Here is a 56910-nt window from a genome sequence, read left to right on the forward strand (position 1 = left end):
TCCAGATTGATGTGGCTGGCTTCGACGATACCCGGCTTACGGATCAGCCGCAGAATGGCCCGCCCTGTCATCGACTTGCCAGACCCACTTTCGCCGACGATCCCCAGTCGTTCCCGCCCCAACGAGAACGAGACACCGCGTACCGCGTCAAACACGCCTTGACGGGTTGGGAAGCGAACCCACAGGTCTTCGATGTCAAGTAAGTTCATTGCCCACCGTCCTTCGGGTCAAGCGCGTCCCTCAACCCGTCTCCCAACAGGTTGAAAGCCAGTGAAACCGTAAAAATTGCAAGCCCAGGCACCGTGGCAACCCACCAGTGATCAAGGATGAACCTGCGGCCCTCAGAAATCATCGCGCCCCATTCCGGGCTTGGAGGTTGCGCCCCCAGGCCCAAGAAACCGAGCCCTGCCGCAGCCAGAATGATCCCGGCCATGTCCAGAGTGACACGCACGATCAGAGACGAGATACAAAGTGGCCAGATGTGCCGGGTGATGATCCGCAGTGGCCCGGCCCCCTGAAGCCGGATCGCGTTGATATAGTCGGTCGACCGGATCGTGAGTGTTTCCGCCCGCGCCATTCGCGCGTAAGGCGGCCAGGCTGTCAGCGAGATCGCCAGAACTGCGTTCTCGATCCCTGCTCCGAGCGCTGCAACAAAAGCCAAAGCCAGAACAAGTCGCGGAAAGGCGAGGAAGATATCGGTGATGCGCATGAGGATCACATCCGTCCATCCCCCCACATATCCAGCGACGGTTCCGACCAAAAGGCCCACGACCGGAGCGATGAGCGCCACCAGCGCCACAATGTACAGCGTTATCCGCGCGCCATAGATCAGGCGCGACAGAATATCCCGCCCCAGACTATCGGTTCCCAGCAAGTGTCCTTCGGATCCGATAGGAAGCAGTCGGCTGGACAGATCCTGAACAAAGGGATCTTGCGGCGCGATAATAGGTGCAAAAACCGCAGTCAGCACGAGGATAACTAGGATCGCCAACCCAACCATTGCCATCGAGTTTGATCGCAGTGTCAACCAGCCTTTGTATAAACTGGCCAGTCTGGCATGGCGTCGGGATGTGGGTTCGTCGGTCAACAGCCACTGACGCAAAGTCATGTCGCTCATTTCGACCTCGGATCAAAGAAACGGTAGAGAAGGTCGGAGAATATGTTCAGGCAGATAAAGATCAGCCCAACCACGACTGTTCCTCCGAGGACGGCATTCATGTCGGCGCTCAACAAAGCGGTTGTGATATAGCTGCCGATCCCCGGCCAGCTAAAGATGATCTCGGTCAGAACAGAGCCTTCAAGCAAGTTGGCGTAGCTCAGTGCGATGACTGTAATGAGCTGTACGCGAATATTCTTGAATGCGTGGCGCCAGATCACCTGCCGCTCTGACAGGCCCTTGACGCGGGCGGTTATGACATATTCCGCTGACAGCTGTTCCAGCATGAAGGATCGCGTCATCCGGCTGATGTAAGCCAGCGAGTAGTACCCCAGCAAAGCAGCGGGCAGGACGATGTGAGACAATGCATTGCGGAAGACATCCCAATCCTGAGCGATAGCGCTGTCCACCAAGATGAGCCCCGTTCGCGTTGGAACCAGATCCTCATAGAAGATGTCCAGGCGACCCGGGCCACCGACCCAGCCTAGTATTCCGTAGAAGACCAGCAGCCCCATGAGCCCCAGCCAGAAGATTGGCATTGAGTAGCCAACAAGCGCGACCACGCGGGCAATCTGATCAATCCAGGACCCCCGCTTCACGGCAGCAATCACACCCAACGGAACACCCAGAAAGATGCCAATCATCACACCCAATGTCGCCAATTCCAGTGTGGCGGGGAAAACACGTGCGATGTCTTCGGATACAGGGCGCGCATTCAGTAACGAGTCGCCAAAGTCTCCGTGCAGGACGTCCCAAAGATAGTACCCGAATTGTACCAACAGTGGCTTATCCAAGCCAAGCTGTTGGTAGACCGCATCATAAGTCGATTGCGAGGCGCGCTCACCTACGATCGCCAGCACCGGATCGATCGGCATGACGCGGCCAATGATGAAGGTCACGAACAGCAGACCCAGCATCGTGATTGCAATGGTGCCAAGAGTTTTCAGGATGCTCTTGATCCAATGGATAAGAGGCGCCGAGCGGCGCCCCTCAGATGGTCTTTCGGCCAGTGCCATTTACTTGGTCACCTGCCAATACGACGCCGATGTGATCGCCTGACCGGTCGAGAAATCCGTCACGTTCTCACGCAATGCCGATTGTTCGATTTGCTGGAACATAACGACGAATGGTGACGTGTCGCGGAACTCAGCCTGTATCTCCTTGTACATATCCGCACGTTTCACTGTGTCGTTCTCAACCACAGCCGCATCTGTTTTTTGGGTCAGACCGCCGGTATCCCACGAATTCCGCCACGCCAACAGACCAGTTGCATTGGCCGCGTCCGAGTTGTCAGGATTATAGGCAAATGTCCCCGCGTTGGTTTGTGGATCAGGATAGTCCGGACCCCATGCGCCAAGATAGACGTCGAGCTCCCGTGCACGATACCGCGCCAGAATTTGTTTGGCAGTACCGACGGTGATGTTCATCGTGATGCCAACCTGACCCAGTGCATTTTGAAGTGACTGAGCGATCTCAATACGTTCCTGCGCTTCGCGTACGCCAACTTCGATCTCAAGCCCACTTACACCGGCTTCATCCAGCAGCGCTTTGGCTTTTTCAACATCGAAGCTGAACGGATTCTCGTCCGATGCTCCCAGATAGGTTTGCGGCAGGAAATTCTGATGGATTGTGTACTGACCCTTCAGGAAGCTGTCGCGCATCCCTTCATAGTCGATCAGGTATTTGAATGCCTGACGAACCTGAGGTTTGCTGAGCTCGGGGTGCTTCTGATTCAGCGAGACATACATCAGACGGCCTTTAAGTTCGTCTGCAATCTTAACACCAGCGACCGAGGACACCCCTGCCACGTCTTCGGGGTTCAGGTTGCGGGCAACGTCGATATCCCCACGTTCGAGCAGTAGGCGCTGGCTGGCGCTTTCCTGAACGTGGCGGACAACAACACGCTCCATCGCCGGGGCACCCAGATAGAAATCAGGGTTGGACTTTAATGTTACGCTTTCATTGGGCTTCCAGCTCACCAAGCTATAGGCACCGGAGCCCGCCGTGTTGGTCTTGAGCCACTCGTTGCCCAGATCACCATCTTTGTCGTGTTCCATCACCGTCTTCTTGTCGACGATGCCACCGATGGTCGCGGTCAGACAGTTCAGAACAAAGGATGTCGCGTAGGGCTTGTCGGTTGTGATCGTCAGAGTGTTGCCATCTGCAACAATCGTTTGTTCGACATTTTCCGGAGTGAACCCAAACTGGGTAAGGATAAAGGCCGGAGTCTTATTCAGAATGATCGCGCGACGCAGTGAAAACTGAACATCTTCGGCGGTCACCGGATTGCCTGAATGAAAGGTCAGACCTTCCCTGATTTTGAAGGTGATCGATTTGCCGTCTTCCGAAACATCCCAGCTTTCCGCAACATCCGGCTGATATCCTGCATCCAGATCCAGAGGGTCAAAATTGACAAGCTTCTGGTAGACATTGCGGCTGACATCCGACCCGGCAAATTCAAAGCTTTCGGCAGGGTCCAGTGTTGTGATGTCGTCAATACGATGTGCGATCACCAGCATGTTTGGCGGCGTTTCCGCCATTGCGGAAGTCGAGGTCACTGCCAGCGCCAATCCCAACGCCGCACCGGTAAGTAATCTATTAAATGCGTTCATTTTGTCCTCTCTGTCATCAAGTCATTCATTAACGGTTACGATCCCCAGGTCTTCTCGAGTACACGTAACCAGTTTTCATGGCAGAGCTTCTTGATGAGCTCTTCGCCGTATCCATGGGTTTCCATGGCATCTCTCAATCGGGGTAGCATCGAGACGTCGGTCACATCTTCAGGCACCACTGCCCCGTCATAGTCGGAACCAAGCCCAACCCGATCTTCACCCAAAATACCGATCAGATGATCAAGGTGCTTCAGGACCTGTGTAAGCGGCACGTCGGACAGCATCCGACCGTCTTCGCGCAGAAATGCTGCGGCAAAATTCAACCCGACCATCCCGTCGCTTTCCGCAATCGTGCGAAGCTGGTCATCCGTCAGATTCCGCGCGTGCGGGCAGATGGCATGGGCATTTGAATGAGTCGCAACCAGAGGTGCATCTGAATATCGCGCCACGTCCCAAAACCCTTTTTCATTGAGGTGGGACAAATCCAGCATGATGCCAAGCGCATTGCAGCGCTGCACCAGCCGTAGTCCGTGATCTGTCAATCCCTGGCCAATATCCGGTCCTGACGGATACCTGAACGGCACCCCGTGGCCAAATATGTTTGGCCTGCTCCAAACCGGCCCCAGCGATCGCAAGCCTGCGGCATAAAAAACGTCGAGGGAATGCAAATCAGCATCGATCGCTTCGGCGCCTTCGATGTGGAAAATGGCGGCTATCTGATCTTGCGCCAAGCAGGCCCGGATATCCGAGGTTGACCTGACCACCTTCAAAGCGCCCAACCGTTCCAGTTCAAGCAAAGTGGCAATCTGGCTCAGGGCGGCAGGCAGGGCGTCTTCTGCGTCTATCTGATCCGGAAGCGGCAGATCATAGCTTGGTCGAACCATTTCCTCCATCTTTGCGTCGGCATCCATGGGCGAAGGAACCCAGACCGCAAAGAAACCGCCGCCAAACCCACCCTCTTGGGATTTAACTAGATCAACCGCGCCATCGAGCCCGGTAAGGAAGCGAGAAGCTTCAGACAGACCACCTGACGAAGACAATTTTGACAAAACGTCGTTGTGACCGTCAAAGATAAGAGGAGAAGTATTCAACCTCGCATCACCCGATTAAGTATCGTTTCGACACAAGCTAGCAGACGCTATCATCATAATTGCAAAAAAAATCGATGAGTTTTACTCATAGAGCTAGTCGGAATCATGCGGGTACCGGGGAATGAAGAAACCGCGTAATTGGCATTCGCTGCCCGAGTATCAGGCGCTGCGCGCACTCATGCAATCTGGCACAACCGCGTCGGCCGCCCGACAACTTGGTTTGTCTCAGTCTGCTGTAAGCAGGTCAGTCAGCAACCTGGAAGCTCGACTGGGCAGAACACTGTTCGAGCGGGACGCAGGCAGGTTGCGACCCACACAGGAGGCCGTAAGGCTCAATATGCGCCTGGATCCCCTTTTCGAGGCATTGGACAGGATCGATGGCCCCGGAGAAACCGTGCAGGAAACACTACGTCTCGTGGCCCCGCCCAGCTATGCACATCGATACATCGTATCCCTTATCGCCAGCTTCATTCGCGGAAACCCCGGTTTTATTGTCAATCTGGAAGTAACAACGTCGGATATGGTTACTCTGGGTGTACTTGAGAACCGCTTTGATTTGGCAGTCACCGGGATTGAACAAAGCCGCGCTGGCATCAAACTTATTCCATTTCGTGAATCACCAGCGGTTTGTGTCATGCGCCCTGAACATCCGCTTTCAAAACGCGCAACGCTTGCACCATCCAACCTGCATGAACAGGAACTGATTGCCCTGACATATCGGCATGGGCGGCGCGGACAACTTGACCGGTTGCTTCATCAGGTTCGCGCCGAACCGAGGATCGTTGCCGAAGTCTCCACCTCTTTCGCCGCTGCTGACATGGCACGTGAAGGGTTGGGGTTGGCCGTTATCAATCCCTTTCCAGTGTACCATTACCGATCTCCCGATCTGGCATTTGTCCGATTTGAGTCTCCGATGCGGTATCGCAGTCACTTTGTGGTTTCAGATCAAAAACCAGTCCCAAGGATCGCACGGGCTTTCATGCGTCATCTTCGACTAAATACTCCTCCTGACCCATTCTCTGACCCGAGCTAATTTCATTCTTTTGAGCGTTAAGCTGTAACGACGAAATGCGCTAACACTCCAACGGAACTAGCATGTGGAGAAGATGGCCTCAACGCAGATAGTTCACCAGCGATAGCCTTCTTCACCATGTATGTCGATCCAGCATTTTGAATGACCGGTATTCATTGTTTCCGCAAATCAGTTCGCACCTGCAGTGAAAGTCCGCTATGAGCTGATTCTGTTGAAAAACAACGTGTTTCTGACGCAGAAAGTGGTGCTTTGAACAGAGCGCGAGTGCCTTTCCATTCAGGCTTTGCGCATTTGCTGCGGTGCAGGGAATATCTTGGCCAGTTTGCGGAGGTTTTGGGCTGTGGCGGCGAGGAGAAATTCGTCATTGGCACCACATGGTCCGCGTAATCGGAGCCGTCCCAGACCGAGGATGCGCTTGAGGTGGGCAAAGAGCATCTCGACCTTCTTCCTGAGTTTCATCGAGATCTCGTATTGCTTGGTCTTGGCGATGTCGCGTGCGACCTGACGGGCGTCTTCGTGCTCCTCACGGGTGATCTTGCGAGCTTCGGTGTTTGGACAGCATTTGGCTTTGGATGGACAGATCTGACAGACCTCTTTCAAGGCGCGATAACGTGCAGTGCCCTTGCCAGTCGGCCCCCTGTTCGGGTCTGAGTAGTTACGGCGGAACTGCTTCAGGGCGTGACCTTCTGGACAGACATATTGATCGTTTTCTGCGTCCCACTCAAAGTCGGCGCGGGTCCAGGTGCCATCGTTGCGGCCGGACTTATCGAAGACCGGGATATGTGGTGCGATCTTGCGGTCGACAAGCCAACCCAAGAGCGGCCCGGTGCCATAGGCGGTGTCAGCGATCAGGCGCTCCGGATGTAGATCGAACTTCGCTTTCACACGGTCCAGCATCGTCCTGGTCGATCCGACCTCTGCCTGCCGGATTGATCTGGTGCCTTCCACGTCGACTATAACCCCGTGATCCGTGTCGATCAGGTAATTGTCGGAATAGCTGAAGAAAGCAGGCCCTTTACGCGCTGCCGTCCATTGGCTGGCAGGGTCAGAATGAGAAGTAAACTTGGGCTGCACCTCGCTCGCAGCTCCGAAAGCCGCCTCATCCAGGGTGTCGAGATATTCGCGGACCGCACGGGGCGCATCTTCTGGATCGATGGTTGATGCATCCCATTCTTCCTTTGGCGTTGAGTTTTGTTTGTTTGCATCGGCTTCGATCAAGCTGGCATCGATTGCCATGCGCTGACCGCTGACTAGACCTTCATCGATGCACCGCGCGACAGTCGTCTCGAAAAGGTGGCGCAGCAGTTCGCTCGCGCGGAAGCGTCTATGCCGGTTCTTGGAGAACGTCGAGTGATCCGGGATACGGTCATTCAGATCGAGGCGGCAAAACCATCGATATGCCAGGTTCAGATGCACCTCTTTGCACAGCCGTCGCTCAGAGCGGATGCCGAAGCAATAGCCGACCAGCAGCATCCGGATCAGCAGCTCAGGATCGACCGATGGACGACCGGTGTGGCTGTAAAAATCCGCGAGATGCGCTCGAATGCTGCTCAGATCGACAAAGCGATCAATAGATCGAAGTAAGTGATCTTGGGGAACGTGGTTCTCCAATGAGAACTCATAGAACAGCGACGATTGCGCTTCCTGCCTCGGTCCCAACATCGCTCAATCCTCCCACCCATTGGAACAATTGAATCAGCAGTTCATGCACCGATCAAGGAAGAGTTTTTCAACAAAATATCCGCAACTCGGACGTTCGCTGCAACTTGCTGAAACGTCTACGTTGCGGACGAAGTGTGGATTCGCGGTGCTTGCACCAATTGCAGTTTGATGTGCTTTGCTGACGTCAGAATGAGCGTGAAACGGATGTACAACATCACCGCAAGGCGGATGATTTCGAGACTGGTTTTAAAGTACTTGAAAGAGGCAGGTCTGCTAATGAGCAAAAGATACGCAACCGCCCCGCAGCACTCTACCCAAGTTCTTCTGACAAGACCCCATAGAGATCTCGCATCGCTAGCTTTGGATCACCGAATTACGTGAACCGAACACTTGGCATGATGCACGACTCTGTTCGCAGTGGAACCTAGAAATATGTCCTCGAATCCGGGCTTATGCGAAGCTAAGACGATGCAATCGGCGTCGCTCTGGTTTGCGAAGTCGACAATTGCCCTACCCGCATGCCCGGAGATGAGGTGTACCTTCGCGTCTGAAATTTCAGAGGCAGTGTTATGCAGGTTCTCCAATATCTCATGCCGCGTATGTGCAAGCACTTCACTTGGAATCTGAGAACCCACATATGCCGGAATAGGTTCTTGGACGTGCACAACGGTGAAAACAGCGTCGGCATCAGCCAATTGGCGCGCAGCCTTAAACGACGCTTGAGTGTCGTGTTCTTTGTCCAGAGCAACCGGGATCAGGATGTTCTTGTACATTTGACCTCCTATCTACTGCTCCGATGATTTCAGTTTGGTTTTTCGGCGGCACGAACCCTAAACAGGCTCGGACTTTGAAGAATTCCCCGCGCTCTTTGTAGCGGCTGCAACGTCATCAACTGTTTTCTCAACAGCTTCAGCTTCGGTTTCAGCGACATAGGATGCACAACGAGACACGGTTTCGAACCATTCCTGCGCGTCAGCAACCAACCGCTCCGCCGAATGGCGCTGCCATTCCGTCATACTCTGAAGGGCTTTCGATGGATCGGACGGGTTCGCAGACGACACTTTGCGTGCAGCTTGTAGAGCCGTCCGCACCGCCTCATGACGCCGTTCGAACCAATGCTGCGCAAAGGCCTCGGTTTCTTCGAGCAATTTCTCTTGCGCGTCCCAAAATTGTTCGATCTGGGCACCGAAGGCTGGATTGCCAGACATGGGCGGCTGCATTTGCTTGAAAACATCCACAAGTGAGGTCGGGCTATTTGTGCTAGATTTCTTTGTCGGCATCAAAAGTTCCTCCTCATTTCCTGAATGAACTATTGTGCCACCTGCGGCGCGCTTTCGCCTTAATACAGATCAATATCCCCCATTTTTAGGATCTTCGGCTTAGGCTGCGACGGGACATTGGCATTCTCTCCGACATCGGTTCCAAGATGGCAGGGTTGGAGTTAAAGTAGTTTAGACAAGAACTTAACGCTTGGATCTCTATGCACACTGCCGGCTTTCTGATTACCCTAGGTGTCCTCTTCCTTGCCGGATTGGCGGCCGACCAACTTGGCCGGGTCACGCATCTTCCTCGTGTTACAACCTTACTTTTCCTCGGTCTAATCGCCGGGAACGCCGGAATGGGGTTGATCCCACTCGACGTTGCAATGTGGTTCGACGAGATTTCCATTGTGGCTTTAACGATGGTCGCGTTTATTCTTGGAGGGTCTTTAACCCGCGAGAACCTGGTTCGGCATGGCAGTGCCATTCTGACGATTTCGATTTCAATCGTGGTTGCAACCCTTGTTATCGTGTCTGCTGGATTGACCGCAATCGGCGTACCTTTCGGGTTGGCATTGGTGCTGGCAGCAATTGCTACGGCTACGGCTCCGGCCGCCATGACAGACGTGATCAAGCAATCTGGGGTGTCCAACAGCTTCACCGAGACATTAAAGGGCGTCGTCGCAATTGATGACGCTTGGGGTCTGATCGTTTTCAGCATCTCCTTGGTTCTGGCCGGTCATTCGGATGGTTGGGCCACCGTCACGACCACAGCGATGTGGGATTTCGGAGGGGCTATTTTGTTGGGTTCCGCGCTAGGCGTGCCATCCGCTTACCTCACAGGTCGCTTGAAGCCGGGAGAGCCAATGCAAGCCGAAGCGGTGGGAATCGTCTTTCTGACAGCAGGCCTTTCGTTGTGGCTAGAAGTTTCGTTCCTTGTCGCAGGCATGGTTGCGGGCGCAGTGATCGGAAATCTTGCCCGCCATCATGACCGTGCTTTTCATGAGATCGAGCACATTCAGTGGCCGTTCATGATTTTGTTCTTCCTACTGGCTGGCGCCACGTTGGAAATTGAAGCCTTCGGCTTGATGGGCTGGGCTGGTGCTCTTTTCCTATTTTTGCGCGCTGTCGCCCGCCTCGTCGGGGGTTATTGCGGAGCGAGACTTGGCGGCCTGCCTAGCCGTCAGACCGGCTGGTACGGTCCAGCTTTGTTACCACAGGCCGGTGTCGCGGTAGGAATGGCCCTCGTCGCCGGAGAGCAATTTCCACATTGGGCCGCGTCGATCATGGCCTTTACTCTAGCCAGTGCTTTGGCCTTCGAGGTGTTGGGGCCGCCGTTGACTCTCATGTCAATCAGACGAACGGCCGACACAGATGAGCAGATTGGTCAGTAACTATTCAGACTGGATCGCTTCAAGAAAGGCGAGCAAATTCGCCAACGGCAGGCCTACCATCATAGGTTGCCCATTAGGCAGAGCCACCGCGATTTGTTGGTCTGTCTCAAACACCGCGCCAAAGATTGGCATTTCGCCCCCATGGGCGAGCAATTGTGAACGACCGTCAATCTGTTCAGCTATAAGATCTATCGGAAACACACCGCCGTTCTCGCCCGCCAATTTGGTAAGGTCAGGTGTTCGAATAGCCAGCATTTCCGCCATTGGCCCGTCTCCGGTTGCTTCGAAACCGTGACATTGCCAGCAATATGTCCGGTACAAATCACTTCCCTCATCAACGCTGACCTCCTGCGCTAGTACGGGCCCCGTGACGAACAGTGCCAGTAAAATCCCTCGAAAAATCTGCATATGCTCCTCCAATTTGCTGCCCCGGAAGAAGATCTAATTATAAGGCATCCTTAAGAAAGCACTTTGACCTTGCTCATTTTGGACGCTCCTGTACGAGGATTGGCGTTTCAGTCGAATAGCGTTTGGTGTACGCGCCTAATTTATTCCTGCCGGCCTACAACTACGCCACCTCATCGTTGACCTCACCACCCTTGCGCGCAGACGGTTCTCCTTCCAATATGTTCATATGCCTGAGAATTCGCCAGGGGTGATAAGGCACGCGATGCAACCATCTGAGCGCATCCATCCGAGCCCAAGTCTGGTAACAGGTTCCAGAGCATCACGAATTGCTTTCCACCCTAAATCTCACACCGCCTGACATGTTTGCTTTGTCTTTAAGTCCAACGACAAACGACAGTTGGTTTGCGTTCAGCCTGGCAGACCCGACGTAGCGAGTTGATTGACATAGATCAAAGCACCAACATGAATTACATAGTGAAATTAGAATGTTTCAACATATTCTACATTCACCGTCCTGTCCCCAAGTAAACACAAAGGTGAATGGAATTTTGAAGGAGTGGAAGTTCCACCCACGGGGGCTCGGCAGGAGTGATGGCGAGCCCCCAGTTAGTTGATTGGCACCCAATGTGCCCAGGTTGAGACACACGGCATTCGGTGCAGCTTTGACCATAGGATCAAGCCACTGCGCCAATCGAGAAAAAATGAGAAGGACGCCACTGACGACGTTCGGAGTGGGCAGTTGGCGGAAATCACTTATGAACTCTGTTGATCCAAACGAACAGAAACTCAGGCGGGCCCTTACTACCCCGTTGCTCACGCTTTATGGCCTTGGGGTAACGGTCGGAGCGGGCATTTATGTTTTAGTCGGCGCGACAGCAGACATTGCTGGACCGTTTGCAGCGTTTTCGTTCGTTGTGGCCGCAATTGTCGTATCACTCACCGCGCTTTCGTATGCAGAACTCGCAACACGATTCCCCGTCAGCGCAGGTGAAGCAGCCTATGTTGAGGCGGGATTCCAGAAAAACTGGATGGCGGTTTTCGTCGGCCTCGCGGTCGCAGCTTCAGGGGTTATCTCTGCCTCTGCAGTTGCAATTGGAGCAGCTTCATACCTGCACGCTTTAACCGGTTTTGCGATCCCTTTTTTGACCATCATCGTCGTTTTGATCATGGGTCTAATCGCGCTCTGGGGGATCACTGAGTCGGTCTTTTTTGCGGCTGTCATTACGATCATCGAGATCGCAGGCCTTCTCTTTGTGATTGGCTGGGGTATGTCGATTCAGGATCCGCAGGGATACGAGATCAGTTTGATGCTTCCCCCGCTTGAACTCGACGCGTGGAGAGGCATTTTCGCGGCATCACTCCTCGCCTTCTTTGCGTTTGTAGGCTTCGAGGACATGGCCAATGTCGCAGAAGAGGTCAAAGACCCCGTCCGCACAATCCCAAAAGCGATTTTGCTAACGCTCGTTCTGGCGACTGTATTGTATCTGGGAATCTCAATGACAGTTCTGCTTGTTGTTCCGATCAATGTTCTTTCGACGTCCGCAGCACCCCTCGCGCTTGTGTTTTCAAACGCGCCCGAGGTGATCAAACAGGGCTTTTCCGCGGTCGCGATTGTGGCGACAGTCAATGGAGTACTGATCCAAATGATCATGGCCTCGCGGGTGATCTACGGGCTTGCTGACCGTGACCATTTGCCGAAAGTTCTGGCAATAGTGCCTAAAGCAACACAGACACCAGTTGTCGCTACATTGCTGGTCGTGGCGATCATCGTTCTGCTGACTCAAACTTTACCGATTGGCACTCTGGCAGAGCGCACGTCTCAGATCGTTCTGGGCGTCTTTGTGCTCGTCAACACTTCGCTGATCTTGCTGAAGATGAAGCCGGACGAGGCCGCCAAGCATTTCCGTGTTCCTCTTGTCGTGCCGATCCTTGGGGTGATCACCAGTGCATTGCTTTTCGGATCTGGATTTCTCTAACTAGACACAATGACCCAAAGGCTTCGACTGGCTGCCATGGCAAATGACGACTGACCAAACTTCAATAGGATCAAAACTTTCAGCCTGGTGGCATAGAACGTTTGTAGATCTGGTTCAGCAGCTGCAATGGTCGTATTTACCGCCATTGATGGTCTACTTCGCTGCCGGCGTGTCCGGCCTGACCTCGGTCGTCGGAGCTTTTTTCCTCAAAGACTATCTAGATTTATCCGCCTCTTTCGTTGCAGGACTGGCATTTTGGGCTGGTATCCCGTGGATACTCAAAATGCCGCTTGGCCATGTCGTGGACCTGTTCTGGCGCTGGAAGTCCCTGCTGATCCTGTTTGGCGCATCCCTGATCACGTTGTCATTGCTAACAATGTATGGGCTTGTGACCGCGCCTGCACAGATGTCCAGTTTCATGCCACTGGAAGACTGGTATGTTGTTGCCCTGCTGTTGGCGCCTTCGGGCTATGCCATTCAGGACGTTGTTGCCGACGCCATGACGGTCGAGGCGGTTCCCAAGGTCAACCAGCACGGCCTCCCGTTTACACCTGAAGAAACCCGTGCACAGCACACGACAATGCAGACCTTGGGCAGAGTTGCGATCATTTCCGGGTTTGCGGCGGTTGCGGCTGTAAACATCTGGATTTTCTCTGGAACCGAAAATCTGCAAAAATCCGAACGCCTTGCGCTCTATGGCCAAGTGTACCTGATAGCACTGGTCATACCCGTGTTATCGGTCAGCGGAGTCGTTCTTCACAGCTTGATCCAGCGTCAACGTGTCCAGCGGGGCCACCCGCCCCACACACCGGACGCAGTCACCGAAGTCAAATGGTCCATATTGCTCGGCGGCGTCGCATTCGTGGTGCTCAGCATCGTGCTGGGAACCGCTGATTTCGAATTTGCGCAGGAAACAGTTTTCGCGGTTTCCCTAACGGTAATTCTGTACCTCATGTCGCGCCTGCTCAAAGAGCTGGAACCGGCCCAAGCCAAAGCCTTAATTGGGACAGCGACAATCATTTTTGTTTTCCGTGCCGTTCCTCTGCCGGGACCAGGCCTGACCTGGTTTGAAATCGATGAACTAGAGTTCGATGAGCAATTCTTGGCAATCTTGGCTTTGTTGACTTCGCTGCTGGCGCTGCTGGGGTTAATTGTTCTGCGACCATTCATGGCCAACCGCTCAATTGCGCATGTGGTGATATTGCTGACAATCGCCGCAGGCATACTCGCGCTGCCTAACCTTGCTCTCTACTACGGCATTCATGAATGGACAGCTGAACGTACTGGCGGAATTGTAGACGCAAGATTTATTGCCATTCTCGACACCGCTGTTGAGTCTCCACTCGGACAGATCGCCATGGTCCCGATGTTGGCTTGGATTGCACGCAACGCCCCAACTCATTTGAAAGCGACCTTCTTTGCCGTGATGGCATCGTTTACCAACATGGCATTGTCGGCCAGCAGCCTCAGCACCAAGTACCTCAACCAGACATACGTCGTCACGCGCGCTGTCACCAAGCCCGAAACCGGTGAGGTCACGTCGACTGCGGACTACAGTCAACTTGGTTACTTGCTGATCTCCGTGGCCCTGATCTCAGTGATCGTTCCACTCGCTACAGTGTTCTTCGTTCAAAACTCGCGCTTCCGAACGACCGAATGATCACTGGCTTTCCACCTCTCCTAGCAGAGTTCTGAGATGTGAGACCGGGACGCCGATGTTTGAACCACCAAACTCGGGCAGGATCGCAGCATTGATGGCAACGACCTCGCCCCTCCGATTCAATGCTGGCCCTCCACTCCCACCGGTTGTGGTCTCGGCGTCATAAACGATGGCGCTCCCACTTGTCCGCGCGACGATCCCCCGGCTTGCTAGCGGGTGAATCTTGCTTTGAGCGGAAAGCCGGGACGCAATCGACCAAAAGTTCAACGTTCCTTCTGCCTCCAGTTCCTCTAGAAAGCCCGGACCAGCCTGCGCGATCAAAGCTTTCAAACCCGTTGGATATCCCAACAGATAAAGCTCTTCACCAACGCGCGACGTGGCATCCGCCAACGGAATTCCGAGGTCCTGAACGCGGCTTGCCTCAACTGCCAAAACCGCCAAGTCTGCGGCTTCACTGACCCGGACCAAACGCGCCTCTATTGGTTCAGTCTGACCAGGCAAATAGGCCAGCAGACTCAACATCTCTGGCTCAAGACCCGCGTCTATCAGCGCTTGTTCTCGGTTCCCCGAAGTCCAAGGCAAAGCGACATGGCGGTTGGTGGCCATCAACGGCACCCCAGCGATCAAAAAGCCCGTTCCGGTGAATTGAAATTCTGCAGGTTCGCCTGTCCCGTCCGGTTCGATCAAAGGCTGGCCAAACGGGGTCTTCAGGTTTTCTCCGTTCAGTCCCAACACGTGCCGCAAAATCTTCCCGCTTTCCACGTGGCGCAGCCCATAAGCCCCTTGAATGAACGCGACGGATTGAATCGAGGCAGCGATTACGCGCGTGGGTGCTCCCGCCCGCTGTTCCAAGGTTCCAAGACGTTGTTCAGTCGACAAGACCTGGTTCTCAAAAGCGTCACGCAACGAAGCAAAGTCATCAGGCGTAAGTGCGTCTTCTCGCGTCTGAGCGAGCATTACCGCGACCGCTTCGATCTTGCGGGACTCCTGTTCGAGACTATCCGCCAAGCGCCGGTCGTTTTGGTAAAGCAGGTACCCAAACCCCCCGATCACAAGAAGCGTCGCAAGAACTGTGATCCTGAACAATATCGTGGTTTGAGAGGCAAGCCGCCTCCCACTGTCGCGCAGGGCACCAGACATCTTTTTGGCGAAAGGTCGACGGCTCGTTCGGGTGTAAGCATATGCGTCACTGAGGATATCTTCGACTGTGTGGTGTGAGGGGAATGAGTGATCGCACAACCTGTATCGAGACATAGGGCCCTTTTCGCCAAACTCGATCATGTCGCCATGGTTAAGAGACGCCGATGAGGCTTTTTGTCCGTTTACCCACACATTGCGCCCTGCTGACGCGGTTATCGTATAACCGTCGTCAGCCCATTGCAGGGTGGCAATATCGTTATCATGGGGAGGCAGGTCATCTTTAGGTCGAAGGCTTAGCACCCTGCCATCATCAACAGAAACAGTTAGGGCTTTATCGACAAGCCAGTTCACGTTTCCCCGCGATGGTCCGGTCAGGCTCTCCAGAAAGGCCCGAACCTCACCTTCACCAGCATGTCCTGAGGGTGTCATGCCACTCTCTTCTGGTTTTCGCATTGTGGCCCCCTACCCAAACGCGTGAGGGCATTCTACCACGCTTCAACACCAAACCCATGGTCTGGTACGAATGTGCAAAAAACACTTTTTTACATACACTTGCGATGCCTGCCCGGATTCAACCAAAGACACCAATATTGCCGCAACTCGAAGAAGGCCTATCCACGATCGACCCTCTGCCTTAGCATTCTTTTGCACGGTATCGAGCCACCAGACCATCTATTTCGACGATACCTTGATCTTACGGCTTGGATCCTGAGGCTCAGTCTTCGGCATTTCGATATGCAGAACGCCTTTGTCGAATGTTGCGGAAATCTTGTCGATTTCCACTGTGTCTGGCAGCGACATGGCTCTGGAAAAACTGCCATAGCTTCTTTCGCTGACACGTAGATCGCCCGTTTCATCATGCGCAATCTTCTTCTGACCGCGTAGGATTAGCCTGCGATCCTTGATTTCAATTTCCACATCATCCTCTTCGAGCCCTGGCAATTCAGCCGTCAGGACAATCGCAGAATCCGTTTCTTGGACATCGATTGCCGGTGAAATCGCACCTGTCATGTCAAGAGACGGAAAACCCGTGCGTTGCGCAGCCGTTTCCATCGGTAGGAAGGGTGATCCTCCCCCCAAAAAACGCGACATCAGGGTTTCCATTTCACGTCGAAAGCTGTCGGAGAGCGGATGCGTTCCAGTGAAAAGTTGCGGGGATTTTTTGTCTTCTAGCATTTTTGAGCCTCCTCCTTGGTCTGATTTCGCGCGCGCAACATTATGACAGAAAACACAGTCAAGAACCTTGATCTTGCGCAAGCATGCAACCTCATCCGTCACCAGATCGCTCGCACCGGTTGAGCGAACAGAAACGGGAACCGTCGTCCAACAGACTTGCCAGGTCGTGCTGGAGTTAACACCAATCTCAGTAGTCTTGATCGGAACCTCAGGTCAGCTTAGCGTTTATTCTAAATGAGCCCGAGTTGCCTACCTTTGGCGCAGTGGAGCAAAACCGTATGAAATGGCCTTATCTGGCGCTGATTTACGTTTTGCTGATCTTGGCTCCCTTGGGTTTTTCTTGGTCTCTGGGATGGCCACCGCGTTCATTTCATCAAGAGCTCGCGTCCGGGCTTGGAATGCTTGCGTTTTCAATAATCTTAGTCGAGTTCCTGCTGTCTGGCCGGTTCAGGTTCATCTCTTCCGGTCTGGGTATGGATGTAACCATGCGAGTGCATCAGTTGATGGCGCGTACAGCACTCGGCTTTGCACTGATACACCCGCTTCTGTATCAGGGTACGCCTTCTGGCGGACGCCGCCCGTGGGATGAAACACACCAACTTACGATTTCGACCGACTTTTCAGCTCTGGTATCGGGCATCGGCGCTTATTTTTTACTGTTCATTTTGGTCGCCTCGGCGGTTACCCGTAATTCCCTTGATTACAAGTACGAGACATGGCGCCTCTTGCACGGGCTGGGAGCCTTGGTGATTGCGTCCCTGCTGTTGCACCACACGGTCTATGCTGGGCGCTACGGTGGGCATCCGCTGTTGACGTATCTCTGGCTTGCCCTGACCAGTGTTGCAGTTGGAACTTTGCTTTATGTCTATCTCCTTTGCCCTTTGCGTCACAGGAAAAGGCCGTGGCGAGTCACGTCTGTATCTCGACTAACACCGAAACAATGGGAGTTGCGCCTCAAGCCCCATGGTCACAATGGTCTAACCTTCGAAGCAGGGCAGTTTGCTTGGCTAAATGTCGGCCACAGTGCTTTCTCGCTGCACGAGAACCCATTCTCGATTAGTTCGGCACCAGCCGAAGGCCCCGAAGTTTCATTCGTGATAAAGGAGCTTGGGGATTTCACATGCGGTCTCAGGCAGATCGCTCCGCAAACCCCGGTCTATCTGGATGCCCCACACGGAAATCTGTCGATCAGCCACCGCACTGAGACAGGCATTGTTCTGATCGCAGGTGGTGTCGGGATCGCGCCGATGTTAAGCATTTTGCGTCAGGTAAGGTTGAGCGGAACACAGCACGATCTCAGGCTTATCTATGGCAACCGGGTGGAAGAACAGATTGTTTATCGCCAGGAGTTGTCCAAAGAAAAAACCGTATTTGTCCTATCCGAACCGCCAAAGGATTGGCGAGGCGAAACAGGTTTGATCGACGGTCCCCTGTTGGACCGCAATTTATCTTCCAAGCAATTTGATAGCTGGCTTTTTGTTCTCTGCGGCCCCCCTGCCATGATGGACGCCGTCGAAGATCATCTGATCGCTCGGGGCACCGCGTCACACCGGATTTTGTCTGAAAGGTTTGACTATGATTAGATTGCTCAGAAACCTGCCCGCACGCCAACAAGTGAAGGTCACTGTGTGGTGCATCAGTTTTATAATCCTCGTCGCTGTCTTGGCCTTTTCATTAAGGTAGCAAAACAAGCCATTGGGCCATGGCCAGTTTCAAAAATTGTCCGCCAAAAAGGCTGATTTGATTCGAGATGTAGGTCGCCGCGAACCTCCTTAAAAACATGCTCTGCGTGGACAGAAAAAGCGCACCACAACTCTCCCGATACGCTCCCAAGTAACGCCTTTGATGGAGATCAAGGGCAACGCAGGCAACTTATTCATAATCAGCGATCTATTCAGACCGATTTATGGGAGGATCGGAATGACCGTACTCATCGCCTTCGCTACGGTCGAAGGCCAGACAGAAAAGATTGCGCGTTTCATCAACGATGTCGCGAAGAATGCTGGTTTCAACGCAAAGCTGATCCATACCGACGAAATGACCAGCCACGTTTTGCTTGACGATGTGGTCAAGGTTGTTCTTCTGGCCCCTGTCCACGAGCGTAGGCACCCCAATTCATTTGAGGCATTTATCGCTTCAAATAGAGATGCCTTAATGAAGCGAAAGTCTCTCGTGCTTTCCGTCGGTTTAAAAGCTGCTTTTGCGTCAGGTCGAGAAGAAGCACGCGACTATCTTGACGAAATGCTTCTTCGAACAGGTTTTGAACCAAATGCGACGGCTTTGATCGCAGGCGCGGTGAGGCCCGAAAACTACGGGTATTTTGAGAGGGAGATCCTTAAGCACGTCGTCTTGCTCGGTCGAAAAATCGATCCACGAGAAGGAGTAAGGGAGTTTACTGACTGGGATGAGCTAACGTCAATTGTGATAGATTTCCTTGGCGAAAACGGTCGGGCGAGCACGCTTCAACCTCAAGCAAACTCTTAAAAAAGTCTCTCAAGTATTTACCGATGAACTTTGATTGCTATGACTCCCAGAAAGTCACAGTTATCGGCTCACTTCATCAGTGTCCGAAAAGCACTGGTAAACTTGTCTGCTCCAACATTGCTTGCGTCGTGCCCCCAAAAACTGACTCTCGCAAATGGGAATGCCCATAAGCGCCCATAACAATGAGATCGGCCCCCGCTTCTCTTGCTCGCTCTTGAATGCAATGTGCAACTGAATTTCCCCCGCACTGGAACTGCGACACGGTCACGTTGCAACCGTGATGGCCGAGCCATTCAGCTAGGTCAGATCTATGCACACTACCTTCTACGTCCTCAGGCGACGGCAAATCAAAGCATCCAATTACAACTTCCTTGGCCGCCAGAAGAATGGGTAAAGCTAAATGCGTCGCCCTGGACGCAGGCAAGCTGTCATTCCATGCCAAAAAAACGCAGTCGCGTTGGGCAAACGGATCTCCATTGATCATCAGAGCAACCGGCGAATGAAACAATACTCCGCACGCGATCTTGTGAAATAAGTCGGGATCTCTTCGCAATCCAGCGTCTAGAAAGGCGATATCGGAGCATTTGGCTTGTTCTGCTACAAGTTGCTGTAACTCTGCTCCAAGTCCCATGAAGTCAGTTAAATTTGCAGATACGCCCTGCCCAGCAAGAAGCGTTTCAACTTCAGTGGCGCGAGACTTCAAGGCGGCATTTTTCGCGTGAAGAACGTCCAACCAGTTTGAGGGCAGACCCGCCTCAACGAACCTGTTTGATCCATACTTCAGGTAAGGCAGGTTAGGTAAGGCCGCGATCAATACGCAATTCAAGTGGTCGTTCTGGATATGGGCGGTTTCAGCGCATTCCAAAATCGACGCGTCGTCAGCATCAACTCCTACATAATATGCCACTGTTCTGTGTTGCATTCCCGACCTCCGCCCGGAATTTCACTTCGCCCGAAAGCCGTGCGCATTGATTGAACCAGCAAATAGCCGATGTTGTTATTCGTTCTTCTTACTTCGGCAGCATGAAAAACTCTTCCAGCACAATCTTGCCTTCCGCCACCGAATACACCGCGATCTCGCGCAGGGTCGTACGCTCACCCGTGGCCTTCTGAACGACTTCGGCTCTGAAGCGGACACCAAAGCGGTTGGGTGGGTGGACGTAGGGGCCATCCACTTCTAGTTCTTGGATTTCATGCGATGCCAACCAATCCTCTCTTTTTCCCTTGATGGCTTCTCGCCCCTTTGAAACGCGGAATTGTCGAACCGGAGGCACGACTGCCTCTATCGACTGTGCGTTTTCGGCATACATTTCATCAACACTTGCAAGGCCCCTGCGCTCACGCATGGCCTGGGCGAATGATCTTCCGATTTCGATCAACTCTTCCATGAGCACCCCCTGAATTACCATTGACAGTACCACTTCTTGCCCGCGCCAATCTTGACAAGGATCAATAAGAATATCCATGGATACTGTGAGGCCGGTTCGAACAAGTCTCAGCTAGGCCAACAGAGATGTCGCTTATAACGCGCAAAGTTCGCGCCACTCGGCAAGAGCGGCGGTGTCGTGACAACTTGAAGGTGTCTCGGCTGGGAAGGGATCGCCCCTGGTTGAAGTGATTGGAGACGGAGGAGTGAACGGCGACGATCTTCTGCAAACTTCGCATCCGCCTTAACCGCTGCATCGTATGTCGCGAACGGCTGTTTTGTCAGCGAACTGTGAGTTCAATCTCATCCAGATTTTGCGTCCGCAGCGAATGACCGGTCTGGCGAGCGTAGCGCAGTATCCAGACCAGACGGCCAAGGGCAGCAAAGGGCCGGAAGTCTAAGTCAAAACTCAAAAACAAGGGTCTGGGTCGGTGAACTGTCACGCTTTCAGAGGCTTTCCGAAAGGAACTTGTAACAGACGAAAGCAGATAATGAGTTACCAATAGGATTACGACACACCCTTTTCGATCATGTATTATAGTTACTGTGGACCGACGGATGCGTAGCGCAGAGTTTTCTCGGAGCGGGTTGTATTGGGTGCTGACAAAAATGATCGTTGGTGGCTTCTGGGTGCGATGGGCGCGATCCTCGGGGTTATCTTGTTGGACGAAACAGCGGTCGGCGTCGCGCTTCCAACAATACGGGCGGAGCTGGGTCTTTCAGAGAATTCTGCTCATTGGGTGGTCAACATTTATCTTCTGACACTGGCCTGTTTGGCGGCGGCAACTGGTCGAATTGGGGACATAATCGGAATTCGAGGTCTTCTGACCGCAGGGCTCTTCGTTTTTGGAGTGGCGTCAGTGTTGTCAGGATTTGCTCCAAACGGGCTAACGCTGCTAATAGCGCGTGGCATTCAGGGCGTAGGCGCCGCCGCAATCTTTCCGTTATCTCTGACGTTGATAGCCTTGTCCTTTGATGGCGCTGAGCGCGGCAAAGCCTTGGGTATCTACGGTGCAATCGGAACCTGTTTTTTGGCGGTCGGTCCACTGGTAGGCGGTGCATTGACTTCCGGTCTCTCGTGGCGGTGGATCTTCTGGATCAATCCAGTGGTTGTCACGTGCGTCGCTTTTGTTGTCTGGTGGTTTTGGCGCGATCCTCCGAGAAAACTTAAAGAGCGTTTCGATTTGACAGGTATGGTGCTGTTAGTATTCGGGCTCTCGCTTTTGGTCTATGGAATAATGCAGGGACCTGATGTCGGTTGGAAACAAGACAACGTGCTTGCCGCCCTAGTCATTGGCGTTCTTGCGCTTGCGGTTTTCGTCTTTGCTGAGAACCGGCGAAAGGATCCGCTTATCGCGGTCTCTCTTTTTCGAAACCCGACCTTTACCGCCTCTAATCTGATTGTCGGAACGGCACAGTACGCAAAGATTGCTACCTTCGTCTTTGGATCTATGTACCTGCAAACGGTTGAAGGCTGGGGTCCGTTTAGGTCCGGGTTGGCCTTGCTGCCCGCCGTTGTACCCACAATCTTTCTTGCGCCAATCGCCGGTAAATTATCTGATGAGCGCGGAACCCGCTGGCCTGCTCTTGTCGGTCTGGTGTCCATCACCGGAGGCCTCAGCCTGATTGCGGTTGGAATGATGCTGAAATCAACGATAGTTATTTTCCTTGGGTTTGTATTTTTTGGTTCCGCCGTCTCGCTGATGTTTGTTCCGTCTCAGCGCGCAGTCACGATGTCGGCCCCTCCCCATATGCAGGGACAGGCGGGCGGGATTGTACTTTCAACCCAATTGATTGGCGGAACCGTCGGCATGGCGTTGTGCAGCACTATGCTGGCCGTGACGTCGTTATTTGCAACAGTATTCTGGCTGGCTGCCTTCGTGTCTCTGATGGTCCTCATTTACTCCTACTTCGCGATTGATACGCACGAACCAGGAAAACAGGATGCTCACGGACCAACTCAGAAGCAGACGAGATCGTTGCCGCCACCGCGAAAGCGGTCGGCGCAGTATTAGATTAGTCGTTACCGCCCTTCTTGTTTGTGCGGACAGCGATCCATGGATCAGATACTGCAGTGCGTCCGAGGTCTGGAATGAGCCCCGAAGTGCCTGATGCAGCGGGCTGACAGCGCCAGTTCGATTCATCGATGAAAAAGCTTCCTGCAGTGTAAGTTGAATTTGCGCCAAGCGATAACTTTCTGAATCTCTTCTCATAATCACTCACTCGACCAAACACTGCTTTGCTGGGCGACCAAGGTCACCGATCCTTGCCACTCCGTCAAGGCGTACGCCCAAAAGCGGCCATTGGCGCAACCGAAGCGAACGGCAGCAAAGTCCCGGACTGTGAGTTCGACTCGGCCCTGTTCTTGTGGTCGCAGCGAAAGTCCGGTCTGACGGGCCGCGCCGCAACGGAATTTGGGCACGGCCAATGTCCGATACGGGCCGAAAAGCCACCAGTGCTGTCCATGGGAGTGCTCTTTCGGGGGAAACTCTACTCGGACATTGGTAATGTGTCTTCGCTTCCCAGAACTTTGAAACAGATCCAAAAAGCTTTGTGAAAACATCAAAATCAGGCAAGCTGAGTCCGTGGAGAATTGTGCATGCCTGATGTCGCAAGCTGGCTGGCTGAACTCGGCCTAGAAAATTACGCAAGGGATTTCGACGACGTCGAAATCGATTTTGAAACTCTTCCAGAGTTAACAGAGGAAGACCTCGTAGAGCTAGGTTTACCACTTGGCCCAAAACGCAAGGTTTGGGTTGCTATCCAACGCCTTAATGGAGAGCTGAAGGAGCAGTCAGAGCGTGCCTTTGCGCCGGTCGAAAATGGCGGTGACAGCACGCCAAGCTCCGAAGGTGAGCGAAGGCAACTCACCGTGATGTTTGTGGATCTGGTGGGATCAACGGCCCTTTCGGCACAACTGGATGCCGAAGAAATGGCCTCCATTATCAGGACCTATCAAAATGCGGTTGCCGGTGAAATTGCTCGTTTCGAAGGTCATGTTGCCAAGTTTATGGGTGACGGTGTCATTGGTTATTTCGGCTGGCCCAGGGCGCATGAGGACGAAGCCGAAAGAGCGGTGCGGGCAGGCCTTGCGATTGTTCAAGCCGTGGGAAATCTCAATGTAGGGGGGCAAGTGATCTCCTGCAGGGTTGGAATTGCAACTGGCATTGTTGTCGTCGGTGAGCTTGTGGGAAGAGGCACAGCGCTGGAGCAAACGGTTGTTGGCGACGCACCTAACCTCGCAGCGCGGCTCGAAGCACAAGCGGGTTCCGGAGAAGTTTTGGTTTCGGAGGCAACACAGGCTCTGATCACCGGCGCTTTTGAAATGGAAGCGACAGAACCTTTGTCGCTGAAAGGAATTGACGGGCCGGTGGCGGCCTACAGAGTAATTGGTGAGCAGGATCAGGAAAGCCGCTTTTCTCTGCGCTCGGACGGCATGACGCCTCCACTGGTGGGTCGCGATCAGGAACTGGCGCTGTTGCTTGAGCGATGGAAAACGGCACGGAACGGCGAAGGGCAAGTTGTATTGCTGGTTGGCGAAGCTGGAATCGGTAAGTCCCGCATCATGCGCGCCCTGGAAGACGCGATCGGAAATGAGCCACACACGCGGTTGATGTATCAGTGCTCTCCCTTTCACGGTGACACTGCGTTCTGGCCCGTCACCCAGCAATTGCACCGCGCTGCGAGGTGGTCACGGGATGATGACAATGAAGCGCGGCTGACCAAGCTTGAAACACTTTTTGATCGTGATGACATTCCAATCATCGCGAAACTGCTTGGTCTGGACGGAGCCGAAAGCTACGGCACAAGCGATCTCTCGCCCGCCGGGTTGCGTTCTAAGACTTTGGACGTCCTGTCCCGTCAGGTACTTAAGTTAGCCAGGCAGCAACCTGTGGCATTCTTCCTTGAAGACGCGCATTGGATTGATCCGACGACACTGGAATTGTTGGAGTTGACAATCGACGCGATAGAGGACGCGCCGGTGTTGATAGTGTTGACATCGCGCCCGGACAGTCAGCCCGATCTTGCGGCGCATCCCCATGCCACACGACTGGCGCTGAACCGCTTGGGCCGCGCTGGTGTTGATGCAATTGTCGAACGACTTGGTGGACGAAAGCTGAACCGCGAGACAGTGGAAGCAATCATTGAGCGGACAGATGGCATTCCTCTGTTCGTGGAAGAACTTACCAAGGCGGTAGTTGAGAGTGGTCAAACAGCAATTCCCGCTTCGCTCCACGACTCGTTGATGGCCCGCCTGGATCGCACGCCAAAGATCAAGGAGATCGCGCAGTCAGCAGCTTGCATCGGCCGGGAATTTGATCTGGGCCTTTTGGCGGTCGCGACAGAAGGTCAAGAGGACGAGTTGCGGGAAGGTCTGGAAGGATTGTCATCGGCCGAGTTGGTATTTCGACGTGGTGTGGGCGAAAACGAACGATATGTATTCAAGCATGCGCTGGTGCGAGATGCGGCCTATGAAAGCCTTCTTTTGTCGCGGCGAAGCGTGGTACATGAGCGGCTTGCCGCAGCCCTTGAACATGTAGCGCCTCCGGAGATTGTCGCACGTCACGCCGAAGCCGCCGGGCTGACTGACAAAGCTATAGAGCTATACCGCGAAGCTGGCGGCTTAGCTGTTAAACGTCCGGCTTTTCGCGAGGCTGCGTCGCATTACCAATCTGCTCTGCGCTTGCTTGAGCAGGAAGGAAACAGGCATACCGAGGCGTTGTCAGTTGCAGCAAAGCACTGTGTGACATTGATCGGGGCGGAAGGCTACACTGCCAATGAAACGATAAAGGCTTTTGAACACGCGCGCCAATTGCTTGATGGATTTGATGATGCGCCTGAATGGCCAGTCATACGATACGGAGAGTGGGTCAGTCGCTATGTCAGCGCCTCGCTGCCTGAAGCGGAAGCTATTGGGCACGCGGTTTTGAATGATATCGACATTAGAGATCAGCACAGGTTCCGAAGTGTCGCAAATCGAATGGTCGCGACTTCAAAGACAATGATGGGCAGATTTACCGACAGTCTGCCGTACTACAAAAAAGCACTCAACGCCTACGATCCGTCGCGCGATTCCGATCAGGCTAACCGCTTCGGTACCGACGGAGGTGCGGCCGCGAACGTTTATCTGGCTTTGACGCACTGGTGCCTTGGCAACATTGATAGCGCATATACTCACGCTGAAAACGCAACTGCGACCGGGGATCAACCTGGGCATCCTGCGCTCAGCCGTGCTTACATTCTGGGTCATATTTGTTACCTGAAATATTTGAACCGAGACGCCGACGCCCTTCAATGGTCAAACAATGTGCTTGCTGTCGCGGATCAGGCACAGATCAATATCTGGCGCAGGATTGGCTTGACAACACGTGCTGCTATTTACGCGGATCGTGGCGATTTTGAAGCGGCCCTGGTAGATGCCGATGACTGTCTTGCAGCGCCGATCAAGGCGAATACGCTATTGTTCACTGGTTTTCCAATGCGCGCAAGAGCACGTGCCTATATCGGTCTAGGAAAGCTGGACCAGGCCGAAAATGCACTCGCGGCAATCGAACCGATGATGGAAAGAACCAGTCAAAGGTGGGATGAAGCGGATACCTATTGCGCCAGAGCGGAACTCGCCATGGCCTTTTGCGATCCTGAAAAAGCGGAAAGATGTTACCGTGACGCCATCAGGATCGCCCAGGGGCAATCGGCGCTAAGCTGGGAAAGACGCGCAGCGATCTCACTCGCTCACTTGATGGCGGACCGCGGAGCTAAATCAGAAGCACGTAAGTTATTGGCTGACGTGCAGAACAAGTTTCGCAATCGCGGTCAGTGTAGCGATCACAACGCAGCATTAAAGCTTTTCACTGTTCTGCAGAGGGCTTAAGGCCTTGTGTCATCGAGCCTGGTGAATAAGAAATTAGCTTTTGGTAAAACAAGCATAGTCGTGCCGGTTTTGTCAGAAGAACTTGGCTTGTGGCGTGTACGGTAATTAACGATCGCGACCACGCGGATTTATAATTCGAGGCGGTTTTCGCCTAAGAAAGAGAAATTTTTTTGGCGGCGATGTAGGGACGAACTTCACCTCTTTGGGCTCCATGATTTTCTACGGCAACGACGGCAAAGCCAGCTTGTTCGATCCAGTTTTGGAGGTCTGAAGCCTTGAAAACACAGGCATATGGAGCCTTTCCAACCGCTCGCATCATTGGCAGCGCAAATCTGATAAGAACATTCATGTCGCCTACACACGGTGTCTTGGAAACGAACACTCCACCCGGAGCAAGCAGTGAATGAATACGGCACAGCGTTCCGCGAATATCTCGCACCAGATGCAGATAATTGAAACACAGAACTGCATCGAATGAACCGGCATCAGAAATAGATTCTGCGGTGCCAACAGCAAATCTTAGAGACTGTTGGGGTTCCAATTTCTGCTTTTCGCGCGCAATCGCAATCATTTCGCTTGAGATGTCTGTCGCCAGATAGCTTTCGACTTTACCCGCCAAACTAAATGCCGTTGTGCCTGTTCCACACCCAAGTTCCAACACACGATGGTCCGCCGTCAGAAATTCACATGTCCGCTTCAGTGTTCGCTGGTAACCGGCCTGGTCAGAGATCGCGCTCCGTGAGTATTTTTCAGCCGTTCTGTCCCAGAACAGGGTATCTTTCTCGATGCTCAAAATTCCTGTTTCCTTCTGCAAACAATCTGGATTGGCAGTAACTTCTTCTAGGATTACCTCAGAAGATGAAGACGCGCTTCCAGACCCGAAGCACCGGAAGCGCGCGATATTACTAGAACTTTCGCGTCACACCAACTGTGAACATTGTGATGTCTGTTTCGACATTCCGCTTAACCGATCCGAATGACTGATCGTCATTTTTCCAAGAGCTGTATGTTAACTCCAGCTTGGTGGACCATAGCTCGTTCCATGCGATTTCAGTGCCCAGACCAACTACTGAGGCCGCATGTACATTCTTCTCGTCGGAATTGATCTCACGCGCTCCCAGGTCGCTAACTCCTAATCCAAGAATGCCATAATAGAACACTTTGTCTGTGGCGTACCCAAGTCGAACGCGGGGGCTCACGAAATAGCTTCCCTCGAACTCGGTGCTGCCAATAGGGGCCGGTCCGGTTTCCCTACCATCAGCATTTAATGTACTGGCTGTCAGTTCCGGCCCCCAAACAAATCCGTTTCCATGCGAAAAATTGTATCCAACGTGCAGGCCAAGCCCCGCCCCGTCAGCTTCGTGCTTGTTGGCAGAGCTTCCGTCCACCTTTGAATTCGCCTGGTACCCGTTGATGGACAGACCACCATAAAACCCGTTCCACCTTTCCTGCGCATTGCTGGGAGCCACAAAGCCCAGAATGATTGCAACACTCAGTATCAGCTCTCGAAAATACATAGCTTTCCTCTTATGCTATATCCGCTCGCAATAAATCATGCGATGGTTGCTTTTATTATTGTTTTGCGATAATTTTTGCAAGAGGTAATTGTATTGGAGGAAATCGATGCCTACTGAAGGTGAACTGGCGCATAAGATTCAAGCAACCGCTCGGATCGGAGTCTGGGTCAGTACGATTGCCATGCTCTTGATTTTAGGAGCTGGCGTATATTTCGTTTGGATGTCTGTTACAGATCCGGGGACCTTCGCGCAGGAGGTGCAACTCGAGTTGGATCTGGTCGGCCCTGTACCAGATATCAGTTCGAAACAGGCGCTGCTTGTGACTGCGATTTGGCTTCTAACCTACGCCGTTGGAATGGCGCTGGTCTGGACAATCCGGAACATGTTTGTTGGCATCCTACAGGATGGCATCTTCACGACGGAAACCGCACAACGCATTCGACGTTGCGGTTGGTTGGTCATCTCGCTCTTCCCTGTCTCGACACTGGTGATCGGGGTTGAGACCGCTTTGATGACGTATTGGAGTTCAACTTCTGAACCTGCGATTGTATTCGTGGCCAACGAAGAAGACGTCCACTCTGTTCTGCTCGGCCTTGTATTCGTGGCACTAGGGCACATCATGGCAAATGCCGTGCAGATTGCGAATGAAAACAAGGCGTTTGTCTGATGAGTGAAGAGCAGGACTTTAGGAGTGTGCCATGCCGATCATAGTAACCTTAGACGTGATGCTCGCCCGGCGGAAAATGCGCTCCAAACAACTGGCAGAACTGGTCGGTATAACCGAACAGAATGTTTCCTTGTTGAAGTCAGGCAAAGTAAAAGGCGTGCGCTTTGAGACACTTGAGAAAATCTGCGAAGTGTTGGAATGTCAGCCGGGGGAAATACTCATGTACGAGGCAGACAGTGGCCCAGTTTAGGTTTAAAACAAGTGACGGATTCGCCCATATCCCGCGTCTCGGAAACTACAAAACGTCCTTTTTGAAGGCCCGCTTTGAGCTGCGACCTGTCGAATGCACCCGCAGCACCTACCTGTTGCGGCAACGACGGCTTTGGGCCGCTTTACCTGTTTAAACTCGTTGGCTGAGAATTCCGCCAATTTCGTTTTTGATTGCCTGTTCGAACCTTTTCACATCACGTCTCGCTCGTTCAGAAATTTCATTGTGTTTTCCAAGCCTTGCCGCATGTGATCTTCAAGGTGAGCGAGCATGTCATCCAAACTCTCACCATTGGCGAGCTCAATGTATTTGTCATGGGATTCCCGAAGTGGCCCGCCCCGCCCATGCGCCTTCTGATGCATGGCAAAGTAAAACTGGAGGTTGGGTTTCAGACGCTCCCAGCTTTGCAGCAGAAGGGTGTGTCCCGAAAGTTCATAGCACCACGAGTGGAGGTGCATTTCTGCCATGATCGCGCCGTAGGGATCATTATTCGAGATGCAATCGCATAACCTGTTGTTGCGCATTTGCAGGTCGGCGAGGCTAATCAGGTCTCGTTTGTCCCAGCAGAACTGAAACGCCATCTTCTCAAGCCCCGTTCGAAACGAATAGATTTCGTCCAGATCAATAGGATCCAGTGTACGAAGGAAAGTTCCGCGGAACGGGATGTAAGCAAGAAGCCCAATCTCACTCAGTTGAACCATCGCTTCGCGCAATGTGGCGCGGCTGACATCCAGCTGAGCAGCAACCCGAGTTTCAAGCAGTTTTGCGCCAGGCTCCAGATCCCCGGTCAAGATCAGTTTCTGGAGTCGCTCCAGCGTTCTGTCTTTCAATGTGTCGCCGGATTTCTCCGATGAGGGTGCTTGCCGTGTCATTTCGATCCTGTTGATGGAATTCCCAATGGATGGAAGGCGAGATTACGTCGTTAGGCCAAGATAGCCAGAAAAATGATCGCAGCTGAACTTCCAATTCGGTCCAATGGTCGACGGCTGCGGACCGCTCTCAAGGTAGCCGGTCACTTCAAGAATGTCGACAATCGTGTAAATTGTCGACAATATGGGAATCTTATTGTACCGTTATGGCAGGTGGGGATTCGAAAAGCTCCGGACCTTGGCTGCGATTGCCCGCTCTATCAGCAAGAGATGATCACCCGGTTTGCAACCGCGGTGACGCAACAGGTGAAAAGGGAGTTATTCATGTTGTCGAACGGCATCCTGAAAAGGAGAATTCATACCGGGCTTGCAGCATTCAGTGCGGCCGCGCTGCTGGCAGGTGCACCGGCGAAAGCAGAAGAGTTTCTGACAATCGGTACCGGCGGTGTCACCGGCATTTACTATGCGGTCGGTGGCGGTATCTGCCGGCTGGTTAATCAGGGCCGGAAAGAGCATGGTATTCGCTGTTCGGTCGAGAGCACCGGCGGATCGGTCTATAACCTGCGCACCATGCGCGAGGGCGAGCTGGAAATGGGTATTGTTCAGTCAGACTGGCAGTTCCATGCTCTGAACGGGACCAGCCTGTTCGAAGAGGATGGCCCGGACGGCGAACTCCGCAGTCTTTTCTCGCTGCATCCTGACACAGTCATCATTGCCGCACGAAAAGACACCGGTATTGAGTCTTTGGATGATCTTGGCGGTCGGACCATCAACTTGGGTAATCCTGGCTCCGGAACGCGGGGCACTGCTGAAGTCCTCGTAGACGCGATGGGCTGGGACATGGACCAATTTGGTTTGGTGACCGAGCTTAAGTCGGCCGAACAATCAGCAGCGTTATGCGATAACACCATCGAGGCCTTTCTGATGGTTGCTGGCAATCCAGTCGCCAACGTGCTGGAAGCAGCCACAACCTGCGACATCAACATCATTCCTGTCGAAGGTGATGCCATTCAGGCACTGGTCGAAAGCAAGCCCTACTATGGCAATGTGACCATCCCGGGCGGTCTGTATCGCGGTGTGGATGGTGACGTTCCATCCTTTGGCCTTCCGTCCACATTCGTGACATCCTCGAAGGTACCGGAAGAAACCGTCTATGTGATGGTGAAGGCAGTCTTTGACAACTTTGATGCCTTCAAATCGTTCCACCCGGCCTTTGCCAACCTCAAGAAAGAGGAAATGGTAGTAAACGGATTGTCCGCACCAATGCATCCGGGCGCCGAGCGCTATTTCCGCGAAGCCGGATTGATCAACTAAACACAACGGAGGCGGTGGTCGTCGCCGCCTCTGCGCCTCTACAACGCAACGTCCACGCAAGAGTCATGACATGAGCGAGCAAACACTAAGCCATTCCACACATGACGCGCAGGAAGACGCGCGCAATCGAGACATCAAGATCTTTCTTAACGGCAAGATCGTCCCGCGCAGCGAAGCGATGGTGTCTGTCTACGATTCCGGTTTCATGCTGGGCGATGGAATGTGGGAGGGGTTGCGCCTCTACAACGGTACTTGGGCGTTTTTTGACGAACACATGGATCGGTTCTTCAACAGCTGCAAAGCCGTTTCCATTGACGTCGGCATGACGAAGGACGAAGTCCTGCAAGCACTGAATGACACGGCCAAAGCCAATGGAATGACAACGGATGCGCATTGCCGGTTCATGGTGACTCGCGGACCAAAGGACAAGCCGTTTCAGCACCCGGGATTGTCGCGATCCGGGCCCACGGTGGTTGCAATTGTGGAACACTCGAAACCGGCGGACAGCCTGATGAGCCAGGGTATTCGCCTGGCCACAGTGCCTCAGGTGCGCGGTCTGCCGATGAGTCAGGACGCCAAGTACAACAGTCATTCAAAGCTGAACTGCGTCATCGCAAGCCTACAGGCAGAACAGGCTGGCGCTGACGAAGCCCTGATGCTGGACCCACATGGATTTGTGAACACGACGAATGCGTGCAACTTCTTCATCGTGCGCCGTGGCGAAGTTTGGACCTCCACCGGCGACTATTGCATGAACGGGGTGACCCGCCAGAAGGTCATAGACTTGTGCCGGGCCAACGACATCCCGGTTTTCGAGAAAAACTATTCGCTTTACGAAGCCTATGGGGCTGACGAGGCTTTTTTGACGGGTACTTTCGGAGCACAAACCCCCGTTGCGTCCATAGATGGAAAACAGATCGGAGAGCATGAAGGTGCTGGTCCGATGACCCGCCGATTGCGCGAGCTTTACAAAGAACTTGTGCAACGAAGCACCCTGAAGGTTGCGAGCTGATTGTATGAAACAGGTCGTGGGCCCAGAAGGTCAGAGCCGATTAGAGGTCGGTGATCGTGGCTTGTTGCTTTTGGGGTGCGGCAAGATGGGCTCCGCTCTATTAAGCGGATGGCTCAATGCCGGGTTGGAGCCCGAACAGATCATCGTTCTGGACCCGCGCCCGTCAGACTGGCTGGAGGGCCTTGCACGACGCGGCCTGCGACTAAACCAACAACCAGAACAGCCACCTGCTGTTGCGGTAATTGCGACAAAGCCCCAGGTCATGACAACTGCTTTGTCGGATCTGAATTCATTTGGGTCCGGGCAAACTCTTTTTGTGTCGGTCGCTGCTGGCACTTTGATTTCGACCTATGAAGAGTTGCTGGGTCCGCAGACGCCAATTGTACGCACAATGCCAAACACACCTGCATCGGTTGGTTCTGGCATCACCGCTCTTGTCGGCAATGCATGCACGACCGTCAGTCATTTGGAACTTGCAATACAACTGATGCAGGCAGTTGGAGAGACCGTGGTCCTCGATGATGAGGAAATGCTTCATGCTGTGACCGCGATTTCCGGAAGCGGCCCGGCCTATGTGTTCGCGATGACGGAAGCATTAACAGAAGCGGGAAGAGAATTGGGTTTGGCACCAGACGTTGCAGCAAAATTAGCAAGTGCAATGATCTCCGGGAGTGGCGATCTTCTGCGATCCAGCCCGTTTTCTCCGGCCGACCTTCGAAAGGAGGTTACGTCCCCAAATGGAACAACTGAAGCTGCCCTGCATGAGTTAATGTCTCTTGATAAAGGGGTGTTCCCGCTCATTCAAAGGACGGCTCAGGCTGCTCACAGTCGTAGTATCGAGCTGTCTCAAGGCAAAGACGGGACGTGATGTCCAAAGCGCCTTGAGTAACTCGTTGCTGTGCTTCAATAGTAGTCCACTTAGGTGACGTCCTGTATTCAGTCTAAGGCGTGAGATGAATTGTACGTATAACAAATGGCCGGTTTCTTGAGCCTAAAGCGATGATACGAAGGACCCTGTTGCATGGATCAGAGCTGGGGCGAACTGACCCCAGACCCATCACTTCAGAAAACGCGCTCATGTTCTGCACGACCGAGAGATGTCATGCGGTTCAGCGCTTTTGATGCAATTTTTGCTTCAACTATTTGAGTGGCAAGGTCACGCGCTTGCAGGCGATCGCCGATAACCTGTTTCCACCTGCCAATCTGGGCTTCGATCCGTGATCCCTGATTGTATCCCGTCTCAGTTTGCCAGTTCACTTTGCCGTGTTTGGCAATGGCATCAATGTGGTGATTGCGCCGTACATTCTCACCGCGAACCGCGTTCTTCGGCGGAGGGATAACGATCTCTATCCCAGTCCCGAGTTTGTCCTCCAAGAAATCTGCAACACCCTGACCGTCATACGCACCATCCGCCAGAAAACGGCTCACATCGGCATCAATATCAGTGAGCAATTCTGGCAGCGCCGTTTCATCGCCCACATGTTCAGTGGTCAGCTCCGCTGCGGCCATATCGCCCGTTTCCGGATTAAGAGCGATGTGGAGCTTGCGCCATGTTTTACGGGCTTTCCGGGCGCCGTGCTTTTCCTGATGCCAGCCGTTGTCGCCACGCACTTTCAGGCCCGTGCCACCTACAATGAGAGTGATTGGCCTATTTGCCGCGCGCAGGTTTTGGACAAGCCGCAGGTTCGGTGTCAACTCTTCGGTCACTAAGAAACTTTGCAACAGATCCCAAACCGTTCACCTCAAGCGTGCAGGCGAAGAACCTCGTTGCCGTGGCTTTGTTCCGGCGATTGGACAACATGAAATCCGGGGTCTTGCCGTGTTTGCTGAGATCGCAGGATAACTGCGTCTGGCATATCACTGGTTTTGGTCGTTCCAAAAGTTTGCGACACTACTCCACACTCGTCAGTGACCCAATGACGCAACACCGGTTAGTGTCGTTTGAACAACGCTCAGCGCTTTTCCAGTGGCTACGATCATTTGCGGCAAAATCATCCATTCCAGCATCCAAGCTGCTCCTGACCGCTCTTGCTCGTGCACAAGTGCATGGTGGATGCCAGACAATTGTGTGGCGTTGAAACGAGCGAGTGTTTCGAGCAGTTCGGCCTGCACGGGGTTCTGCTTGTGGGGCATGGCGGATGAACCTCCACCGTCGGCAAGCTTGATTTCCGAAATTCCTTGCTGCGACATCAGGGTCACATCCTGTCCGATCTTGCCCAACGCTCCCGTTGCCAGGGACAACCAACTGGCAAATTCGGCGATTGTGCTTCTGTCCGTATGCCAGCAGTTTGTAGGATTACTCAGGCTCAACTCATCCGCCATGTAGGCTGCAATTTCGTCTCCATCCAAGCCAAACGCCTTTCGATCTCCGACAGCGCCACCAAGTTGAATGCAAAGAACAGAGGGCTTGAGTTGTTCCAGGCGAGATTGGTTCTGCAATAATGGTTGCTTCCAGCTGTTCATCCTGTCCTTTACAGAAATCGGTAGTGCCGCCTGCATGCGCGTACGCCCCATCAGGGCATTTTCACCATATTCTGTGATGAGTTGGTCAATTGCGTGAACGGCCGCGTCAAGGCGCGATCTCATTAGGGCAAAGATCGGCTTGAGTGTTAGAACCAATGCCGTGTCGATCACATCCTGCGAAGTCATGCCTTTGTGCAAGGCCGAGTGATGCTCTTCAGAAACCGTTTTTCGTATTTCATTGACCAAGGAGGGAATAACCACGCCATCATTTTGCGTGCCTTCGGCCAATTTGGGCAAATCGGGCGAGAACGCCGCAAGTGACGCAAGGACTGCGTCCACCGCCTGAGGCTCGGCTTGTCCAACATGCCCTAGCGCGCGTGCGTAGGCGGCCTCGACGGTAAGCATGTTATTCAACACTGTTTCGGCAGACAGCAGCATTTCCACTTCGGCGTCGCCAAAAAGACCGCCAAGCCAAGGATGGGAAAAAACATCAGGCATAGTGGGCGGTCTTTCCAGTTATTTTTGACGATCGAATGATTGCACGATCTGGGGTGTTTTCAACCCCAGCATTTCACGGGCCTGTTGCCACGTTGCGACGGAGCGTTCGTATTTGTCACAGAGTTCGGCAGCCCGTTTGACGAGTGCAGCATTCGACGGGGCAAGTGTTTCGCGATCAAGGCGAACATTGTCCTCAAGACCCGTACGCGTATGCCCACCTGCCGCGATGGACCATTCATTCACGACGATCTGATTTGCCCCAATTCCTGCGGCACACCATTCAGCGTCGGGCGCACGGTCGGTCATGATCTTGACATAAAAATCAAAGACCTCCTTGTCGACCGGCATCGCGTTTTTTACGCCCATGACGAATTGAACGTAGAGTTTGCCGGGCAAAGAGCCGATTTTGTTCATGTGGATTGCCTGCAGAATGTGGCTTAAATCAAAGGCTTCGATTTCCGGGGTGATCTCGTATTTGTGCATCTCTGTTGATAGCCAGGCAACCAGATCAGGGCTGTTGGGATAGATACGTGTCGGAAAGTTGACCGAGCCAACCGACAAAGAGGCCATGTCCGGACGCAGGGGTAGCATTCCACCGCGCTCTTTTTCGGCACCTGAACGGCCACCGGTCGAAAACTGGATGATCATGCCTGGGCAATGCTTTTCCAGCCCTTCTTTGAGGCGCGCAAATTTTTCCGGGTCCGACGTGGGTGTCTGATCGTCATTACGCACATGTGCATGGGCAATGGTCGCCCCCGCTTCAAAAGCTTCGTGGGTGCTTTCAATCTGCTCTTCCACGGTGATTGGAACAGCCGGGTTGTTTTCCTTGCGTGGCAGTGAGCCGGTGATGGCGCAGCAGATGATGCAGGGCTTGGTCATGGTGGGCTTTCACTTTGGGTGCCCGCCAACCCATGGCTGGCGGGTAAATCAGTCAGACGTCGAAGAATACGGTTTCGTCTTCACCTTGCAGCTTGATGTCAAATCGATAGATGATCTGGCCATCACGCTCAGTACGTTTGGCCAATAGGGTGGCGCGGCGACGTTCCCATTCGATTATGTTGAGCACGGGATCTTCGGCATTGGCCTCTGCCTCATCTTCAAAATAGATGCGCGTGTTCAGACCGACATTGATCCCGCGCGCAACCACCCACAGGTTGATATGGGGAGCCTGGTGTCCAACGTTGCGGGCGCGAGTCCGGCCCGGTTTGACCGTGTCAAAGGCCCATTCACCAGTTTCAAAGTCGGTTATGACACGGCCCCATCCGCGAAAGCCGTCTTCGACGTCTCCTTCGTCTTCCGGGTGGGCGTGGATCCCGTCGGCATTGGCTTGCCAAGCTTCCAGCAAAACGTCTTTGATCGGGGAACCGGTGCCATCGATCACGACACCTTCGATGCGGATGCGTTCCCCTTTGGCATTGGGGCCGGCGATGTCCCATCCCAGTTCTTGCTTGTAGATGTCAAACCCAGCAGCGCCCGGCGCCAGTCCAATATGGACGTAAGGACCTGCAGTCTGGGACGGGGTCTCTTTCAGATAATTCAGTTCCTGAGGCATCAGTTCCCCTCCAGACGGTTTTCAAACAGGGTTGATCGGCGTCCACGAAGGATGATATCGAATTTGTAGGCAATGGTATCAAGCGGGATGGTTGAGTTCATATCCAGCGCGGCAACCAATTGCTCGATCGCATTCGGGTCGGGAATGGTGTTCACGATCGGGCATTTCGGGATCAGTGGATCTCCTTCAAAGTAACACTGTGTGATCAGGCGTTGCGCGAAACCGCTGCCGAAGATCGACATATGGATATGCGCGGGGCGCCAGCTGTTCACCCAGTTGCGCCAGGGATATGCCCCGGGTTTCACCGTTCGGAAATAATAGTAGCCATCTTGGTCCGTAATCGTGCGGCCACATCCCCCGAAATTTGGGTCGATCGGCGCCAGATAAGTATCTTTTTTGTGTCGATAGCGGCCACCCGCATTCGCCTGCCATATCTCGACCAGCGTATTCGGAACAGGGCGTCCGTTCTCATCCCGAACCCGGCCATGAAGGATGATCCGTTCACCAATCGCGCTCTCTCCGGGATGCGCGTAATTGTAGATCAGGTCGTTATCCAGCGGATCGACGTCATTGTGACCAAAGACCGGGCCGGTGATTTCACTGACCGAATTCTGCAAGGAAATCAGTGAATACTGCGGTGAGCGCGCGACGCTGGTTTTATAATCCTTGGTGTAGGCGGGCGGGTGCCATTCTCGGTCTCTTTGGTAGAATTCGCCAGGCTTGTTCATCGGCGGTTCTCCTCCTTGGGCTGGGATGTTCAGCTCGTTTCCCAGTGTTATTCGTTTTCCATCTCTTGATAAGTCTGTTTGGCAAGCTTCAGGGCATGATTGGCGCGCGGAACGCCGGCATAGATCGCGACATGCTGAAACGCTTCCAGAACATCCTGCTTGCTTGTCCCTGTCCGGGCCGTCGCGCGGATGTGCATAGGGATTTCCTCAAAATTCCCTAGCGCTGCCAGCAAGGCGAGCGTCAGCATCGACCGTTCGCGATCACTGATGCCGTCCGAAGCCCAAACGGTCCCCCATGCGCCTTCGGTGATCAAAGCTTGGAAGGGTTGGTCAAATTCGGTCTTGCTATTCTCGGCGCGATCAACATGCGTATCTCCAAGGATACTGCGGCGTACGGCCATACCTTTTTCGAAACGGTCGCTCATAGACATGTCTCCTTCAGGAATGTGGTCAGGTGACCGGCAAAGGCCTCGGGTTGTTCCACGCAAGGCAGATGACCTGCGTTTTCGATTTCGACAAAACGGGAATCTGGCACAAGCTGCGTCGTAGCGCGGACAAGCTCAGACGGGCTGGCCCCATCTTCTCGGCCACCAATTCCCAGCACCGGCACCCTTAATGTGGATGTTGTTTCAGACAAGTCCGTTCCGGCGATCGCCGCGCAGCAGCCGATATACCCTTCAACCGGCGTTCTAATCAGCATGTTGCGCCAGGCCTCTGCTTCCGCAGTTGCAAGGAAATCCATTGCAAACCAGCGGTCCAGAATGGCATCGGCAAGGCTTTCGATCCCGCTCATGCGGATGGCGCTGATACGATCCTGCCACATTTGAGCTTCGCCCATTTTGGTGGCCGTGTTCGATAGAACCAGTGCCTTGATCCTCTGGGGTCTTTGCGCTGCAAGGGATTGGCCTATCATACCGCCGATAGACAGCCCGACAAACACGCAGGTCGAGACTTCCAGATAGTCCAGCAATGCATCTGTATCATTCGTCAGATCCGCCATACTGTATGGGGCAGGTGGGCAACTGGACGAACCATGTCCACGCTTGTCAAATCGGATGATCCGCAGACCCTTCGGAAGACGCGACACGATCTTGTCCCAAAGACGCAAATCTGTACCCAACGAGTTTGCAAAGACAATGGGCAAACCATCCGGATCCCCATCCTCTTTCCAGTGCAAGCGCACAGTATTGAGGTCAGCCATTAACATCAGTAGGGCAGTCCAACATAGTTCTGGGCAAAGACTGACTGGGCCTCGCGATTGTCACGCAAGAAATTGACATCTGCCTGCTGCATTTTCAGGTCAAACGCGTTCTGCTTTGGGAAACGATGCAACAGATTTGTCGTGGACCAACTGAACCGTTCGGCTTTCCAGATGCGGGCAAGGGCTTTTTCCGAGTATCTGTCAATGCCCTCGCTCTCGCCATCTTCGTAGAATTGACGCAACCCATTGTAGAGGTAGTGAATATCGCTGGCGGCCGTGTTCAACCCTTTGGCGCCTGTTGGAGGTACGATATGAGCGGCATCGCCGCACAAAAACAAACGTCCCCAGCGCATCGGTTCAGTAACGAAAGACCGAAGGGGCGCGATGGATTTTTCGATCGAGTCTCCGGTCACGAGTTGATCAGCGAATTCATCTGGTATGCGACGCTTTAGTTCCTCCCAAAACGCGGCATCCGTCCAATCATCGGGCGAATCCGAAAGCGAGCACTGAATGTAGTATCGGCTGAGGTTCTCGTTGCGCATCGAGCACAGTGCGAAGCCGCGATCAGAACCAGAATAGATCAGTTCTTCATGCACAGGAGGGGTTTCCGACAAAACGCCGAGCCAGCCAAAAGGATAAAGTTTTTCGTACTCTTTGCGGACGGTCAGGGGGATGGTCTGGCGGCTGACTCCGTGGAACCCGTCACAGCCTGCGATAAAATCGCAATCAAGCCGGTGTTCTGTGCCCTCAACGGAATAGGTCACATAAGGCGCGTCACCATCCGCACCATGAATACCGACGTTTTCAGAGTTAAAGACGATTTTGCCATCCATCGCCTCGCGGGCGTCATACAGGTCGCGAGTTACCTCGGTCTGGCCGTAGACGACGACATGTTTCCCGGTCAGTTCACTGAAATTGATACCAAACTGTGTGTCTTCGTATGTGATGACCGTTCCATCATGAATGAAACTTTCCTTGTCCATCCGATCGGATACACCCGCCTCGCGCATCAGGTCTACAAAGCCTGTTTCAAGAATACCTGCGCGAATGCGACCTAGGACATAGTCCTTGGTCTTCCGTTCAAGCACTACGGTGTCGATCCCTTTGCGGTGCAGCAACTGGCTGAGCAAAAGGCCAGACGGACCCCCTCCGACGATGGCGACCTGAGTGCGCATGAGCTCCTCCTCCTTCCCTGCTGAAACACATATTGATTGCCAAAGTTTGCAATGTAAAATGAAGATACGTTCGGTTTGGTTGTCGAAAGAGGAAAGTAAGTGATCGACAGGCGCATCAAGTTTCGCCACATTCAGTGTTTTGTTCAGATTTGTCGGGAACAAAGCCTCAAAGTTGCGGCCGAGAAACTGTTTCTGACCCAGCCAGCCATTTCAAAGACGCTGAAAGAGCTGGAAGAGATTATGGGTGCCACCCTGCTGGTGCGGAACCGATCAGGTGTGTCCCTAACAAGGCAGGGAGAGGTCTTTCTCCATTTCGCCGAAATGTCACTTGCAGCGATTCAGCAGGGTCTTACGGGTGTTGAACAGGTTGGGGCGCAGGGGAAAACACGATTGTCAGTCGGTGCGTTGCCTTCGGTTGCCGCGCGCCTGATGCCGGATGTGGCGACAGAGTTTGCGGAACTGGCGCCGCAGACAAGTCTGCGAATTATGGACGGCCCACATGGATATCTGGTTGAAAGATTGCGGCTGGGAGATTTGGATCTTGTGATTGGCCGCTTGGGTCAGGCGGATACGATGCAGGGGATTTCATTTACGCAGCTCTATGAAGAGCGGGTCGAATTTATCGTACGCGCCGGGCACCCGTTGCTGTCTAATCCCGATATAAATCGTATTGGCGAGTGGCAAGTGATCTATCCCCCGGAAGGTTCTGCCATTCGATCTCTGGTAGATAGGTTCCTTATTGCCCATGGTGTCGGCGAGATTGAGCAGCGTCTGGAGACCGTTTCGGGGGCCTTTGGGCGTGTGTACACACGCAGGACGGATGCGGTTTGGATTATCTCGGCAGGGGTCGTAGCGAACGAAATCGCGGATGGCCACCTGGTTGCTTTACCTTTCGAAACATCCATTACACGAGGCCCTGTGGGGTTGATGCATCGGCCGGATGACATTCTGTCACCGCAGGCTCAGGTGTTCAGCCTTGCAGTAAGCAACGTGCTGGATAGCTTAGGGTTGAAATCGAGTTAGCAGGGAACCTGGGCGCCCTCTGCAATGGTCCGAGGCGCATCATTCAATGCATCCCGTGCAAAACCAGCAGCGACCTTGTATTTGGCCATGAATGTAGCACGTTCAACCGCTGGGATCACGTCGTCGATGTTTTCGAAGTCTCCCCCACAGCGGTCATTGACCATGTTCAACAGCCCAAAAGGCCCGGCCCCACGATTGCGTAGGATCAATTGGGAAACGGGTTCGCACAGTGTTTTGTCATAGTCTGCAAGCGCGTCCAGGTTCAGGCCATGATCCAGGAATTTTGCGCCAAGTGTTCGCGCATCAATGATGGCTTGACTGGCCCCGTTCGAGCCGGTCGGATACATCGCGTGTGCTGCATAACCCATCAAGGCAACCGGACCGTCCACCCAGCTTGGGATAGGATCGCGATCGATCATCGGGTTTTCGTATGTTGCATCCGCATTGCGTATCAGTTCGGGCACGTCGAGCCAGTCATATCTCCAACTGTCAAAGTGATGGGCGAAATCCTCGGTGCCCACCTGTCTGAACCATCCGGTGGTCTCATGGGCGGTAGGATCATCATATGTGACCTCGGCAATCCAGTTGATCAGGGCCATCCCGGTTCTGGGATCAGGATGCGAGATCGGGTAGATCACCATCCGGTGCTTATGCGTGCCAAGCCCAACAAAGGATGAGCCCGTTCGTATGGGTTGCGCCAAGGTCGTCCCGCGCCACATGACTGCCCCGCCCCAATGGATCGGAGGTTGTTCGGGGTGCATCTGCGCCCGAATTGCTGAATGGATACCGTCCGCACCGATCAAAAGGGTTCCGGTTTCCCGGATTTCTCCGGCATCTGTCTTCAGTATGACCGTGACGCTTCCATCCGGGTTGATCTCGTATCCTGTGGCCCGTGCTCCCAGACGAACAGACGCGGCCCCAGCGCGTTCAACAAAACAGCGATACAGGGCCATGTGGAACTCGCCACGATGGACGGCATATTGGGGCCAATGGTACCCCGCATGGGTTCCACGAGGTTCGGCGTAGATCTCTTGTCCGTTAAGACCCAATAGAGCCCATTCTTGTGCGGGGACTCCAAACCGATCAAGATCTTCTGGTGCAATCCCAAGGTCAAACAGCTCACGCACCGCGTTGGGTTGTAGATTGATGCCGACGCCCAACGGTTTCAATGTGCGGACGCTTTCAAACACCACACATTCCACCCCGATCTGATGCAGGGTCAGCGCAAGAGAGAGTCCTCCAATTCCGCCGCCAGCGATGAGTACGCGTCGATCAGTCATGCTGCGTTAGCCTTTTCCGAGGTTTCGTCTGGTGAAAGCGTTTGGTTCCGCTGTTTATCGGCGCCAAGCGTCAACCGCAGATCCGTGCGATCCGTTCCGGGTCAGGATGGTGTTCCGCAGCGGAACACAAACGGGCACGCAGACAGGCCAGTAGGGTTTCGGTGGTCGCCTGCATGAATGAATGTGCAAGTGCGGATGGATCACCTCTAGACAGCTCTGCACGGCCCTGTCGCCAGCTTTCATAAGTTAAAGTGATATTGGGAGATTGCCATCTAGCGCTCTCTTTCTCAACAAATGCTTCAAAGGCATCACCTGCCGGTCCTTGGGCGAGTCGTGTTGCCAGCATGCGCGCATGTATTCCGTTGGCCCCCTCATAGATTGCCGTGATCCGTGCATCGCGATAGGTCTGTTCGATCCGATACTCGCGCAGATAGCCATAACCCCCTAAAACCTGCATTCCCAGTTCTGCAGCGCGCATTCCTGCCTCGGTGCAATAGACCTTGGCAACGGGCGTAAAAAACTCGACCAGGTCAGGATTGCTGCCATCTTCCAGCGTGACGAAGGCAAGATGCGCCATTGCTCGACCGCTGATTGCCAGCCAGTCAATTTCGTCCAGCATGCGGCGCACGTCTGCGTGTTGCTCCAATGTGACCTGAGCCCCGTCTGAACCCCGCCCCTGAATGCGTTCGGCTGCATAGCTGCTGGCTATGTCATAGGCGCGCGCGGCTTGGGCAACCCCTTGCAAGGCAACATCCGCGCGGGCGTGGTTCATCATCGTGAACATTGCCGTCAGGCCCTGACCTTCTTGCCCGATCAACTCAGCCTGTGCCTCGTCGAACGCCAACTGACAGGTGGGAGAGGCGTGAAGCCCCATTTTCTCTTCAATCCGGGTCACGCTGATCGCATTTCGGCTGCCATCGGGCAGGGTGCAGGGGCAAAGAAACAGCGACAAGCCTTTGACACCATCATCAGAGGTGCGCGCAAGAACCAGATGTAGAATCCGCTTGCTGATGTCCTGATCCCCGCCCGAAATAAAGATCTTCTCGCCCGTGATAGACCAGCCGTCGTTACTTTGTTCCGCTTTGCATCGTACGCGTGAAAGGTCAGATCCCGCACCGGGCTCGGTCAGGCACATCGTCGCCAGCGTTTCCCCCGAGGCCAGCGGCGGCAAGTGGAGGTCTTTCTGATCTTCGGTCCCAAAACGCAGGAGCGTTCGCACCGCACCGGGGACAAGACCCGTCACCATCTGAAGGCTGTGATTTGCACCGGAAAAGATTTCGGATGTGATCGCCAGCATCAGCGCGCCCATGCCCTGACCGCCATAGGCTTCGGGTGCGGTCAACGACGGCCAACCCTGTTCGGCATAGGCGGCGTAGGCGGCAGCAAACCCATCTGGCATCGACACGCGACCGTCTCGCAGCGTGCATCCCTGCGTATCACCGGGTTCGTCTAAGGGTGCGATTTCGCCTTCGGCGAAAGCTGCAAAATGCGCCCCGATCTCGGCGGCAAATTCGCTGTCCCAGTCTGCCAAGGCGTCCGTCCCGGCAATGTGGTTGAGCGAGAACAAAATGTCTTCAAGAGGGGCCTGGAATGGTTTCATTCGGTGTCTCCAATGCGGAAGAACGACTGGTATCATTCATCCTGGGATGGGACCCGGACTGCTGTTCCCATCCTCTTGATTTCGGTGGCGTTGGGTGGGTTAGCAAACTCTGTAATAGGCGATTTCCACGGCATCAGACCTGCGGAGGCCAGAACAGACGAATAGGGCGTGGTTCACCCAGCGGTATCGTTCGTCGCCCGTTTCCAATCGCGCGGCAGTGCGCATGTAATACAGTGAAGGATCCACATCCTCACCCTTGGCAAGGCGGTCCATGACTTCGGCTGGTCCGTGCCGCGTGCCGATATTGACGATTTCGATCACTGCGCCATCCGTGGTACGCAGGGCATATCGCGTGTCCAAGTGGGTTGCGCCGTCTTCGAATATCGTTTGCCAGTCAGCGCCGAGGTTTAGAACGTCACCTGTAATGTCAGGTCCCAGCGCCGCACCCCCAACAATTGGGATGATGCGGCGTTGACCAGCCCGTCCCTGCCCAAGCAAAAGGGGGGAGGACAGCTCGACCCGAAGAGTAAAGCTATGTTCAAGAGTAGGGGCGGGGATCTGCATTAGTCCATCAGCCCCAGCAGGCGTGCGGCATTGTTCTTGATAATGTCCTCGCGCAGGTGGTCCTTGATGTCGATTGTTTCGAAATCAGCCAACCAGCGTTCCGGTGTGATCATTGGCCAGTCAGAGCCGAACAGAACCTTTTTCCTAAGGATCGAATTGCAATACCGCACGAGGATAGGGGGGAAGTATTTTGGCGACCAGCCCGACAGGTCGATATAAACGTTGGGCTTGTGCTGCGCGACTGACAGCGCCTCTTCCTGCCAGGGGAAGGACGGGTGCGCCATAATGATCTTCATGTCCGGGAAGTCGACGGCAACATCGTCAAGAAACATGGGGTGCGAGAATTTCAGGCGCATTCCATTGCCCCCAGGCATGCCGCTGCCGACACCGGTCTGCCCGGTGTGGAACAGGCCAATGCAACCATGCTCTGCCAACAATTCATAAAACGGATATGCCATACGGTCATTTGGATAAAAGCCCTGCATCGTCGGGTGAAATTTGAACCCCTTGATGCCGTGGTCTTCGATCAAGCGGCGGGCTTCCCGCACCGCCATTTTGCCTTTCCAAGGGTCAATTGATGCAAAGGGGATCAGGATATCGCTGTTGCGGCTTACCTGCTCAAGCACCTCGTCATTCGAAAAGCGGCGATAGCCGGTTTCGCGTTCGGCATCGACCGGAAAGATCACCGCTGCAACGTTCTGCGCGCGAAAATGAGCTGCGGTTTCATCGATGGTCGGTTGCACGATCTTGGCGTTGAAGTATTTCGCCATGGCCGCTTGCAGGTCATCATAACCATCGTCGCTGTGGCACCCGCATGGTTCTTCGGCATGCGTATGAATATCGATTGCGCGAACTTTGGAGATATCAACCATATCTGTGTTCCTTTCTTAAATCGCAACTGTCGCTGGATCAGCATTGTCGTACAGCCGTTCCAAAAGGTCCTTTCGTCGTGTAAGTACCTTGCGAAAATTGAGGTTTCCCTTGGCCGTCATCTCGCCTTCGGGCATCGAGGCGGGTTCACTCAGAACGATTGCGCGCGAGATCAGCGTCGAACTGCCCGAGATTTCCCGTGCCCGTTCAGCGAGACGACGATGGATTTCCCCTTGCAGCAATTTGCAGACATAGGCGCCATCCTGATCTTTCACATCAAACCCTTCGCGTTTCAGCGCGGCCACATCCGGGAAAATCATCACGCCGATCTGATCCCGGTCGGCTCCAGTTATCACCAGATCGGTCGCCAGCGGCGCAAGGCAGGTCAGCATATCCATACGCAACTGGGCTGCACGGACCCATGTACCGGTCAACAGCTTGAAGTCTTCTGAAATGCGGCCGTCAAACTTCATGCCCTTGTTGACGTCATTCTTGTCGATGAACTGCATTGCATCGCCAGTGATAAAGAAACCTTCTTCGTCAAAAGCGTCTTTGGTCTTGTCAGGTGCTTTGAAATACCCCGGCATCAGGTTCGGGCCTTTGACCCGCATTTCACAACGCATGTCTTCATCGGGGATGAGTTTGAGCGTCACACCGTTCATAGGCACGCCAACAATGCCAGATCGATCGATTGGTTCGCTTTGCATCATAGTGGCGGGGGCTGTTTCGGTTAGCCCCCAGGACGATGTCATCAGGGGAATTTCACCTTTGACCTCCATGGCCATGTTCTCGAAGCCCGTCCAGATTTCCTGTGGCAGAGACGCGCCGGCGTAGAACACAAGATCAAGATCCTGGAAAAAACGTTGGCGCAGATCGATATCGTTCTGTAGCGCACCCAGCAACATGGAATACCCGACAGGGACGTTAAAGCTGAGTGTTCCTGTTACCATCGACAGGTTTTCAAGCGTTCGGTCAAACAGGCCTTTGACCGGTTTGCCATCGTCGATATAAATGCTGCCACCGTTGGCGAGCATCATGTTGAAGTTGTGCGATCCACCAAACACATGATTCCACGGCAGCCAATCGACGACGCGCGGCGGCCGGGTGCGCAAAAAGGGTAGGGCGTCTGCCAGCATGGTCTGGTTGACACACATCATGCGTTGCGTGGTCATGACGCCTTTGGGTGCCGAGGTTGATCCACTGGTCATCAGGATCTTGGCCACACTTTCAGGGCCGACCTTGGCGTAGGCGGCTTCCAGATCAACGCCTGTATCACCCTTCAGCAGGTCCTCGAACGGAGTCACTTTGGGTTTTTGTCCCGTGCGCGAGGCGACAATCTCGATACCGTCGAGCGCATCCAGAGCCAGTGCTTCGCCATATTGATCCGCATCGATGACATAAGCCATCTTTGGGCCCACCAGCTCGATCGCGTGGCGCAATCGACCATGCGCCCCGTGGATCAGCGAATATTGTTCGGCCACCGGCGCTGTAGGTATGCCGACATATTGTGCTGCCAGTGACAACAGCCCGTGGTCAACACCGTTGCCCGACATGATGATGATCGGGGTGTCAGGACCCATGCCGCGCGCAAGTAGTGCGCTCGCGATTGCGCGGACTTTCTGCAAGGTGCCGGCATAGCTTTCCTCGCGCCAACCTGCGCCGCTGCGTTCCGCGATGAAGGTGCGTTCCGGAACCTTTTCGGCCCAGTCATGCAGCCAGACGCCGGTCTTTTCGACCACCGGGCCCAATGCATAGTTGGAACGCAACAGAATGGTTCCGTCGGCCCGGTCTTCGCGAGCAACCGAGTGGGCCAGAAACTCTGAGGTGCGTTTCAATTTCCTGTCTCCTATCTGGATTTCTCGATCGCTTTCATCGCGGCCAAAACAGTGTCGAGTGTGTCTTGATCGATACCGCGCAACAGCTGTTGTTCATGTGCAGAAACTGCGGCAATTGCCTTGTCATAAAGCTGCCGACCGGCCAGCGTCGCCTTGAGAGCGTAGGCGCGGCGGTCAGTCGGCACGCGGTCGCGCACGATCAACTCGCGGCGTTCCAGCTCGTCGATGATAACCACAAGGTTTGGGCGTTCGATGTCCATCGCATCAGCCAGCTGAGACTGGCGCAGGCCGGGGTTGTCCACGATCATGACCAGCGCGGTGTAGGTCAATATACGCAGATCAAACGGCTTTAGCGTTCGGGTTAGATCGTTTTGGACAACGTTGAAGGCGCGTTTCATGTGGTAGCCGACAAAGCCACGCAACGTGCTATCGTCGACGTCTATGACGTCAGCGGCTTCAGTTGTGGAAGATACGGGTTTTTTCATCGTCCTACCTGAAGTTTGGGGCGCGTTTTTCAAGGAAAGCCTTTAAGCCCTCCTGTGCGTCGGGAGTGGTTTGTGAGAGGGCAGCGGCAAGAGATTCTGTGTACAGCCCATCGGCCTGAGACATGTCGTTGATCCGGGCGATCGACTGAACCATCAGATAGTTTGACAAGGGGGCGTTGCGGGAAATCTTACCGGCCAGTGTTCGCGCCAACTCCATCGCCGTTCCATCTGCGACCGAGTAATGCGCCAGACCCAATGAAAGCCCTTCGTCCGCGCCGTATTTGCGACCGGTGAGCATCATCTCAGTCATGCGATCCGGCCCTAACAGGCGACCAACGCGCGCCGTGGCGCCACCGCCAACAAAGATACCACGCCGACCCTCGGGAAGCTGAAAAATGGTGGATGCTTCTGCAATTCTAACATGTGTGGACGCGGCCATCTCCAAGCCGCCACCGATGACAGCGCCGAACATTGCCGAGACTGTGATCAGCCCCCCAAACTGGATCTTCTCCATGACGGTATGCCAGTGGCGCGAATGATGCAGGTTGTCTTCGGCGGAGCGGTGGACATGCTCTGACAAATCCAGACCCGAACAATAATGGCCCTCCACGCCAGTCAGGATAACAACGCGAACATCTGCGGGTGGATCGAAGTAGAAGGCTTGTAGCGCCTCCAAAAGCTCTTCGCACATTGCATTGCGTTTGCCCGGACGGTTCATGGTCAAAGTCGCGATCGGGCCTTCGACCTGGATATCGAGAATGGGTTCAGACATTGTGGGATCCTTAACGAGGCGGCAGACGCACCGCGCCATCCAGACGTATTGTGGTTCCGTTCAGGAACGGATTTTCAACGATTTGTTCGGCCAGCAACGCGAATTCATCGGGTTCACCTAGGCGGGAGGGAAAGGGAATGTTCGCAGTGATTTTTGCTGCGATATCCTCGGGCAGACCCTCCATCATCGGAGTGTGGAATAATCCTGGTGCTATCGCCATGACGCGAATGCCGTTTTGGGCAAACTCGCGTGCTGCGGGTAGACACATCGAGGCAATCGCGCCTTTCGACGCTGCATAGGCTGCTTGGCCCAATTGACCATCTTGCCATGCAACCGAGGCGGTATTGATGATCACGCCACGTTCGCCGTCGGATAGCGGTTCCAAATCGACCATGTGTTTGGCCGCATGGCTCATGACGTTGTAGGTGCCGAACAGGTTCACGCGCAGAGTTTTCTCAAAGACATCGAATGAGAGTTTCCCTTCACGCCCAACTATGCGTGCGGCCATGCCAACACCGGCACAACTGACCGCGATGCGAGGCGCGGAGCCTAGGGTCCTGGTGACTGTGTCAAACGAAGCGGCAACTGCGGCTTCATCGGCAACATCCGTTTGTACGGCAACACCATCAATCTCCTGCGCGACCTGGCGAGCCGCTTCGATGTTGAAATCCAGGATGGCAACCTTTGCGCCCTGGGCAGCAAAACGGCGCGCGGTGGCGGCTCCCAGACCGCTACCACCCCCGGTGACCAGAGCAACCTTTCCGCTTAAGTGCATGAGGGAACCTCCATTTTTGTATGATCAATCATTGTTCTGTCTCATATCTATTTTTGGATAGACGGCGCACCGTCTACTGAGTTGTTTCGTTTATGGAATTAGAAAGAGCGTGATGGCGGGGAAAAGCACCAAAATGATGACCCGGACAATGTCAGAAGTGACGAACCACATTACAGCCTTGTAGGTTTCTACCATCGGGGTGCTGCGATCCATTGCGTTGATGATAAAGAGGTTCATACCGACTGGAGGCGTGATTAGTCCGACCTCCACAACAATTAGAACCAATATCCCAAACCAAATGGCGACATGTTCGGGACTCATCCCAAAATCTAGAACGCTGATGACCGGAAAGAAGATCGGGATCGTCAGCAGAATCATTGAAAGGCTGTCCATCAGGCAGCCAAAGACCAGGTAGAACGCCAGGATCAGGGTTAGTACCATCCATGGGCTCAGACCCAGGCCAACTACCCAGTTAGAAAGCTCCTGAGGCACCTGTGTCAACGCAAGGAAGCTGTTGTAAAGGCCCGCGCCCAACACAATGAAAAAGATCATTGCGGTGCTGGTTGCCGTAGCAATGATGCTTTCCACAAAGACTTTCCAGTTCAGATTGCCCGAGACTAGAGCGATCAACCCTGTGCCCGCAGCCCCTACTGCAGCGCCTTCTGTGGGTGTAAACCAACCCAGATAGATTCCTCCCACCACAAGGCCGAATACCAAAAGTACAGGCCATACATCCAAAAGCGCGCGCATGCGCTCTGCATATGGGATGGCCTCACGCGTTCCAGCAGTGTCAGGGTAAAGCCGGACGTAAATTGAGATTGTAATTATGTAGCCGATCGCGGCCAGAATGCCCGGTACAAAGGCTGCAAGGAACAGCTTTGCGATGTTTTGTTCTGTCAGGATTGCGTAGATTACAAGGATCACTGATGGCGGGATGAGAATCCCCAGGGTACCACCGGCCGCCAGAGTCGCAGTCGAGAAACCACCGGAATAACCATACCGACGAAGCTCTGGCAGGGCGACCCGGCTCATGGTTGCGGCCGTCGCCAGCGATGATCCACAAATTGCACCAAATCCCGCGCATGCACCGACTGCCGCCATCGCAACGCCACCCTTGCGATGCCCAAGCCAGCTTTCGGCCGCTTTGAACAGGGCCGACGACATGCCGGAAAGGGTGGCAAACTGGCCCATCAACAAAAACATCGGGATGATGGTCAGCGAGTAGCTGGAAAATGTCGAATACGTTTCCGTCTTAAGCTTGGCCATGAACATATTGGTTCCGCCCATGGCAAAAAAAAGTCCGCCGATACCGCATAGAAACATCGCAAGGCCAATCGGCGCGCGCAGAAAAATCATAGTCAGAAGGATTGGAAAGGACAGGTAGCCCAATTCAAGCATGCTCAATGGACTGCCTCCCCGGCATAAGGAAGTATGTGGCGCCCGGTGACCAATTCAACGACTCGCGCGATTGCGCAGTAGATGGCAACCATTGACGCGACGACAGCAGCGAGGAAGCTCAGCCCATACGCCCACCACACCGGGAATTGCAAAAGGAAGGTGGTTTCACCGTAGGCCATCTTGCTTTCCATTCCGACGTACAAACGCCAAGTAATAAGAACGATCACGGCTGTGAGGACCAATTCCCAAAATGTAATGAGGGCCTTGTTTGCTTTGGTCGGAAGTGCGTTTGTGAATACATCGACCGTCGCGTGACTGCTGTAGAGCTGGCATATCGGCAAGAAAGCAAAGATCGAAAAGGCGACACCGGCTTCCACTAGCTCAAAGTCGCCGTTTAGTGGACCAACGCCTGTCGCAATTAATGCACTGGCAGCAGAGTCAGAGATGGATTTCAAAAACTCTGAATGACCAAGCGTATTCAGCCCGCGTCCGATGACGCTGACGCATGTCAACACGACCAACAGGGTTAGGACCAGTCCACCTGTGATGGCCATGAAGCGCGCCAAGCGTTCCATCAATCTCTGCATGATGATCTCCGGGTAAGGGTCCCCAGAGCTTTAGATCGCTCTGGGGAGGAAGTCGCTTAGTTCGAGTGTTGCTCGATCAGTTCAAGCGCTCGGGAACGGAGGCCAGTACCGTCCATTCCCTTTTCGTCCATTTCGGCAATCCAGGCATCAGTGGTGGGCTGCGCGGCAGCTTTCCACTCGGCAACCTGTTCTGGCGACAACGTTATTATGTTGTTTCCGCGATCCACGGCCTGCTGTCTTGGGCCTTCGTCGTCCATTTGCATCTGTTTGCCAGCAAATGCCGAGAACTCAAGGCCTGAGTTTGCATCAATGATTGCTTTCAGGTCGTCAGGCAGAGCATCCCAGCGGTCCTTGTTCATCGCGAAGATAAAGGTCGTGGTGTAAAGCGAGTCATCACCAAATGTGGTGTGGTTGTCGACCAGCTCATTCACTTTTAGGGCACCGGTGACCTCCCAAGGGATGACCGTGGCGTCGATTACCCCTTTGGACAGTGCTTCAGGAACCGCGGGGACGGGCATGCCGACCGGCGTCGCCCCCAACGAGCCAAACATACCATTGGTCACGCGCGTCGGTGCGCGAAGTTTGACGCCGTTCAAGTCTCCTACGCTTTCAATTGGCTTCTTTGAGTGGATCAAACCTGGTCCATGCACCCAGAGACCAAGAACCTTCAATTGCTTGAAGTCTTCATCCATCATCGTCTCTTCCGCCAATTCCCAATACGCACGGGACATGGCTTCGGCATTTGTCATGGTAAAGGGCAGTTCAAATACTTCGGTGCGCGGGAATCGACCCGGCGTGTATCCCGCAACAGTCCACACGATGTCCGCCACTCCGTCGATGGCCTGATCAATCAGTTCAGGGGGTTTTCCGCCGAGCTGCATGGCCGGGAAGCGCTGGATTTCGATGCGCCCGTCGGATTCGGCTTCGATCTTATCCGCCCAGACATCGAGAATGTTTTTGGGAACATTTGCCTGTGCCGGCAGGAATTGATGCATGCGCAAAGTAACGTCAGCCGCGAATGCACTCGTGGTCACGGCGCTAAAGGCAATTGCTGCTACCGCAGTCTTGAGAATGGTTCTGCGAGTGTTCTTCATGGTCTCCTCCCTTGATGACCTCAAAGCCGTTGTGTCATCGACAGCAATTGGCCTCTATAATGGTTATATCGCATAATAATATGCGTCTAGATTTTTCGTTCTTTCGGTTCTTGCCGGTGGCATAGGTTGGGATGTAGTGAGTCTGATGCTTGTGCGTTTCAATGAATTTGCATTGCTTTTTGTATGACTATTAGGCGCCGGGTAAGCCGGTACTAAAACTGCTTAGATCTCCACCCAATCCCGCGCAGACAGCAAGCTATGCCCGCAACAAGAACTCCTCCAGAATGGAGTTTGCCTGCACAAACCCAAAAGGTAAATTGATGATTTATAGGTTATAGTTTCCAATTTTGGAAACTATAACGTTGCCTTCTGTGGGGTGATCGGGATATGAAATTGGCTCACTAAGTGCAGCATCAGCTTCAATTTGGCGATTTAGGCCTTATCTTCCCGCAGGGCGGTTTCAATCAACTTTAAAAATACACCACGGCTTACGTCATCCAGCCCGTCCAAAATGTCATTTTGAAGACTGCTTACGACTGGAAGAGCCTTTTGAAAAAGCTCGTTACCTGCTTCTGTCAGTCGCACTTCGCGTGCACGTCGATCTTTGGTGCTTACTGTGCGTACCACCAATCCTTTCTTCTCAAGCCGATCGATTACGCCGCCGATGGTGGCGCGATCATATGCAATGAGAGTCGCGATCTGGGCCTGATCCAATCCGGGCACTGAGCGAATGGCGTCCATTGCCGAAAACTGGACAGGCGTTAGATCCAATCCTTCTTGTTGAAGTTTGGACGCAAAAACCTGTGTGGACTTTTGGTGCAAACGCCGGATCAGGTGTCCGGCCATGCGAGTCGCTTTCATAGAGGCCTCAAAGGTTGGGTCTTCTGGTTTCGGCAGTCTCCGGCAGATACACGTAGGATGCAATAAGATATGTATGCATATTATTCTTGCGTCCATTATTTAATAAGTATACATACTACTTTGAACTTTCGCTCGACATGCACAGTAAGGGGGATGGCGATGCAATTTTATCTGGACGGCTTTCGTGGTGGTGACCCAGACATAAAAAATGCGTCGCACAGGCGGCGAGACAGGTCAGAACACGCTCCTCTACCCGAAAAAGTTGATGTTCTTGTCGCTGGAGCCGGACCTGCAGGATTGTGCCTGGCGGCGCAGTTGTCGCAGTTTCCCGAAATCGAAACCATGATTGTGGAACGTGATCCGTGTAATATCAACAAAGGTAAAGCCGACGGCATCAATATCCGCACCATGGAAATGTTTAAGGCCTTTGGAATTGCCGAGACAATCAAGCGAGAAAGTTACTGGGTCAATCAAACCAGCTTCTGGATGCCTGATCCTGAGAAGCCAGAAAACATCAAGCGCATAGGGCGTGTTCAGGACGTGGCGGATGACTCGTCGGAAATGCCCCATATCCTGATAAATCAAGCGCGCTTGCATCAGTTGTTTTTGAATGTGATGGCAAATTCGCCATCCCGATTGGCACCAGACTACAGCTGGTCTGTAAAAGACGTGCAAATCGATACGAGCATCGATGACTACCCGGTTACCGTCACGCTAGAAGATACAGGTGTAGATTGGGGACAAACCCGCAAGGTGCGCGCAAAATACGTTGTCGGCTGCGATGGAGCGCGATCCAACGTGCGCCGTGCCATAGGTGGGAAACTGAACGGTGACGCGGCGCATCAAGCCTGGGGTGTTATGGATATACTGGCGAATACGGACTTTCCGGATGTGCGTCAGAAATGTTTGATCACTTCAGCGCGTGAGGGAAACATACTCATCCTGCCACGCGAAGGTGGTTATCTTTTCCGCATGTATGTCGAGTTGGAAAAGTTGCGAGAAGATGAGCGGGTGGCCGAACGAGGTTTTGATGAGGCAGACATGATCGCGGCGGCCAATCGGATCATGAACCCTTACACAGTCGATGTGAAAGAAGTCGTCTGGTGGTCCATATACGAGATTGGCCATCGCATAACCGACCGGTTTGATGATGTCCCCGAGACCGAAGCTGAAACACGAACCCCACGTGTCTTTACGGCTGGGGACGCGTGCCACACTCATAGCCCCAAAGCCGGTCAGGGGATGAACGTGTCAATGCAAGATGCTTTCAACCTCGGCTGGAAGCTGGCGCATGTGTTGCAGGGGCGTAGTGCTCCTAGCTTGCTGCATTCCTATTCCGCCGAACGTTGGGTCGAAGCAAAGCGATTGGTTGAAACCGATCACGCATGGGCCCGCATCATGTCAGCACCACCAGGTCAAAGTGAGCTCGACAACGGTGATGAGCCTCGTTTTGTTCGGGCCTTCAAAGAGAACCTTGAGTTCACGGGTGGTCTGGCTGTGAAATATGACCAATCCAAGCTTATAGGAGCACCGACCCACCAAGCTCTTGCCGCGGGTCAGGTGATTGGAAAAAGGTTCCATTCTGCTCCAGTGGTGCGGATGTCGGATGCCAAACAAATGCAACTGGGTCACGTTGCCTTGGCGGACGGCCGGTGGCGGATCTATGCGTTCGCTGGCCGCGATCACGAGCCCATCTACCAACTTGCCGAATGGATGGAGCAGAACGAGGAATCGCCTGTCACGAAGTACACCCGTCCGGAAGAAGACGTCGATGCCCTGATCGACCTGCGCGTGGTATTTCAGGAAACCTTTGACCAACTTACCTACGAGGATATGCCATCGCAGCTTAAGCCTGCAAAAGGCAAACTTGGGTTGCAGGATCACGAGAAGGTTTTTTGTGTCGATCACAAAGGGCAGGGTGACATCTACGAAATGCGTGCGATCAATCGCGTTGATGGGTGCACTATAATCGTGCGTCCCGACCAATATGTCGCCAATGTCCTACCTCTAGCAGACTGGGATTCTCTAGCTCGTTTCTTTGACGAGATTTACCGTTAGACACCACGCAATGGGGAACTTTCGACACGGCGACAATCGGTTGTCTCCACGCTCGCCCGGTTCTGTCGCAATTTCCCTTGAAGGACAAAAAGACAACCCTTCTTCCCGATAGAGCCGGAACAGTTTCTTGTGGTCCACTTCAAAGCCTTCCCTCGCCAGCAAGATGCCCAAACGGCGATGCCCAAACCGACGTCGTTCATTCGCCAGTTCGCACAGCCGCTTGCGCAGGGCATCATCGCCTTGGTCCCGCTTCTTGTACTGGAAAACTGACCTGTGAAGATCAGCCAGCTCACACGCCCGGCGCTCAGACAGGCCATGCCGATCCATCACATCCGACACGGCACGTCGCTTCACATCAGGCGTCGGTAGTTTTATGTCGCGAGAACCTTGAGCGCCGTGTTGTCCAGCATGGCATCCGCCAGCATCCGTTTCAGACGATTGTTCTCGTCTTTCAGCGCACGCAACTTCTTCGCATCCGACACATTCATGCCACCGAACTTTGCTTTGTATTTGTAAAACGTGGCATCGCTGATCCCGTATCTGCGGCACAGCTCCTGAGCGTTCACGCCTGCCTCGTATTCCTTGATCATTCCAATGATCAGTTCGTCAGAAAATCTGCGTTTCATAGTCCATCCATTGTTTGGACGGATTACTAACACCTCGATGGCCTGAATTCAGAGGGCTGGGTCATCTGTCATGCTGGATATCGCCCTTCTTCATAGAGATACGTCCCTTAACTTTTTGGGTGTCTTCAAATGGAATTTTCAAACTTTCGTCTACAATCCGCTTGACCAGGCGATCGTATAGTTTTTCTATCTATGCGGGAAGGTTTTTTCTTAATCTCCGCATAGCATGTGAGCAATATGAAGATTTTGGTTATTGATGACGAACCATTGTTTTGCGAATTGATTTCGGCTGAACTTGCTGCATGCGGGTTTGAAGACGTTCGCGCAGTGAACTCCGGAGCTGCCGCGATTTCGCTGGTGAGAGAAATTTCCGACCCATTCGACTGTATACTTCTGGATATTGATATGCCCGGCATGGATGGCATTGAGCTATGCCGCCTTCTGAGAGTTGAGCCCAGTACAACTGATCTTCCGATCGTAATGGTTACAGCGCGGTCCGAAGTCGAAAGTGTGGACAGGGCGTTTGCCGCTGGTGCCACCGATTACCTTACTAAGCCAATCGATCGGCGTGAACTGCAAGGGCGCATGACAATGGCTTCGGGTATGGCCCGCGAGCACGCCGCTCGCCGGGCCGCACTGACACGGAGTAGGTCAACAAATAAGTTATCTTTTGAAGAGTCGTTTCGGCTCCAGATAGAACATTCCAGCATGGATTACCTGGCCATGCAGAACTACGTTCTGAAGCTTGGAACTATGAAGCTGTTTAGTCTTGTCGCAATTGCGTTTCAGGTCATCAACGCGAGGCAGCTTTACCAAACTCTCGACAGCTCGGATTTTCAAGACACAATGTCTGACGTTGCCGAGGTGATCGCCGAAGCTTTGGCATTCAATGATGCGATTGTGTCCTACGTTGGTTCAGGTTTCTTTTTGGCATTGGTCAGCCGTATTCCAGAAGTTTCGGTCGAGGAGGTCACCTCTCAGATCGAAGTGAAGCTGCAAGACATGAACGAATGGTACGCCAACCTGGATCAGATGCCGGTTCTTATGAGAGTTGGAACGCCCTGTTCCAGGGGAATTGTCAACCTGTCGTCGGCGACAGAGCTACTCGACATAGCTATGCAAAAAACAAAGGAATCCACGGCCGTACTGGGCGGGGTTGTTGCCGAAAGTTCAAACGTATGTTGAAGGCGCAGATGAGCATGGTGACATACGATGACAGTTAGGTCTGGAACCACTACTGGCGCGGGACAAATGAACGAAGTTCTCAGGCAACTACGTGCCAAATTCGTCATGTCGTGCCAAGAGCGGCTGGAAACTCTCTCTGCTGCCACAGAGGACCTGAAAGTTGATGCTGAAAACTCTGACGCTCTCGCTCGGGTTCGGCGAGAATGTCACAAGATCGCGGGTTTGGCCGGGTCGCTCGGGTTTGCCACCATTGGCGATCTAGCTGAGGAAATAGACATTGAGTT

At 53.7% G+C, this 56910-nt stretch carries 53 protein-coding genes and 5 pseudogenes (1 of these 58 only partly in view); 18 read left to right on the top strand and 40 right to left on the bottom strand.

Features of this window, described 5'->3' with window-relative positions:
- From AC2FNN_RS08000 to AC2FNN_RS08020, 5 genes and pseudogenes are all read right to left on the bottom strand, one after another.
- Positions 1-209 (bottom strand): annotated as a pseudogene (locus AC2FNN_RS08000) (ABC transporter ATP-binding protein); the annotation flags it as partial.
- Positions 206-1117, bottom strand: coding sequence for a nickel transporter permease (gene nikC / locus AC2FNN_RS08005; protein ID WP_496757767.1), 912 nt, complete (start codon positions 1115-1117; stop codon positions 206-208). The gene nikC and the pseudogene AC2FNN_RS08000, both read right to left, overlap by 4 nt.
- A complete protein-coding gene (locus tag AC2FNN_RS08010) occupies positions 1114-2172 on the bottom strand; it encodes an ABC transporter permease (protein WP_480823137.1) in 1059 nt (352 codons plus the stop codon). The genes nikC and AC2FNN_RS08010 overlap by 4 nt, the downstream gene beginning before the upstream one ends.
- Positions 2173-3768 (bottom strand): ABC transporter substrate-binding protein, encoded by a 1596-nt coding sequence (locus AC2FNN_RS08015; protein ID WP_496757769.1) that lies wholly within the window; start codon positions 3766-3768, stop codon positions 2173-2175. It abuts the gene before it with no gap.
- A gap of 35 nt (positions 3769-3803) precedes the next feature.
- Positions 3804-4859, bottom strand: a complete 1056-nt coding sequence (locus AC2FNN_RS08020) for a dipeptidase (RefSeq protein WP_496757770.1) — start codon at positions 4857-4859, stop codon at positions 3804-3806.
- A 121-nt stretch (positions 4860-4980) separates the two neighbouring features.
- Between AC2FNN_RS08020 and AC2FNN_RS08025 the strand changes: the two are divergent.
- Positions 4981-5172 (top strand): annotated as a pseudogene (locus AC2FNN_RS08025) (helix-turn-helix domain-containing protein); the annotation flags it as partial.
- Between the two features lie 81 nt (positions 5173-5253).
- Positions 5254-5892, top strand: coding sequence for a LysR substrate-binding domain-containing protein (locus tag AC2FNN_RS08030; RefSeq protein ID WP_496757844.1), 639 nt, complete (start codon positions 5254-5256; stop codon positions 5890-5892).
- Between the two features lie 276 nt (positions 5893-6168).
- On the opposite strand, the gene AC2FNN_RS08035 is transcribed toward AC2FNN_RS08030, so the two are convergent.
- The 4 genes and pseudogenes from AC2FNN_RS08035 to AC2FNN_RS08050 all read right to left on the bottom strand — a co-directional run bounded on the left by AC2FNN_RS08035 (position 6169) and on the right by AC2FNN_RS08050 (position 8834).
- Positions 6169-7554 (bottom strand): IS1182 family transposase, encoded by a 1386-nt coding sequence (locus tag AC2FNN_RS08035; RefSeq protein ID WP_496757772.1) that lies wholly within the window; start codon positions 7552-7554, stop codon positions 6169-6171.
- A 167-nt stretch (positions 7555-7721) separates the two neighbouring features.
- Positions 7722-7838 (bottom strand): annotated as a pseudogene (locus AC2FNN_RS08040) (IS6 family transposase); the annotation flags it as partial.
- Between the two features lie 81 nt (positions 7839-7919).
- On the bottom strand, positions 7920-8327 hold the full coding sequence (locus tag AC2FNN_RS08045) for a universal stress protein (RefSeq protein WP_496757774.1): 408 nt from the start codon (positions 8325-8327) through the stop codon (positions 7920-7922).
- A gap of 57 nt (positions 8328-8384) precedes the next feature.
- Positions 8385-8834, bottom strand: a complete 450-nt coding sequence (locus AC2FNN_RS08050; RefSeq protein WP_496757775.1) for a phasin family protein — start codon at positions 8832-8834, stop codon at positions 8385-8387.
- A gap of 200 nt (positions 8835-9034) precedes the next feature.
- Between AC2FNN_RS08050 and AC2FNN_RS08055 the strand changes: the two genes are divergently transcribed.
- The gene (locus AC2FNN_RS08055) at positions 9035-10207 is read left to right on the top strand and encodes a cation:proton antiporter (protein ID WP_496757777.1); all 1173 of its coding nucleotides are present in this window, start codon (positions 9035-9037) and stop codon (positions 10205-10207) included.
- On the opposite strand, the gene AC2FNN_RS08060 is transcribed toward AC2FNN_RS08055, so the two are convergent.
- Positions 10208-10615: a c-type cytochrome gene (locus tag AC2FNN_RS08060; protein WP_496757778.1), complete on the bottom strand. Its 408-nt coding sequence runs from the start codon at positions 10613-10615 to the stop codon at positions 10208-10210.
- A gap of 755 nt (positions 10616-11370) precedes the next feature.
- On the opposite strand from AC2FNN_RS08060, the gene AC2FNN_RS08065 reads away from it, so the two are divergent.
- Both AC2FNN_RS08065 and AC2FNN_RS08070 read left to right on the top strand, forming a co-directional pair.
- Complete coding sequence (locus tag AC2FNN_RS08065) at positions 11371-12591, top strand: APC family permease (protein ID WP_496757779.1); 1221 nt, start codon at positions 11371-11373, stop codon at positions 12589-12591.
- 43 nt (positions 12592-12634) lie between these two features.
- The gene (locus AC2FNN_RS08070) at positions 12635-14251 is read left to right on the top strand and encodes an MFS transporter (protein ID WP_496757780.1); all 1617 of its coding nucleotides are present in this window, start codon (positions 12635-12637) and stop codon (positions 14249-14251) included.
- Here the strand turns inward: AC2FNN_RS08070 and AC2FNN_RS08075 are convergent, their stop codons facing one another.
- Both AC2FNN_RS08075 and AC2FNN_RS08080 read right to left on the bottom strand, forming a co-directional pair.
- Positions 14252-15742 carry a trypsin-like peptidase domain-containing protein gene (locus tag AC2FNN_RS08075; protein ID WP_496757781.1) on the bottom strand — a complete coding sequence of 497 codons (1491 nt, stop codon included), beginning with the start codon at positions 15740-15742 and terminating at the stop codon, positions 14252-14254. It abuts the gene before it with no gap.
- A 321-nt stretch (positions 15743-16063) separates the two neighbouring features.
- Positions 16064-16567, bottom strand: coding sequence for an Hsp20/alpha crystallin family protein (locus AC2FNN_RS08080; protein ID WP_496757782.1), 504 nt, complete (start codon positions 16565-16567; stop codon positions 16064-16066).
- Between the two features lie 278 nt (positions 16568-16845).
- On the opposite strand from AC2FNN_RS08080, the gene AC2FNN_RS08085 reads away from it, so the two are divergent.
- Positions 16846-18150 (top strand): ferredoxin reductase family protein, encoded by a 1305-nt coding sequence (locus AC2FNN_RS08085; protein ID WP_496757783.1) that lies wholly within the window; start codon positions 16846-16848, stop codon positions 18148-18150.
- Between the two features lie 337 nt (positions 18151-18487).
- A complete protein-coding gene (locus tag AC2FNN_RS08090; RefSeq protein WP_496757784.1) occupies positions 18488-19051 on the top strand; it encodes a flavodoxin domain-containing protein in 564 nt (187 codons plus the stop codon).
- A gap of 76 nt (positions 19052-19127) precedes the next feature.
- Here AC2FNN_RS08090 and AC2FNN_RS08095 read toward each other — a convergent pair whose 3' ends face one another.
- From AC2FNN_RS08095 to AC2FNN_RS08105, 3 genes and pseudogenes are all read right to left on the bottom strand, one after another.
- The gene (locus AC2FNN_RS08095; RefSeq protein WP_496757786.1) at positions 19128-19973 is read right to left on the bottom strand and encodes a universal stress protein; all 846 of its coding nucleotides are present in this window, start codon (positions 19971-19973) and stop codon (positions 19128-19130) included.
- A gap of 88 nt (positions 19974-20061) precedes the next feature.
- Positions 20062-20439: a SnoaL-like domain-containing protein gene (locus tag AC2FNN_RS08100; protein ID WP_496757787.1), complete on the bottom strand. Its 378-nt coding sequence runs from the start codon at positions 20437-20439 to the stop codon at positions 20062-20064.
- Positions 20440-20571: 132 nt separating this feature from the next.
- Positions 20572-20749: pseudogene (locus AC2FNN_RS08105) on the bottom strand (IS6 family transposase); the annotation flags it as partial.
- A gap of 321 nt (positions 20750-21070) precedes the next feature.
- On the opposite strand from AC2FNN_RS08105, the gene AC2FNN_RS08110 reads away from it, so the two are divergent.
- Positions 21071-22492 carry an MFS transporter gene (locus AC2FNN_RS08110; RefSeq protein WP_496757789.1) on the top strand — a complete coding sequence of 474 codons (1422 nt, stop codon included), beginning with the start codon at positions 21071-21073 and terminating at the stop codon, positions 22490-22492.
- A 584-nt stretch (positions 22493-23076) separates the two neighbouring features.
- The gene (locus tag AC2FNN_RS08115) at positions 23077-26349 is read left to right on the top strand and encodes an AAA family ATPase (protein WP_496757790.1); all 3273 of its coding nucleotides are present in this window, start codon (positions 23077-23079) and stop codon (positions 26347-26349) included.
- 151 nt (positions 26350-26500) lie between these two features.
- Here AC2FNN_RS08115 and AC2FNN_RS08120 read toward each other — a convergent pair whose 3' ends face one another.
- Together AC2FNN_RS08120 and AC2FNN_RS08125 are read right to left on the bottom strand one after the other, a co-directional pair.
- Positions 26501-27142, bottom strand: coding sequence for a class I SAM-dependent methyltransferase (locus tag AC2FNN_RS08120; RefSeq protein WP_496757791.1), 642 nt, complete (start codon positions 27140-27142; stop codon positions 26501-26503).
- 112 nt (positions 27143-27254) lie between these two features.
- Positions 27255-27866: an outer membrane protein gene (locus tag AC2FNN_RS08125; protein WP_496757793.1), complete on the bottom strand. Its 612-nt coding sequence runs from the start codon at positions 27864-27866 to the stop codon at positions 27255-27257.
- Positions 27867-27972: 106 nt separating this feature from the next.
- Between AC2FNN_RS08125 and AC2FNN_RS08130 the strand changes: the two genes are divergently transcribed.
- The gene (locus AC2FNN_RS08130; RefSeq protein WP_496757794.1) at positions 27973-28533 is read left to right on the top strand and encodes a DUF2975 domain-containing protein; all 561 of its coding nucleotides are present in this window, start codon (positions 27973-27975) and stop codon (positions 28531-28533) included.
- A gap of 31 nt (positions 28534-28564) precedes the next feature.
- Entirely contained in the window at positions 28565-28783 is a 219-nt protein-coding gene (locus AC2FNN_RS08135) for a helix-turn-helix domain-containing protein (RefSeq protein WP_496757795.1), read from the top strand.
- Between the two features lie 209 nt (positions 28784-28992).
- Here AC2FNN_RS08135 and AC2FNN_RS08140 read toward each other — a convergent pair whose 3' ends face one another.
- The gene (locus AC2FNN_RS08140) at positions 28993-29673 is read right to left on the bottom strand and encodes a GntR family transcriptional regulator (RefSeq protein WP_496757797.1); all 681 of its coding nucleotides are present in this window, start codon (positions 29671-29673) and stop codon (positions 28993-28995) included.
- A 321-nt stretch (positions 29674-29994) separates the two neighbouring features.
- Between AC2FNN_RS08140 and AC2FNN_RS08145 the strand changes: the two genes are divergently transcribed.
- The 3 genes from AC2FNN_RS08145 (at position 29995) to proC (ending at position 32864) form a co-directional block, all read left to right on the top strand.
- Positions 29995-30984 (top strand): TAXI family TRAP transporter solute-binding subunit, encoded by a 990-nt coding sequence (locus AC2FNN_RS08145; protein ID WP_496757798.1) that lies wholly within the window; start codon positions 29995-29997, stop codon positions 30982-30984.
- Positions 30985-31054: 70 nt separating this feature from the next.
- Entirely contained in the window at positions 31055-31996 is a 942-nt protein-coding gene (locus tag AC2FNN_RS08150; protein ID WP_496757799.1) for a D-amino acid aminotransferase, read from the top strand.
- A 4-nt stretch (positions 31997-32000) separates the two neighbouring features.
- The gene (gene proC, locus AC2FNN_RS08155) at positions 32001-32864 is read left to right on the top strand and encodes a pyrroline-5-carboxylate reductase (protein ID WP_496757800.1); all 864 of its coding nucleotides are present in this window, start codon (positions 32001-32003) and stop codon (positions 32862-32864) included.
- Positions 32865-33058: 194 nt separating this feature from the next.
- Here proC and AC2FNN_RS08160 read toward each other — a convergent pair whose 3' ends face one another.
- The 9 genes and pseudogenes from AC2FNN_RS08160 to pobA form a co-directional block, all read right to left on the bottom strand.
- Complete coding sequence (locus AC2FNN_RS08160) at positions 33059-33703, bottom strand: IS5 family transposase (protein WP_496757802.1); 645 nt, start codon at positions 33701-33703, stop codon at positions 33059-33061.
- 22 nt (positions 33704-33725) lie between these two features.
- Positions 33726-33827: pseudogene (locus AC2FNN_RS08165) on the bottom strand (IS6 family transposase); the annotation flags it as partial.
- Positions 33828-33901: 74 nt separating this feature from the next.
- Complete coding sequence (locus AC2FNN_RS08170) at positions 33902-34957, bottom strand: 3-carboxy-cis,cis-muconate cycloisomerase (RefSeq protein ID WP_496757803.1); 1056 nt, start codon at positions 34955-34957, stop codon at positions 33902-33904.
- Between the two features lie 18 nt (positions 34958-34975).
- Entirely contained in the window at positions 34976-35836 is an 861-nt protein-coding gene (locus AC2FNN_RS08175) for a 3-oxoadipate:acetyl-CoA acetyltransferase (RefSeq protein ID WP_496757805.1), read from the bottom strand.
- Between the two features lie 52 nt (positions 35837-35888).
- Positions 35889-36509 carry a protocatechuate 3,4-dioxygenase subunit alpha gene (gene pcaG, locus AC2FNN_RS08180; RefSeq protein WP_496757807.1) on the bottom strand — a complete coding sequence of 207 codons (621 nt, stop codon included), beginning with the start codon at positions 36507-36509 and terminating at the stop codon, positions 35889-35891.
- Positions 36509-37237, bottom strand: a complete 729-nt coding sequence (gene pcaH / locus AC2FNN_RS08185) for a protocatechuate 3,4-dioxygenase subunit beta (RefSeq protein WP_496757808.1) — start codon at positions 37235-37237, stop codon at positions 36509-36511. Before pcaH ends, pcaG begins: the two co-directional genes overlap by 1 nt.
- A gap of 47 nt (positions 37238-37284) precedes the next feature.
- Positions 37285-37662: a 4-carboxymuconolactone decarboxylase gene (gene pcaC / locus AC2FNN_RS08190; RefSeq protein ID WP_496757810.1), complete on the bottom strand. Its 378-nt coding sequence runs from the start codon at positions 37660-37662 to the stop codon at positions 37285-37287.
- The gene (gene pcaD, locus AC2FNN_RS08195) at positions 37659-38444 is read right to left on the bottom strand and encodes a 3-oxoadipate enol-lactonase (RefSeq protein WP_496757811.1); all 786 of its coding nucleotides are present in this window, start codon (positions 38442-38444) and stop codon (positions 37659-37661) included. The genes pcaC and pcaD overlap by 4 nt, the downstream gene beginning before the upstream one ends.
- Entirely contained in the window at positions 38444-39613 is a 1170-nt protein-coding gene (pobA, locus tag AC2FNN_RS08200) for a 4-hydroxybenzoate 3-monooxygenase (protein WP_496757813.1), read from the bottom strand. Before pobA ends, pcaD begins: the two co-directional genes overlap by 1 nt.
- A 99-nt stretch (positions 39614-39712) precedes the next feature.
- Between pobA and pcaQ the strand changes: the two genes are divergently transcribed.
- Positions 39713-40636 carry a pca operon transcription factor PcaQ gene (pcaQ, locus tag AC2FNN_RS08205; RefSeq protein ID WP_496757814.1) on the top strand — a complete coding sequence of 308 codons (924 nt, stop codon included), beginning with the start codon at positions 39713-39715 and terminating at the stop codon, positions 40634-40636.
- Here the strand turns inward: pcaQ and AC2FNN_RS08210 are convergent.
- The 12 genes from AC2FNN_RS08210 to AC2FNN_RS08265 form a co-directional block, all read right to left on the bottom strand.
- On the bottom strand, positions 40633-41916 hold the full coding sequence (locus tag AC2FNN_RS08210; protein WP_496757815.1) for a flavin-dependent oxidoreductase: 1284 nt from the start codon (positions 41914-41916) through the stop codon (positions 40633-40635). The genes pcaQ and AC2FNN_RS08210 overlap by 4 nt on opposite strands.
- A gap of 70 nt (positions 41917-41986) precedes the next feature.
- The gene (locus AC2FNN_RS08215) at positions 41987-43516 is read right to left on the bottom strand and encodes an acyl-CoA dehydrogenase family protein (protein ID WP_496757817.1); all 1530 of its coding nucleotides are present in this window, start codon (positions 43514-43516) and stop codon (positions 41987-41989) included.
- A gap of 99 nt (positions 43517-43615) precedes the next feature.
- A complete protein-coding gene (locus AC2FNN_RS08220; protein ID WP_496757818.1) occupies positions 43616-44080 on the bottom strand; it encodes a DUF3237 domain-containing protein in 465 nt (154 codons plus the stop codon).
- A complete protein-coding gene (locus AC2FNN_RS08225; protein ID WP_496757820.1) occupies positions 44080-44952 on the bottom strand; it encodes an amidohydrolase family protein in 873 nt (290 codons plus the stop codon). The genes AC2FNN_RS08220 and AC2FNN_RS08225 overlap by 1 nt, the downstream gene beginning before the upstream one ends.
- 15 nt (positions 44953-44967) lie before the next feature.
- Entirely contained in the window at positions 44968-46785 is a 1818-nt protein-coding gene (locus AC2FNN_RS08230; protein WP_496757821.1) for a feruloyl-CoA synthase, read from the bottom strand.
- An 11-nt stretch (positions 46786-46796) separates the two neighbouring features.
- Positions 46797-47270 carry a MarR family winged helix-turn-helix transcriptional regulator gene (locus AC2FNN_RS08235; protein ID WP_496757823.1) on the bottom strand — a complete coding sequence of 158 codons (474 nt, stop codon included), beginning with the start codon at positions 47268-47270 and terminating at the stop codon, positions 46797-46799.
- Positions 47271-47274: 4 nt separating this feature from the next.
- Positions 47275-48042 (bottom strand): crotonase/enoyl-CoA hydratase family protein, encoded by a 768-nt coding sequence (locus tag AC2FNN_RS08240; RefSeq protein WP_496757824.1) that lies wholly within the window; start codon positions 48040-48042, stop codon positions 47275-47277.
- Positions 48043-48052: 10 nt separating this feature from the next.
- Positions 48053-48817 (bottom strand): SDR family NAD(P)-dependent oxidoreductase, encoded by a 765-nt coding sequence (locus tag AC2FNN_RS08245; RefSeq protein WP_496757826.1) that lies wholly within the window; start codon positions 48815-48817, stop codon positions 48053-48055.
- A 90-nt stretch (positions 48818-48907) separates the two neighbouring features.
- Positions 48908-50221 carry a TRAP transporter large permease gene (locus AC2FNN_RS08250; protein WP_496757827.1) on the bottom strand — a complete coding sequence of 438 codons (1314 nt, stop codon included), beginning with the start codon at positions 50219-50221 and terminating at the stop codon, positions 48908-48910.
- Positions 50218-50802 (bottom strand): TRAP transporter small permease, encoded by a 585-nt coding sequence (locus tag AC2FNN_RS08255; protein ID WP_496757829.1) that lies wholly within the window; start codon positions 50800-50802, stop codon positions 50218-50220. Before AC2FNN_RS08255 ends, AC2FNN_RS08250 begins: the two co-directional genes overlap by 4 nt.
- Before the next feature lie 56 nt (positions 50803-50858).
- Entirely contained in the window at positions 50859-51896 is a 1038-nt protein-coding gene (locus tag AC2FNN_RS08260) for a TRAP transporter substrate-binding protein (protein WP_496757830.1), read from the bottom strand.
- 432 nt (positions 51897-52328) lie between these two features.
- Entirely contained in the window at positions 52329-52757 is a 429-nt protein-coding gene (locus tag AC2FNN_RS08265; RefSeq protein WP_496757831.1) for a MarR family winged helix-turn-helix transcriptional regulator, read from the bottom strand.
- A 159-nt stretch (positions 52758-52916) separates the two neighbouring features.
- On the opposite strand from AC2FNN_RS08265, the gene AC2FNN_RS08270 reads away from it, so the two are divergent.
- Positions 52917-54815 carry an FAD-dependent monooxygenase gene (locus AC2FNN_RS08270; protein ID WP_496757833.1) on the top strand — a complete coding sequence of 633 codons (1899 nt, stop codon included), beginning with the start codon at positions 52917-52919 and terminating at the stop codon, positions 54813-54815.
- A gap of 371 nt (positions 54816-55186) precedes the next feature.
- Here AC2FNN_RS08270 and AC2FNN_RS08275 read toward each other — a convergent pair whose 3' ends face one another.
- A complete protein-coding gene (locus AC2FNN_RS08275; RefSeq protein WP_496757835.1) occupies positions 55187-55441 on the bottom strand; it encodes a transposase in 255 nt (84 codons plus the stop codon).
- Between the two features lie 237 nt (positions 55442-55678).
- Here AC2FNN_RS08275 and AC2FNN_RS08280 point away from each other — a divergent pair, with 237 nt between their 5' ends.
- Positions 55679-56626 carry a response regulator gene (locus AC2FNN_RS08280; RefSeq protein ID WP_496757837.1) on the top strand — a complete coding sequence of 316 codons (948 nt, stop codon included), beginning with the start codon at positions 55679-55681 and terminating at the stop codon, positions 56624-56626.
- A gap of 66 nt (positions 56627-56692) precedes the next feature.
- Positions 56693-56910, top strand: partial view of an Hpt domain-containing protein gene (locus tag AC2FNN_RS08285; protein ID WP_496757838.1) — the 5' portion only. The gene runs 82 nt beyond the window's last position; 218 of the gene's 300 nt are visible here — the first part of the coding sequence; it begins with the start codon at positions 56693-56695; its stop codon lies beyond the right edge, outside the window.

Source organism: Ruegeria sp. BHSA118 (assembly GCF_059613405.1).

What these genes read in the sequence shown, in the direction of transcription:
- nikC (WP_496757767.1), bottom strand. Translation starts at nt 1,117, where the DNA reads ATGAGCGACATGACTTTGCGTCAGTGGCTGTTGACCGACGAACCCACA.
- AC2FNN_RS08010 (WP_480823137.1), bottom strand. Translation starts at nt 2,172, where the DNA reads ATGGCACTGGCCGAAAGACCATCTGAGGGGCGCCGCTCGGCGCCTCTT.
- AC2FNN_RS08015 (WP_496757769.1), bottom strand. Translation starts at nt 3,768, where the DNA reads ATGAACGCATTTAATAGATTACTTACCGGTGCGGCGTTGGGATTGGCG.
- AC2FNN_RS08035 (WP_496757772.1), bottom strand. Translation starts at nt 7,554, where the DNA reads ATGTTGGGACCGAGGCAGGAAGCGCAATCGTCGCTGTTCTATGAGTTC.
- AC2FNN_RS08045 (WP_496757774.1), bottom strand. Translation starts at nt 8,327, where the DNA reads ATGTACAAGAACATCCTGATCCCGGTTGCTCTGGACAAAGAACACGAC.
- AC2FNN_RS08050 (WP_496757775.1), bottom strand. Translation starts at nt 8,834, where the DNA reads ATGCCGACAAAGAAATCTAGCACAAATAGCCCGACCTCACTTGTGGAT.
- AC2FNN_RS08055 (WP_496757777.1), top strand. Translation starts at nt 9,035, where the DNA reads ATGCACACTGCCGGCTTTCTGATTACCCTAGGTGTCCTCTTCCTTGCC.
- AC2FNN_RS08060 (WP_496757778.1), bottom strand. Translation starts at nt 10,615, where the DNA reads ATGCAGATTTTTCGAGGGATTTTACTGGCACTGTTCGTCACGGGGCCC.
- AC2FNN_RS08065 (WP_496757779.1), top strand. Translation starts at nt 11,371, where the DNA reads ATGAACTCTGTTGATCCAAACGAACAGAAACTCAGGCGGGCCCTTACT.
- AC2FNN_RS08070 (WP_496757780.1), top strand. Translation starts at nt 12,635, where the DNA reads ATGACGACTGACCAAACTTCAATAGGATCAAAACTTTCAGCCTGGTGG.
- AC2FNN_RS08080 (WP_496757782.1), bottom strand. Translation starts at nt 16,567, where the DNA reads ATGCTAGAAGACAAAAAATCCCCGCAACTTTTCACTGGAACGCATCCG.
- AC2FNN_RS08085 (WP_496757783.1), top strand. Translation starts at nt 16,846, where the DNA reads ATGAAATGGCCTTATCTGGCGCTGATTTACGTTTTGCTGATCTTGGCT.
- AC2FNN_RS08090 (WP_496757784.1), top strand. Translation starts at nt 18,488, where the DNA reads ATGACCGTACTCATCGCCTTCGCTACGGTCGAAGGCCAGACAGAAAAG.
- AC2FNN_RS08095 (WP_496757786.1), bottom strand. Translation starts at nt 19,973, where the DNA reads ATGCAACACAGAACAGTGGCATATTATGTAGGAGTTGATGCTGACGAC.
- AC2FNN_RS08100 (WP_496757787.1), bottom strand. Translation starts at nt 20,439, where the DNA reads ATGGAAGAGTTGATCGAAATCGGAAGATCATTCGCCCAGGCCATGCGT.
- AC2FNN_RS08115 (WP_496757790.1), top strand. Translation starts at nt 23,077, where the DNA reads ATGCCTGATGTCGCAAGCTGGCTGGCTGAACTCGGCCTAGAAAATTAC.
- AC2FNN_RS08125 (WP_496757793.1), bottom strand. Translation starts at nt 27,866, where the DNA reads ATGTATTTTCGAGAGCTGATACTGAGTGTTGCAATCATTCTGGGCTTT.
- AC2FNN_RS08130 (WP_496757794.1), top strand. Translation starts at nt 27,973, where the DNA reads ATGCCTACTGAAGGTGAACTGGCGCATAAGATTCAAGCAACCGCTCGG.
- AC2FNN_RS08135 (WP_496757795.1), top strand. Translation starts at nt 28,565, where the DNA reads ATGCCGATCATAGTAACCTTAGACGTGATGCTCGCCCGGCGGAAAATG.
- AC2FNN_RS08140 (WP_496757797.1), bottom strand. Translation starts at nt 29,673, where the DNA reads ATGACACGGCAAGCACCCTCATCGGAGAAATCCGGCGACACATTGAAA.
- AC2FNN_RS08145 (WP_496757798.1), top strand. Translation starts at nt 29,995, where the DNA reads ATGTTGTCGAACGGCATCCTGAAAAGGAGAATTCATACCGGGCTTGCA.
- AC2FNN_RS08150 (WP_496757799.1), top strand. Translation starts at nt 31,055, where the DNA reads ATGAGCGAGCAAACACTAAGCCATTCCACACATGACGCGCAGGAAGAC.
- proC (WP_496757800.1), top strand. Translation starts at nt 32,001, where the DNA reads ATGAAACAGGTCGTGGGCCCAGAAGGTCAGAGCCGATTAGAGGTCGGT.
- AC2FNN_RS08170 (WP_496757803.1), bottom strand. Translation starts at nt 34,957, where the DNA reads ATGCCTGATGTTTTTTCCCATCCTTGGCTTGGCGGTCTTTTTGGCGAC.
- AC2FNN_RS08175 (WP_496757805.1), bottom strand. Translation starts at nt 35,836, where the DNA reads ATGACCAAGCCCTGCATCATCTGCTGCGCCATCACCGGCTCACTGCCA.
- pcaG (WP_496757807.1), bottom strand. Translation starts at nt 36,509, where the DNA reads ATGCCTCAGGAACTGAATTATCTGAAAGAGACCCCGTCCCAGACTGCA.
- pcaH (WP_496757808.1), bottom strand. Translation starts at nt 37,237, where the DNA reads ATGAACAAGCCTGGCGAATTCTACCAAAGAGACCGAGAATGGCACCCG.
- pcaC (WP_496757810.1), bottom strand. Translation starts at nt 37,662, where the DNA reads ATGAGCGACCGTTTCGAAAAAGGTATGGCCGTACGCCGCAGTATCCTT.
- pcaD (WP_496757811.1), bottom strand. Translation starts at nt 38,444, where the DNA reads ATGTTAATGGCTGACCTCAATACTGTGCGCTTGCACTGGAAAGAGGAT.
- pobA (WP_496757813.1), bottom strand. Translation starts at nt 39,613, where the DNA reads ATGCGCACTCAGGTCGCCATCGTCGGAGGGGGTCCGTCTGGCCTTTTG.
- AC2FNN_RS08210 (WP_496757815.1), bottom strand. Translation starts at nt 41,916, where the DNA reads ATGACTGATCGACGCGTACTCATCGCTGGCGGCGGAATTGGAGGACTC.
- AC2FNN_RS08215 (WP_496757817.1), bottom strand. Translation starts at nt 43,516, where the DNA reads ATGAAACCATTCCAGGCCCCTCTTGAAGACATTTTGTTCTCGCTCAAC.
- AC2FNN_RS08220 (WP_496757818.1), bottom strand. Translation starts at nt 44,080, where the DNA reads ATGCAGATCCCCGCCCCTACTCTTGAACATAGCTTTACTCTTCGGGTC.
- AC2FNN_RS08225 (WP_496757820.1), bottom strand. Translation starts at nt 44,952, where the DNA reads ATGGTTGATATCTCCAAAGTTCGCGCAATCGATATTCATACGCATGCC.
- AC2FNN_RS08235 (WP_496757823.1), bottom strand. Translation starts at nt 47,270, where the DNA reads ATGAAAAAACCCGTATCTTCCACAACTGAAGCCGCTGACGTCATAGAC.
- AC2FNN_RS08240 (WP_496757824.1), bottom strand. Translation starts at nt 48,042, where the DNA reads ATGTCTGAACCCATTCTCGATATCCAGGTCGAAGGCCCGATCGCGACT.
- AC2FNN_RS08245 (WP_496757826.1), bottom strand. Translation starts at nt 48,817, where the DNA reads ATGCACTTAAGCGGAAAGGTTGCTCTGGTCACCGGGGGTGGTAGCGGT.
- AC2FNN_RS08255 (WP_496757829.1), bottom strand. Translation starts at nt 50,802, where the DNA reads ATGCAGAGATTGATGGAACGCTTGGCGCGCTTCATGGCCATCACAGGT.
- AC2FNN_RS08260 (WP_496757830.1), bottom strand. Translation starts at nt 51,896, where the DNA reads ATGAAGAACACTCGCAGAACCATTCTCAAGACTGCGGTAGCAGCAATT.
- AC2FNN_RS08265 (WP_496757831.1), bottom strand. Translation starts at nt 52,757, where the DNA reads ATGAAAGCGACTCGCATGGCCGGACACCTGATCCGGCGTTTGCACCAA.
- AC2FNN_RS08270 (WP_496757833.1), top strand. Translation starts at nt 52,917, where the DNA reads ATGCAATTTTATCTGGACGGCTTTCGTGGTGGTGACCCAGACATAAAA.
- AC2FNN_RS08275 (WP_496757835.1), bottom strand. Translation starts at nt 55,441, where the DNA reads ATGAAACGCAGATTTTCTGACGAACTGATCATTGGAATGATCAAGGAA.
- AC2FNN_RS08280 (WP_496757837.1), top strand. Translation starts at nt 55,679, where the DNA reads ATGAAGATTTTGGTTATTGATGACGAACCATTGTTTTGCGAATTGATT.